We start from the raw sequence: 57,671 nt of genomic DNA on the forward strand, positions 1-57,671 counted from the left end.
AGCGGTCAGCGGTCAGCGGTCAGCGGTCAGCGGTCAGCGGTCAGCGGTCAGCGGTCAGCGGTCAGCGGTCAGCGGTCAGCGGTCAGCGGTCAGCGGTCAGCGGTCAGCGGTCAGCGGTCAGCGGTCAAAAAAATTGATTAACTGCTGACCACTGTCAAGTATTTACATTAAACACAAAACTGGCAGCTTCAAACCAGTTCATCAAACAAATCAAATAACTTATCAAGCTCTTCGGTAGTGTTATAGTGCATACAACCAATACGTACAACGCCGCCAGTATTCAATACACCCAATTGCTTGCATAAACCTTGTGCGTAAAAGTTACCATCCCAAACACAGATATGCTGTTTACCTAAAAACGCAGAGACCTGGCGCGGTTCAAGCCCTTCAAATGTCAGTGCGAAGGTAGGTGTACGCTCTGATAAACGCTCTAAATCATCAATACCAAATAGCTTGATTTTAGGATAATTAACCAAACGCGTAAGGAAGTGCTCACTCAACGCCATTTCATGCTGTTTCGTTTTAGCAAAAGCCGAAGCTAATTTATCACGGCGTGAATAGCTGCCATCAAGCTCACTAATATCTGCGATATAATCCACAGCAGCAATAAGCCCTGCTAATGCCTCAAAACTTTGCGTACCCGTTTCCCAACGTCCTGGGATCACATCTTTGGCTGGCTCAACTTTGTAAGGCGTAAATCCTTCAAGATGCTCACGCTTACCATAAACCATGCCTAGATGCGGGCCAAAAAACTTATAAGCAGAGCAGGCTAAAAAATCACAATCTAGCGCTTGCACGTCAACCAATTCATGAGGCGCATAATGTACAGCATCAACATAAACGAGAGCACCCACTTCATGAGCCATCGCCACAATACGTTGAATATCGTTAATAGACCCTGTGGTGTTTGACGCATAAGTCACTGCAACAAGCTTAGTATTGCTATTTAGTAAGCTAGCAAGATGTGCTAAATCTAAACTGCAATCAGCCTCGTTGATAAGCGCAGCATTGACTTTAACGCCTTTATCTTCTGCGGCTTGCTGCCAAGACGAAACGTTTGAGAAGTGATCTGCATTAGTCACAATGATCTCATCACCCGCTTGCCAATCACGAGAAATGGCTCGGCTAAAACTAAACGTTAAGCTGGTCATATTCGCGCCAAATACAATTTGATCGCGCGACGGGGCATTGAGTAAATCAGCTGCCGCTTGGCGTGCATTTGCCATTAGCTCAACTGTTTTATCGCTTGAGAAAAACGCTCCACCCAAGTTGGAGTTGTAATAACCTAAATAGGCTGACATCGCACTAAGCACTGTTTGAGGTACTTGCGAGCCACCCGGGCCATCTAAAAATATTGGTGACTTACCCGCCACTTGTTGCATTAATGCCGGAAATTGACGACGAAGTTTAGTTAAATTCATTGTAATTCCTTAAGCCGTCAATACAAAGCAGTCTAGGTAACCGTCTTTACTTGCATCAATTTTATTCATTGGTGTGGCATTGTGCCAAACTTCACGGTCATTAATAAGTGCAAACATACCGTCTTTAATTTCCATTCTAAAACATGGCTCAGCTTGTTTGTTTTCATATACTAAAAGCTCACCACCTTCTAGATTTTCGTGAGATACACCGCAAATACACACGTGATCAAAACCATCTTGATGAATGCCCTCAGGTGCTGGTGGCGTATCACTTTCGATAGCAAGCATTCTAAATTGATGAATCTCAATATCACGCTCTTCACTAATACCTGTAATCGCACGAAATTCATTAACGATACTTTTCATGCCTTCACTTTGCAGTAAGCTTGACTCTAAGTTCTCATACGTGCGTTCAACATTCCCTTGAAAGGTATTAATTGAATCATCTTGTACAAAGGCTTTAGTGGCTTGTAGTTTTAGTTCGTCACCTTGTGCTTTGATCACTGAATAGCGGCGTTTACGAAAAGCACCATCGGCGTACGGATTAGCCGGAAGATTAGCAAATGATGGCTTTACCGCCTCGATATGAGCTTGGTTTACAAACCGAAGTTGCAATAGGTTCTGGTTGTTTAATGCTGTCATAAAATATCACCTAAAAAATAAGAGACTAACTCATAAATATTGAAAGGGATTTTAATGCAAGTAGAGAGGAATTTTTGCGTCTTTATTTAGTTAAAGGCAAGTAAATGTATAAAATTAAGATCTAAAATCGTGTTTTATTGAATTTTTAATTTAAAAATTAAAACGACCACATGGCGTGGTCGTTTAATAGTCTATAAAGGTATTAACTAAACTAGGGTGTTACTTCGATATACTCAACATCAACCTCGCAATCATTCGTGAGCGGGCCTACTTCATAGTTCTTACCTCGAAGCTCGCTATCACTTATAAATCTAATTTCACAACTAGCAGTTACATCGCCTATCTCAGTAGTTGATCGTGGAACAAAACCAAATCCTTGTGTCTCGCCGACACCTAAGTATAAAGTACTATCAGGAAGTGAGCCCAAACCGGTTCTGTAAAACCGAACTCTATAAACAACATCAAAGTCGATATTATAGTTTTGATTGTCACGTAAGCTCTCAAAGTAGGTAATTGTCTCTGGCGAAAGCGGGTTAGTTAAAAATGTATAACTTCCCTGCTTATTAGTCTCAGAATCAAGCCCTACCACTCTATTGATTGAATTATTAACGGCATAGACATATTGAAGGCTTGGACTATTAGAAAAATCTAAAACTTCAACTGGAATCTGTCTAAGGCTTAAGCTCTGCAACCCTGTCATTAGGCTGAAATTAACGGATATTAATTCAGGATTATTCTGTAGATCTAAATAGACTAGTTTCTCTGGATAAGGGATTGAGTCCAAATTAGTTAAATTCGAATTACGAAACGTCAAAGATGTTAAATTTGTATAAGCACTAAAATCGACATCATTCAGTTGCTCAGAGAACGTTAATTCAGATACTCTATAAAGTTCAGAAAAGTCAACAAGCTCTTCAGCCTGAACACCATCTAAATTAATTGAGTTTAAATTTATTAATTGTGTAAAGTCTAAGTTTTGTATCCCAGTAAAGCTGATATCTAAATGAGTTAACGCTGGAAGGTTGCTCAAATCTAAAGAAGACAGCCCCCCCATTCCACCTAAATGTAGTTGCTCTAGCTTGGCTAAGTTTGACAGGTTTATCTCCTGAACTCGTCTCATTTGAGTCAACTCTAAATGAACTAAATCTACCAAGTGGCCAACATCAAGTAACGTTAAGCTCTCATTATCACTACTGACCATTAACCTTGTTAGCTTTGTATTGACAGATAAATCCAAGCTTTCTAACGGAACAGCAAACAACTCCAGATTTAATAGCTCTGTCACTGAAGAAAGGTCTATAGTCGTAATTGGATTATAAGATAATCTTAACTCCTGAAGGTTAATGTTTTCCTGTAAATTAACCGTAGTTAACGCATTAGAATCGATGCTTAAAAATTGTAGTTTAGGATTATTACTTGTATCAACCTCTGTCAGTTGATTCGCGCTCAAGTATAAATGAACTAGCTCAATATTTTGGCTTAATTCAATATTTGTTAAAACGTTATGAGATAAATCTAAGCGCATCAAATTCGTATATTCAGATAAATCTATATTTATAAGTTGGTTTGAGGTTAAATAAAGCTCAGTAATTACACTAGGGTCATCGACTAAAAGTGATGTAACGTCTGAGTTGTGAATGCCAATAACTTTAAGAGCGGGATACTGAGACATATCAATATCACCACCACCTAAATTCAACTCACTGACTCTAAACTCCTCTAAATTAGGAAAAGCGTCCAACCCGACTAAAGACGTTATTTCACCATTAACAGTCCATGCACAATCCAATGACTTAATGTGCTCTAATCGTGTATAACCTGAGTTATTAACGCACTCTGCAAGCACTGGATCTGTAATCCCCGCTTTCTCTGCAAGCGGTATTGCCTCAACAAACTCTACGTTAATCTCACACGACTCAGTGATTGGGCCAACTTCATAGTAATTAGCTGAGTGCCAAGTCCCTTCACAACCCTCTATTGAATCCACCTCATAACCCGTATCTGGGTATAAATTTATTCCGCGGCTTTCACCATCTGACAAAGTAAAGCTAGATTCACTAACAGTACCATTACCTATTGTATTTATATCTACAGTAAAACTTGGTTTATCAAACGATAAGTAGACTCTATCCTCTTCTAAACAGCTATTACCTTTTTGATACTTACAGAAAGTAACATTACGGCGATCGTTATCGATTAATTCAATAACAGTATCTTGACCTTCAAGTATTAACTCTAACTTACCGTCAACTAGCTCAACATTAACAGGCTCAGCATCATCAAGTTGGAAAGTATAATATTGTTTATCTTGGGCTTCATCGTAATCACCATAAGTAACAAACCAGCGGGCAATGCCATTGCTATCATTTTGATAAAGGCCAATATAATCTAAATCATACTCATAAAATTGATCGACCTCTGTTGAAGGGCTGTAATCATGGATATATAGGTGTGCTGTAGTGCCTTCATTAAAGGAACCATCGCTTAAGGTGCGCTCTATAAAATAACGCTGACCATCAACAGCAACTAAGGTATAGATAAATTCTCCCTCTAGAGTGCAGCTATCTAAAGTGACATCACACCAATCAACTCTTTGTGAACGACCATCAACATACTCGGTATATAGATCACGCTTTAAATGACCATCTTCAAACCCTCTTTGGTAAGCGCTTGTACTAAAGGTAAAGAAAATTTCTCCGTCATCGTAAACTTGCATTTCTGACCAATGAGTATCAATGCCATGACCATCTCTAAATTGGTGGCGACCAACAAAATTATCTGCCGTAATAGCTTGCTCGTTACGGCGTACCATGATGCCCGAGTCAGTATAATGCTCACCATCAAATATACCTTGAGTAACCACCTGATAACCGACGTTTAGATCTTTAGTGATATAAAGTGACTCTGTTCCGCCATCCTCAGGGAAGTTAAGCACCATAGTGTTATCACTAACTTGCCAAGTAAAGCTCTCATCAGATAAATCGCTGATATTGTGGGATACACCAGTACCGTCGTCACTAAAAGTTACTTTATAAACGGTATCTTCACCTACCAGGTCAACAGACCACTCACCAACGATGTCATCAGCTATAATAGATAAACGCTGGTCTAGCGCTGTTTTGTTCACTTCATATGAACTTGTGTATTCGTCAACAAGCACATCATCTTGGAATTGCTCAATGTCTCGCTCTAATTCAAACCAATTACTGCCTTTCTCAGGGAGTGGAGTTACAGTCAGTTTTGTTGCAATATCCTTAGTCACAACATTCATTCCTGTGCTATTAGAGTAGCTTTCGTATTCTTGTAAAACAAAATCACTTAAAGGAGTAATCTCTATAACCCCCTCAGCACTTTGACTCCACGTTATATCAACTTTACCGTTGTAAGTTAAAGAGCCTGTATTATCTTCAAGTAACTCTACTGTATAAGCACTTGCATAATAAAAATCTTGGTTACTAAGTATAAAGGTTCCTACTGTTTCTTGTTGCTCTTTAAAGTTCGCAGTAATTTCACAATCTACATTGCTAGCAAACGCGATATAATGATTTCCTTCAATATAACCTTCACAGCCTTCGATGGTATCTAATACATAACCGTCTGCTGGGGTTATTTCAAAACCAACATTTTGATACCAAAATGAATTTTGAGAGTTAGGTGAGAGCTCACCGTTGCCGCTTGAGTTGGTAGTAAGCGTTACTTTAGGACGTTTAGGTAAATAAGTTATTTGAGATGCTTCATTACATTCACTTCCTTGTTGGTAGTGACAAATAACAATCTCATTCTCATCAGCTGAAACAAGTTCAACATACCAAGTGATGCCGTCAACTTCATAGCTCAAGACTCCATCGGAAAAAGTTAAGCCTGTAAATCTCTCTCCATTTAGGTCTAAAGTGTATCCTTCACCCATAGGGTACAAGAAGTCAGTTCCGCCATTCTCTCTATATAACTCAGTTCTTTGATTCAGCAACTCTTCTGTAAATTCAGTATAGACAAGACTTTTACTATATTTATACACTAAAATACCTGCATTGCTCGATGTAGCCTTGCCTTCTAAATCAAACTCCTTGAATGTTCTTAAAACATAGTAATGGTCATCTTTTACATTTAAGAACTCATGACTCATTTGCTGATATAAGTAGCAGCTATCATCAAGACCAGCACAGCTAGTAACTGCATTATCATTATAAACATATAGATTTCGAGTGAATTCATCGTCACTAATCTCACCTTGGTATCGGGTATACCCAAGTCCAATCATAACAGTGCCATCTGCATGGACATTCATGTCAAATGACTGTGATGTACCAATATAGCCATGCCAACGACCAACTAAGTCTTCATTTGTTAATGAGACTGGCTCTTTTTTAATTAATAGGCCTGCCGTAGTGTTAGCTGCTTCATCTGAGTTTGCATCTAGAGTGACTAATTGATAGCCCCCTTTTAGTGCTTTAGTAAACCAAAAGTCAGTGACCCCAACTTCCCCATCATTGTCATACGTAACTGACAACTTAGTGCCTGATAGTGACCAAGTAAACGGTTCATTATTATCAGTGACTACTTCACCAGTCCCATCGCTATTAAAAATAATAGTTTCAGCGTCGTCTGCATGAAAGCCTGAATTCACGGTATCTAAAGCCCAAGTTCCGATTAAATCACCCTCAGCCAGTGCTAGTGTTTTTGCCTTATTAATTAAGTTTGACGTATAAATGTAAGGCTCTTCTGGCGTCAGTGTTTCTTCACCTGTTACAGTGTTAACTGTTTTACGTGATGTAGTCTCTGTAATATCAAGGGTTCTAAATACATCATTTTCAGCTAGAACTTCAAAACTCAAGGTATTGAGTAAAATGGTATTACTCGTATTTTCCTCAGTATTTGTGTATTCACTATTTACTACAGGGTCTACGAAACTTAACTTAATAACACCATCTACACTTTCCCAAGTTAATTCACTTTGTGTAATCGAATTAAAAGTACCGCTGTTATCTTCATTTAATAGCAAATGATAAGCACGGCTGTTGTGATAGCGAGGAGAATTAATAATGTAATCACCCACTAGTGAGGTTTTAGAACCTGTTACTAAGTCATCATCTTGCTTGATTTCTTCTTTGGTTTTTTCGATGATTTCAGGGTCTTTTTCATTGACTTCATCTTCAAATTTTTGTGCAACAGCTTCATCTGTAACCAACTCTAGAGTACTGTTAACACCTTCAGGTAATTGGTAATCTGGGTTATCTACAACAATTTTGATCAATGTCGCTAATTGAATTTTTTCATCGGCATCAACGTTCAGCAGTGCAGCATCAAGCTCTTCTTCATTACTTGGTTCAACACCGCCACGAGTTAACAATGCATATTCAGCCGTAGTAACATTAGTAATGTTTACGCCAAAGTTATCCGTGCTATCAAGCGTATTATCTTCACCAGCTTGCGCTAAAAGCTTTTCAACCGAGCTTAATTGAGAAACAAATTCAACACCAGGATTTGAAGCATCTAAACCTTTGGCCTTAACTCTTACCAACTTTTTGCTTGATGATTCATCTATATCTAGCAATACATTGTAACGTCCATTTGCATCCGCTTGAGTAGGAAAAGACTCATCACCAACAACAATTTCAAGCATTGCATTGGCAATAGGTTCATCGGTAACCAGGCCTGTAATAGTGACATTCGACACTTTGCGCTTAATAACTATTTCTTGTGTTTTTGAAGCCGTAGCACCTTTGTCATCGGTTACTGTAACAGTAAAGTTAACTGTTATATCTTCTGTTATATCAGGGGAAGTAAATGTCGCATTGGCCGCTGACAGGCTATCACTTGTCAACTCGATTCCAGCATCATGACTCCAGCTATAAGATGCAATGCTACCATCGTTATCAGTTGCATTAGCTGTGAGTGTAAATGCTTCTTGCTCTATCGCTTCAGTGGGAGCGACTAAACTAATAGTTGGACTTTGATTTGTTGGATCGACTGGTGTTGTCCCACCACTGTCATCACCACCGCCTCCACAGCCAGTTAAAAGTAGTGCACTCGTAAATAAAGCAATGCGTAGTTTGCTGTTGCAAAAATCCATTCTATTCCCCTCTTAAATGGATAAAGTTCTGTATGTATTTCATTGTTACAACTTTTCTTTGACCTTGTTCAATTGTTCTGAAAACGTTAAATTTCTTAAATCTCCTAATCCTACTTTCTCTGTAAGTTCAGCTAATTCGTTTTCAAATTTAAGCAGCTCATTCTCAATTTCTTTATCATCTAACGCTGTTTTTAAGTTTGTATACTCACTATACAAACTATTAATACGAGCAATCTGGTGCGCGACAAGATCGGCTTTTAGCTTTATACCATCGTATTCACGGTAATTTTGCTGTGCATAAACTTGTCCTTGTTCTAAATGTATTTTTACATCACGGTAAACAGCAGGAAAGACGCTAGCTTTATCTGAATTAGCTAATTTATAAATTTTGTGAATATGCTCAGAGAAATAAAACTGCACTACGGCATCTTTTTCTAATGCTGTTAGCTGATCTAAAAGCTGAGGTACATACTGCTCTACTTGTGCTTCTTTACCATCTATAAGTAACTGTTTTAGTTCTTGGTGTTGCTCATCCAATGTAGAATAACGTTTTTCAAAATGAATCTTTGCGTCAATTTGAGTCAATACAGCAAACTCTTCTCTAACAGGCTTAAGCACTGCTGTAATGCGCTCTTTTGAAACTGTAGCCCCTTCAACCAAGATAATAACTTGCTGACTTTGTTCCATAATTTCATCTGCTACTGTATCTGATGAAAACAATGACGCACTATCAAGGGCGTGACCTGGCGATAGTCTTAATTCAGCAAATTCACTTTCAAGCACTTGCCATACATCTTTAGCCTCATATACTTTTTCTGTGTCGAAGTCAGCGAGCGCTTCCGAATCTATTAAATTATATGCTGTAAGAGCTTCTTGAAAAGCTTGTTCAGCCTTCTCATAAGCTAACTGTACTTGCTCTGGTGTTGCTTCATCACCAGTAAGCCCTGAGGTAATACTACCTAAATCTTTTTGTACTGATTCAATGGTTTTACAGCCCGTTAAACTCACACTTGCTATAATTGTTGCTAGCAATATTTTTTTCATTAGTAGCTCCATTGCATACCAAGTGTATAAGCGATGTTAGTGTACTCAACTTCAGGTACTCTCAAGCGCTGTCCATTTTCTAAATTTTCAGTTACCACATCTCTAGTTTTATAATTTGCGTCTATACCCGCAACAACTGCAACATGCTGAAGCACCTGGTAGCGCATACCCGCTCTTGCAAATACCCCCCAACCGTTAAAACTATCAGTCAGTGTCGTAGTTTCAAACTGAGTATTCTGGATTTGCGAATACATCGGCGAGCTTACTTCTCCTTCAATGTACCAACTATATTTGTTGAAGCTATCTTGTAATCGGCTATCATAGCGAGCACCTAAACTTAGCAATATGCCCATTTGATCTTCTGAGACTGAAATAACAGGGCTTAAATTTGAGGTATAGTTTTGCTGTTCACCAGTATGCCCACCATCCATGCCAGGTAATGTATAACGAGCAGGGTTGTCAGGATCATCGGAGATTGCAATTAATGCTTGGTCAAATGCATCTGCGCCCGGCTGCACAAAAGAAAAGTTTGAACGAGTGAAACTTGAAGTAAAGAATCTAACACCGGCGGTAAACTGAACTGCTTGACTGAAATTATACGCAGCTTTTGCACCGACTTCGGTCGAACGAATTTTAAACGCATTTTCTTGTACAGCGCCAAACTCCTCCATGCTCCAAGTCTCAGTTTCAATTTCAGGGATAAAAGTACTAGCTGAGTCAATATAATAACCCCAGTCGTCATTTAGGCCACTATAAGAAATCTGACGAATAGTTGTATTAGTTACATCAATAGACTGACTTAGCTGACCAAAACCAGCAACATCCCCTAAGGTTTCACTATAGCCAACACTTTCGAAACCAATTCGGATTTCACTGAATGAGGGGTTAGGGGTTGCATACACTGATGCACTAAATAGGACTGCTGTTAGTAAAGGTAGTTTCATTATGACGCCTTCTCACTGCTATAAAGTCACCTTAATAGGAAAGAGTGAGATGCTCACCGCACCTTCCATGGTAACAAAAAATAACATATATTAATTTTATATGTGAAAGAGTTTAGACGATCAGAAGTCATCGTCAAGCGAAAATGAATGAAAACTTAATAAACCCCACATAAAGCGGGTTTTTGCAATAATTTGATGCTAAAAAGAAACTAGGCGGCTTGTTGAATAATGATACTATCGGCCTTTTGAGTGTATATGTTGGCATGCGATGGAATTTTAAATATCGATACGTATCTGCCGCTGTCGCATTGATTTTATCTACATACTCTTGATATTTTGCTGGCGTAGGTATTTTATTGCAGCTCTTTTGAAACTATTATAATAACTATAAATAGCAGTAAGCTACATAAAATCAATGTGTATGAACTTTATTCTTTTCAGGCATAAAAAAACCCAGCATATGCTGGGTTTTAACATTTTACTGTATATTAACGCTTTACTTTTACACGTTCAATAACAGTTACATGTGCTTCAACACGACGGTTTTCAGCATGAGCTGAAGCCGTGTTAGCTTCATTTTTAAGACGCTCTTCACCTAAACCAACAGTGATGATGCGCTCTTTATCAATACCGTCTTCGATTAAACGAGCTGCAACAGCGTCAGCACGCTTTTTCGATAACCATTTATTGTAATCAGCTTTACCTACAGATGAAGTATGACCTTCAAGAAGTACTTCAGTACCTGGGTGCTCATTTAAGAAAGCAACTGCTTTATCAATATCATCTAAATATTTTTCAGATACTTTTGAAGTATTGTTAGGGAAAGTAATTAGTAAGCTCTTAGTTACTTCACGATCTTCGTATAATGTACAGCCAGTACCATCTACAGCATCAGTCATAGGTGTGTTAGCACATTGATCGTCAGCATCAGGGATGTTGTCATTATCGCTATCAGTCGGAGCTACTGCAACAGGTACTACTGCTGCTGTTGGCGCCGCTTCAACCGGTGCTGATGAACCTTGCTTACCAAAAATGTAGCTAAGACCTAATTTACCAGCAACATCGGTGTAACCACGATCAAGACCTTGGTATAAAGCTGCTTCAGCGTTAAACGCGAAGTTGTCTGTGAAATAATGCTGGTAACCAGCACCTACATTAGCGAATGTAAGATTTTCAGAAACATCTAATTGTTTAAGACCAAAAAGACCATAAAAAGGACCGCCATTAATATGGTAAAGACCATCAATACCTAAACGGTCTCCGTCCATGCTGGTTGCAGTCATAGCTGGATCTGAACTCGAAATATCAAAATCCATATCAGCGTATTCTAAACGTGCGCTCCAGTAATCGTTGAAACGGTAACCTAACTCAGCACCCCAACCTGTTGAATCATCAACATTCATGCCATTAGTACCACGGATATTTTCCCATGATGCGTCGTAATAGTCGCCAAATGCACCGATAAAGAAGCCTTCTTTTTCGGCTGCAAAACTTGAAGCGCTAGTTGCAGCTAGTGCTATAGCAATAGTAAGTGATTTTAATTTCATTGTTTCCTTCCCATTTTCACAATTAAATTGTAGCTAAGTGACCCTAGCTTAATAAGTTTGACCAGAGTACAAAATCATTTGTTAATCATTACTTAACGAAAACACTTAAATTGTATTTTTATCAATTAAAGCAGTTTTAATAATAAATCGCAGATTTAGTATAGACTAGATAAAAAACTTTATCTAACCAGCATAGTAATTGCATATTGTAATTACTATGAGTAAAAAAGTAGTTACATAGAGTATTAGCGATTTATCGACTAAGTAATGCAAATTTTAAAGTCCATGAGGGCATTATATTGGTTAATTTTAAATCAACAAGTAGAAACCGTATTTATTTTTCAAAAAAATTAATAAATAACAGTCATTAACTAGCCCGCAGTAAAAAAACATCATCAAAACTCATGAGAGTTGCTGCTTTTTATAGCAATGTCTCCTATTCCCTGCTGTGAATCAAAAAATAATTAAAAGCAAGTTAACAGCCAGCTATGACAAAATTAAGTACCGCAAAAAGTTTTGTAAAGCGCATCGTCTTTAGCTTCTGTATACCAGGTTTCTTTGATTTGCGCTTGATACGGTTTTTGCAACACCTTTAAATACTCTCTCAGAGTAGCGCTTTGGCCTGATTGTACAAAGTCATTTAAGATATTTTCTATAATATGATTGCGCGGGATCAATTTAGGATTGTTTTTACGCATAACTTCATAACTGCTCCTATTGGTGCGCTGCAACCATAACTTCGACCATTGAGTTAAGGTTATTGGTATTTCAGCATTATCTTGTAGTGATTCAGTTAATACATCAAAGGTATTGGTGTAATCAAGCTTATGGTCTTTTAATAAAGCCAATAACTGCGCCACCAGCTCACTATCTGAATCCTGATTTCCATCAAGGCCCAATTTTTCTGCCCACATCTGAGTAAACGCGTAGTTAAATTGCTCAGCGAAGCTATTAATTAAAGGGCTTAATAAAGCAATTGCCTGTTCATCATCTTCGTTGATTAACGGCATTAAACTCTCAGCTAGTCGCGCGCAATTCCAGTTTGCAATATTAGGCTGATTGCCAAAGGCATAACGGCCTTGGCGGTCAATGGAGCTAAACACAGTCTCAAAATCGAAATGATTCATCATCGCACACGGGCCATAATCAATAGTCTCACCGCTAATAAGAGTGTTATCAGTATTCATTACACCGTGAATAAACCCCACCCGCATCCAGCTGATCACAAGTGCGATTTGTTTTTTTATTACTTCACTTAAGAAAGCTAAATAACGCTCAGGGCCTGCGCTTTGTATATAAGGATAGTGTCGCTCAATCGCCAGATCTGCTAAGGCTTTTAAACCTGCAACATCACCTTGCGTGGCTAAGTATTGAAATGAACCAACACGAATGTGGCTTGATGCAACACGAGTCACAATTGCGCCACGTTGTGGTGGTTGCCTGTACACGGTTTCGCCCGTTGCGACGACCGCTAAACATCGGGTTGTCGGTACACCCAATGCGTGCATTGCTTCACTCATTATATATTCACGTATTGCGGGGCCAATAGCGCAACGGCCATCACCACCACGAGAAAACGGTGTTGCGCCAGAGCCTTTAAGTTGAATATCCCAAAGTAGTCCTTGTTGATCTGCAACAGCCCCAAGTAAATGCGCGCGCCCATCACCTAAGCGGGGTGAAAAGTGACCAAATTGATGGCCGGAATAGCCCAGTGCAACAGGCGCTATATTTGGTATGAGTTGGTTTCCACTAAACACGCCAGCTTGTTGTTCAGAGGCAATATCAATACTCAATTGTTTAGCCACAGCGTCGTTAAATAACAGTAGCGAAGGTGCGCCTACTGGGCTTGGTCTATCGGCTATAGCAAACTGCTCTGCGATGTCGGTATAGCGTGATACTAATTTCATGAAATTACCTTTCGCCGCTATTGCGGTTCAATTGTTTGAATACCCACACGATTATCACCCACACTGTAGGCTACAATTAAGCTTAGCTCCTGCAAACTTAAGCCACTTTGTTTGTGCAGTTCATTAAAAAAAGCTTGTGCGGCGGTGAGGGATTTTTTAGTTTGTAAGCCACCGTCTATAATTTTATGCGCGCGTAAGTAACTTTCTACGTCGCGAGAAAGTAAAAACGTATCTTTACCTAAAGTGCGTAATGCATAAGGCCCTGTATTACCACCTAAACGTGCGCCATGCTTTTTTAAATACGCCCATAAACCAATGATGTCGCCTGTAGGCCAATTGGCAATAAACGCACTAAAGCTCCCGTGCTCTTTAGCGACTTCATGGATCATATACGTGTTTTCAGGAATCGTTTGTACTTTTTTAAAGTTACGAATAATACGTTCATCACTGGCTTTTTGTTCCAACATATCAGGTGGCATCATCAGTAGCTTTTCTACATTAAAATCCCAAAACACTTCTCTAAAGCCTGCCCACTTACTATTAATAACAGACCAATAAAAGCCACTTTGAAAAACCTTGCGGGTAAACTCTTCAAGCCAAGCATCATCGGGCAACTTTTTAAGCTGTGCCTGTGAAAGTGGCGCATGCAGCAATTGCGCTAACATCGCTTTACCGCCTTTTCGCTGTGCTGCTCGTTGATAAATATCCTGAAACTTTTCCATTGATTAACTACCCTTGCTTTGTCTATTTGCTAGTGTACGAAAAAAGCAGGTAATACGTAACCTTTCACCAACAAAGATCAATACATACTGAGATAGTTAGCCTTGACACCTAGACGGCTAAAATGCTTTAATCACCGCCATTACCCCTATTTAAGGTGTGAGTTTTATAATTTAGAACCCACACTATGGGCTAGAAGAGGTGCGTTATTCAGGTAACGTATGTGAGGAGCACACACTCCAATGATCATACGTGAGGGGAATTAACGCCGAGAAGTAACACTTTTTGTGAAGGGTTATTTCGGGCGACTGGGTTGAATCCCAGCGACTGTCACCAACAACAGCAACGCTGTTGATAAGTTTGGTGGAGAGCTTCTGGTCTTAGTATAATAAGGCCTGTGTGCCTTATTATTTAAGCCCATTCGCTCTTCGAATTTTAATGTTCGAATGATGTTAATGCGGCGTATTTTTAATTCTCCCTCATTTTACTCATCGAACACCTGATAAGTTCGTTGCAGATGAAAAACAACTTTAATTTAAACGACTACCCGTTATGGACCGCACTCGTCACGCCTTTTACTGATGCAGGCGAAGTCGATTATGCTGTACTTGAACAGCTGGTTGCACAACAGCAAGCCGCTAATAATGGTATTTTATTACTTGGCAGTACGGGCGAAGGCCTAGCACTTAGCTTGAAAGAACAACAAGCCATTGTTGAGCATGTATGTCAGTTAAAACCTAGCGTGCCATTAATGGTTGCCGTTGGCGGTATGAACCTAGCACAACAAATTGCGTGGGTAGAGTACTGTAATCAACTGCCTATTCACGGTTATTTACTAGGCTCACCACTGTATGCTAAACCGGGTGTTGTGGGTCAAACTCACTGGTTTGAAAGTCTACTTAACGCAAGTAATCACCCCTGCATGCTTTATAACGTACCTGGGCGCAGCGCAGTAGATATTCCACCCGCGGTTATTAGTAATTTGAAAGATCATAAAAATTTATGGGCGCTTAAAGAAGCCAGTGGCGACATTGCTAAGTTTGAAGGTTTTAGAACTGCCTCGCCAGAGTTAGCAATATTCAGTGGCGATGATGCCCTTATGCCTTATTTTTCTCAAGCAGGAGCAAAAGGTTTAGTTTCTGTAGCAGCTAATGCATGGCCAGAACAAACCCATGAGTTTGTTAAACGCAGCCTCAGTGGTCAGCACCCAAATTTATTTGCCGATTGGTCACAAGCAATCCAAAGCTTGTTTGCCGTAGCGAACCCTATTCCCGTAAAAGTTTTGATGCATCTACAAGGGAGACTAAACAGCCCGCATTTGCGTCCACCATTAACTCACTTAGAGTTAACTCAAACAGATTGCATTAACAATGCAAATAACACCATTTTATCTTGGCATTAAATACAGGTTTTTATAATGAGCTGGTTAGAACTATTAAATAATTTAGAATCAGGCGCCGTTCGCGCTGCAACACAAGACGACAATGGCCAATGGCACGCTAACGTTGAAGTAAAACAAGGTATTTTAGAAGCGTTCAAAAACGGCACTAACACCGAGTTTTCAGGTGGTTTTGTTGATAAGCATAACTTGGCACCGCAAGAGTTTACTGCCGAAAACGGCGTTCGTATGGTACCAGGTGGCTCAAGTGTTCGCCGTGGTGCTCACGTAGCTCAAGGCACGATTATCATGCCACCAGCGTACGTAAACATTGGTGCTTTTATTGACGAAGGGACTATGGTTGATAGCCACGCCCTTGTGGGTTCGTGTGCACAAGTTGGTAAAAACGTGCATTTAAGTGCTGCTGTGCAATTAGGTGGCGTACTTGAGCCTATTGGTGCAAGCCCTGTTGTGGTAGAAGACGATGCATTCATCGGCGCTGGCTGCGTAATCGTTGAAGGGGTTGTAGTTAAAAAAGGTGCTGTACTTGCACCAGGCGTACGTTTGTCAGCCACTATCCCTGTGTATGACTGCGTTAACGAGCGTCAACTTGATAAAGGTGAGCCAATTCCTGAATATGCCATTGTAATTCCAGGCTCTCGTCCGGCTTCTAACGAGTGGGCACGTGAGCAAGGTCTAAGCATGTCATGCGCGTTAATTGTAAAATACCGTGATGAACAAAGTGATGCGTCATTACTGTTAGAAGAGGTTTTACGTTAATGACCTTTTTGAGCACGCCAGTTAAAACCGCCATTGATGAGTTATCAACAAAGCTCGATACCCCATTTTTTGTCTACGACCTTGATTCACTCAATGCACACCTTAAGCGTTTAGTGGCACAAACCGAAGTGAAACTTTGGTATGCGGTTAAAGCCAACCCCCTATCTAAAGTGATACAAAGCTTAGATGGTGCTGGTTTTAACTTTGATGTGGCAAGTAAAGGCGAACTTGAGCAAGTGCTTGCTCAAGGCATTAACAGCGAGCGCGTGCTCAACACCGGGCCTGCTAAAAGCCCAAAACAAATTAAACATTTTATTGAGCGAGGCGTACGTATTTTTGTCGCCGAAAGTCTCAATCAAGTGCGTTGGCTCAATGAGCAAGCAATTGCAAAACAGTGCCAACTACAAGTGTTATTGCGTGTGCAATTACGTTGGCCTGAAGGTGAAAAAAATCCACTAGGGGGCGACAGCCTTACACCATTTGGCTTAGGCTGCGATGAATGGCAAGCACTTAACACGAGTGATTACTCTGCACTGAACTTTGACGGCCTGCATATTTTTCAATGGGGCAATATGCTTAGTAGCGATAAACTCGCACAGCTTTGGTCACAAATGGTCGCGCCACTGCAACAACTTGCTAGTGATTTAGGTATTCTTTTAAAAGTGCTCGATTTAGGCGGTGGTTTAGGTATTCCTTATACACTTGATGCACCTACCCTAAGATGGGATGCGTTAATAACAGCTCTTGCAAAAATCAAACGTGATGCTGGCGTAGAAGAGTTATGGATGGAACTTGGCCGTTATGCAGTCGGCGAATGTGGTCATTATGCAACTCCTGTTGTCGAGTGCAAATTAAACTACGGACAACAACAAGTTATTCTTAGTGGTGGCATTAATCATTTATTGCGCCCAGCGGTTACGAGCCAAGATTTCCCTGTGCAATTACTCCGTGACTCAACGGCTGAAAACCAAGCGATGAGTTTATATGGGCCATTGTGTACAGCATTGGATTGTTTAGGTGAGCATCAATTACCCAATGATTTAAACGAGCAGGACTGGCTCGCGTTTAGTCAATGCGGTGCTTATGGTTTTACTGAAAGTATGCCGTACTTTTTATGCCATGAATTAGCTGCTGAATATGTTTTACAAAATGGTGAATTAAGCTGTATTCGTCAAGCAGAAGATGCCAGCCACTACTTAAGGTAATTGAGATGAGTAATACAACACCAATCAGCCAAGAAAACATCGTCGTAGGTGAAGTTGCAAATGGCTTACCGCTAACAATTCCTGTGTACCGTTTAAAAGGCGATGGCACCGGGCCAAGCGTGTATGTTCAAGCAAATATGCATGGCGCTGAAGTACAAGGCAACGCGGTCATTTATCAATTGCTCGAACAATTAAAGCAACTTAACTTAAAAGGCGATATCACTTTAGTGCCCTACGCCAATCCCATTGGTTGTAATCAAAAGTCAGGGGAGTTTACCCTTGGCCGCTTTGATCCCATTACTGGCACTAACTGGAACCGCATGTATCATTGTAACAGTGAACTGGCGGCTAAGTTTGCAGAGCAATACAGTGATGCCGATGATCAAACATTAAAAGCTGCTTTCAAAGCGGCTCTTATAGACAACGTTGAACAACAGTTATCAGGTCCTGCTTATCGCTTAACTACCGGTAAACGTATTGCACTTAATTTACAAAAGCTCGCACACCAAGCTGATATTGTGCTGGACTTACACACAGGCCCGATTTCTAGCCAGCATTTATACTGCCCTGACTACGCCAAACAAAGCGCTAGCTATTTTAATATTCCTCATGTACTGCTTATTCCAAATGATTTTGATGGCGCAATGGATGAAGCCAGCTTTTGCCCTTGGTGGCAATTAACTGAACAGTTAGCAAAGCAAGGCCGTGAATTTAACGTGCAAGTAGAAGCGTTTACTGTTGAGCTGGGTAGCCAAGAAAAAATCGATTTAAGCGCAGCACTAGATGACGCCAATAGTATTTTAAGCTACTTAAACTATAAGCACGTTTTTGTTGATGCCCCATTCCAACCAAAACAAATGAAACGCTACGGCTGTAACTTAGATGACTACTTTGCTTACTATGCCCCTATGGGCGGTATGGTCGAATATATTGCCCCTCTGGGCGGCCATATTAAAGCTGGTGACCCGATTGCTAAAGTACTGCGAATGGAGTGCTACCTCAGTGAGCAGCCATTACAAACTCTAACACTTGATTGCGATGCAATCGCAATTTTGCACTTTGCCTCAGCAAGTGTGAATCAAGGTACTGAACTCTACAAATTCTTCACTAACGTATTTGAGCTTTAAATTATTTTAGAGCTCACTCCTTCTCATTGCGTGAGAGTAATATAAGCACAAAGTGCTAATATTGCATTGAATAAGCGGCTAAGGCCGCTTTTTCTCTATAAATATGATCAAAGCCAATAAATCTGTCGTACCATTAGGGGTATTCTCTTATTAGTTAAGTAAAAGTTCACAGTTACTAAGCTATAAAACTCTGTATACTTTTTTAACATATACGTTTCTCAAAGGAATAATAATGACTTGGCGCAACGGGATCTTACTAACGACTTTGTTATCAACAAGTGTGTTAGCACAACAAGCTGACACTGAAAAGGCAAATGAGCAAAACAGCGACATTGAATTAGTTAAACAATGTATTTTGAATGAAGCCATTGCCGGCGATGGTGAACAAACGCTAGCTCAGCTACGCGAAAAGTGTTCTGCACTTGATGAAAGCAAACAAATTACAGCACTCGATAAGCGCAAAGCGCGTGAAGAAGTTAGCCAAAAAAACCGTAATGTAATTACTCCACACAAGCGTAATTACATATTGCCTTTATCTTATGTGTCAAATCCTAATGTTCGTCCATTTGATGGTCTAAACGAACTAGTTCAAGAAAGTGATGGTGAACCACTTGATAACCTTGAAGCAAAATACCAATTATCAATTAAAGTTCCTATTTTCAATGATTTTGACGATAAAGATCAAGCAGTCTATTTTGGTTTCACATTACAATCTTTTTGGCAAATTTATAATAAAGATATATCCTCTCCTTTTCGTGAAACCAACTACGAACCAGAGATTTTTTGGGTAAATTACCTCGATCCTGACAATGTTCTTTGGGGTGATGAGATGGCGATTGCAATTGGTTTAGTACACCAATCAAATGGTCGCAGCCAACCAAACTCACGTTCATGGAATCGTATTTATGCCGATTTTATTTGGGAGAATGAAGGTTTTGTATTTAGCTTTAAACCTTGGTACCGCATTCCTGAAGATAAAAAAGAAGATCCAATGGAAGCCAAAGGTGATGATAACCCTGACATTTATAAATACATGGGCTATTTTGAATTTAGTGGTGCTTATCGCTATGAAGAGCATGAGTTTAGTTTTATGACGCGCAATAACTTAAACTCTGATAACCGTGGTGCTATTCAGCTAGATTGGTCTTTCCCATTATGGGGACGATTACGAGGTTACGCACAGTATTTTAACGGATATGGTGAAAGCTTAATTGATTATAATGCAGATATAGAACGTATTGGTGTAGGTATATTACTAACCGACCTGCTCTGACACTTATAATTTTATATAGCAAAAAGCCAAGCACTGCTTGGCTTTTTTAGTCTGAGTTATAACTTATTTTTTTACAACAAATGTACCTTCAAACTCAGCGACTAATGCTTCACCATCATAGATTTCTACAGGCACTTGATAACTCGCTTTACCTTCTGTTTCGAGCTCGCTCAATTTACCTTTGCAACCACTTAAATCGACACTGCCGCGAGGGTCGTTATTAAGTGGTTTTAGGTATTTTATGTTTGCATCCGCAAGCACAATATTGCCTTCAAAACCCGCTTCTCTAAGCGCTAAGTAAGTCGCCCCCCAACCTGTTAACGTCGCTAAACTATAAATAGAACCCGCAAACATGGTGTTATGTAAATTCAAATTAGCATCTAAATCGGCAGTAGTGGTAAATTGCCAATCAGTATAACTTTCAACTTTTATACCCATTGCATCACTAATTGGAATTGATTCACGCCAAATATTTTGTAGCACTTGGGTCCAATTAGGGTGGCGGAACCAACCTGGTTCTGATGGCTTTTGCTTGATCATTTTAAAGTGCTGCACATCATCGTAAGCTAAATGTGCTTTTTCTTTTAGCTCATAGCCATGACGCTGGTAAAATTCTAATGCACGTTCACGAGCAAATAACACAAGTTCATCTGCATCTTGTGTCCATGCTATTTTTTCAAGTTCGTGTAGTAGTCGGCTGCCAATGTGTTGATTACGATTTCCTTCTGCAACCGCCATATAGCGTACTTGCGCTTGTTGTTGGTTATTAAAATGTAAACGCGCGACGCCTAAGACTTCGCCGACCTTGTTTTTAATAAAGCGGTGTTCAGCATCTTGTTCTAAATCATCTTGCTCAGAACCTCTGGGCTGATCCCAAGGTGCGCGCAATACTTGCCAACGTAATTGATAATAAGCTTGCCAATCTTCACTACTTTGCGGGGTAGTTACCTGAAACATACTCTCTCCTGCCGTACAAATACCACGTTACTTTAATGCGCAGTGGTTAAATAAAACAATTTGGTTCTTTATAATTGCAAACTACCATACGCTATCTTTTAAAAACTTGGAATACGACTTTGGTGAGCCTCTGTTTTTACTGTAAAATTTGCACAACAGACTGGCGCTTTATGTTGACTCGTCTAAGCTACTTATATGGAAAATTTAATTGCAGGCTCCGGCGCCGTAAAGCATAGCTTTATTGAAGATTGCCACCGCATCGGACAGCTTATATATTGGCATAAACATGGCTCTGACAGCATTCAAGTACGCCAGCACAAGCAATTTCGCTGGCTACTGATCAATGAGACGTTACAATCTGTGGTTGAAAAAAGCCGCCCGAGCCATCTATTATTTCCACATTTACAGTATTTAGCTTGTTTGTGGCAGCCTTTACCTGCGCCCAAAACAGTACTAGAACTTGGTCTGGGGGCAGGTGCAATCCGTAACTACTTACAGCATGTTTACCCTGATAGCCAACTTATGTCGGTCGAGAAAAACCCTAGTATTATTCATTGTTACAAACGCTTCTTTGGTGGTGATCATGCAACTAACTTACGTTGCTTTGACGCACAAGAAGTATTAGAACAAGGCAAAGAATATAATTGGATCATCCTCGACTTATTTAGTCAGCTAGATGCTCCCGGATTTTTATATAAACACCTATTTTATCAAAAAGTACGTAACGCTCTGTCAACTGACGGTTACTTGTTTATTAATTTTCTATCTGGCCATGAATCCCAACTTAAGCAACTTGAGCACTTATTGATTACAACATTTGGCAAAAGACCCAGCATAGAAAAAATTCCTGGGTATACTAATCACATTGTGATGATTAAAAAATAGTTTATACGTTTAAATTAAAAGTAACAGGCCCGTCATTACATAAACTTACTTGCATATCAGCAGCAAACTGCCCTGTAGCGACCTTTAAGCCTTTTTCTTTGGCTTGATTGACAAAGTATTCGTATAGCTCTTTTGCTTGCTGTGGTGTAGCGGCTGATGAGAAACTTGGGCGCATACCTTTTTTGGTATCGGCAGCAAGCGTAAATTGTGATACGACTAGTAACTCGCCTTTGATATCACGCAAGCTCAAATTCATTTTGTCGTTTTCATCACTAAAAATACGGTAATTACTCACCTTGTGTAATAGTTTTTCCGCGCTTGCAGTATCATCTTGCTTTTCAACACCGAGTAACAATAAAATACCTTGCCCTATTTGCCCTATTACTTGCCCATTAACTTCGACTTTAGCGTGCTTAACCCGTTGTATTAGCCCTTGCATTGATCCCTCGATAATTTGATATACATATGATCGGCAGCTCGCCGTACTGCTGATAAATATACCTGACTATCAACACCATGCCCAATTTCATCCAGCACTAATAACTGCGCATGTAGTTGCTTAGCAAACTTTTGTATCGCGCTAAAGCGGCACACTAAGTCATGTCTACCGTGAATAAACCAAATAGGAATGTGTGCCAATTTCTGGCTATTGTTCAATATAAACTGCTCTTCTATAAAACATTGAGCGCTAAAATAATGCACCATCAGCCGCGCCATATTTAAACCATGTTGCGGACAGTTTAACGTCCAATCGGGACAATCTCGGCTCTGCGATAAAACAGACTCCCACTGACACCATAACTTTGCATAATGGCTCGCTCTAATCTGATCATCAACATTAAGTTGCTGTTGATAGAGCGCGAGTATACTTTTAACGTTAGCTTGCTTTTGTGCAAACTGCTCATACAGCTCAGGGTAAAATTGTGCCCCCGCACCGTCAGCGCCATATATCCATTGCAGATCAGAGTTTGTTGCTAAAAACGTACCTCGTAATAATAAACTAGCCACGTTTCTATGATGTTTTATCGCGTAGAGTAAACAAATAGTCGCGCCCCATGATGCGCCACATAGCGACCATTTTTCAAGTCCTAATGATTGCCTTAAGTACTCTAAGTCAGCAATTAAATAATCAGTATTATTGGTTGTTAATTGATGAGGGGTTGATAAACCGCATCCGCGTTGACTATATAAAATAATACGATAACGATTAGGATCAAAAAAGCGGCAGTTATCACTGTGTAGACCAAGTCCGGGCCCGCCATGGCAAATTACAACAGGCAAACCAGAAGGCTCGCCGTACTCTTGTACATGAAGCTGATGACCTTCACCCACACTTAGATGAAAGTCACTATAGGGGGCAATACTTGGGTACAACTGCATAACACTGACTCCTGCCTATCAGTGGTGCAGCTATTTACTGTTTGAAAATCTCTTCATTATCTAAGATATTATCTGGCATATCTTCAACAACATGAGGGCTTATACATACAGTAAACTCTGCACCTAGTAATACCACTGTCCAAGAAAGGTACACCCAAACAAATAAAATGGGAATTGTTGCCACCGCTCCATAAATTAATTCATAAGATGGAAAGTGACTAATATACAAAGCAAACCCTTTTTTGGTTAGCTCAAACAAAACAGCTGCAAAAATAGCTCCAGGGATTGCCGCCTTAAATGGAACGCGTGTGTTTGGAACTAAAGTATAGAGCAAAATAAAGCCGGCCATTGAAATTATAAAGGGTAAAAGTTTTATCAAAAAGCCACTAAAACCAGGAATGCCTTGATCTGCAAATGAAACTAAAGACACAATATACGAAGATATACCGATACTCGCCCCTAATAAAACGGGACCGAGTGTCAGAATCATCCAATATACAGATAAAGAAATCATCAAAGGACGTTTCTTCTTAATCCGCCAAATACGGTTAAGTGTCGCATCAACATTTTTCATCAATAAAAGCGCTATTGCTGCTAAAAAGCTAACCCCCACCGCAGTCATTTGGTTCGCATTACCAGCAAATGAGCTAATATGCTCTTTAATTACATCGGATGATGTTGGCACAAAGTTGGTAAATAAAAAGTTTTCAATCGCAATTCGCGTTTCTTCAAAACCAGGAAAAGCGGAAAAAATAGCAACCGCTACGGCGATTAATGGCACCAATGAAAGTAACGTAACATAAGCTAAATAACCAGCGTTAACAGTGATTTGATCATCAATACAACGATTAAAATATTGCATCCACCAGCTTGGTTGTTGGCGTAAAAATGAGTCAGCCTGTTGCTTAAAATATGCTACCTTTTCATTCATGGTTTTAACTTTCTGCTAAAATTGTTTTGATTATCATAGCAATCCACCACATAATTTAAAAACTAAACGGGAAGAAAAAGGGATCTCAATGAAAAAAATTACTGCACTAAGCGCACCATTGCTCGCACTCACAATGGCGCTATCTGGCTGCCAATCGGCCTACTATTCTGCCATGGAATCCGTTGGCGTTCATAAACGCGATATTTTGGTGGACCGTGTTGAAGAAACAAAAGAATCACAAGAAGAGTCTCAAGAAGAATTTCAATCGGCTTTAGATCGCTTATCTACACTCATTAACTTTGATGGCGGTGATCTAAAAGAGGCGTACGACCAACTTAATAGTGATTACGAGTCAAGCCTTTCAGCTGCCAATGACGTAACTACTAATATAAACAAAGTTGAAGACGTTGCTGAAGCCCTTTTTGAAGAGTGGGCAGATGAGCTGGAACAGTATTCTAATCCCTCTTTAAAGCGTGAAAGTAATAAAAAGTTAACCTCAACCAAACGTGATTTTGACAAATTACTACGTTCAATGCGTAACGCAGAAAGTAAAATGGAGCCGGTATTATCATCACTACGAGATAATGTTTTATACTTAAAACATAATCTTAATGCCCAAGCTGTAACCGCAATACAGGGTGAATTTACTAACCTTAAGCGAGATATTAAAGTGTTGATGGATGACATGAATAAGTCTATCGCTGATTCTAATAAGTTCATTGAGCAAATGAATAAAGCAGGATAAGTTGGCGAGTTGGCGAGTTGGCGAGTTGGCGAGTTGGCGAGAAAATCATACATTAAGCCTGCATTTTGCAGGCTTTTTATTGTTATTTTTTGTTACTTTTTAAATATTTATTAAGCACTTCTTTTTGGTACACTTTTATCAAAATAAAATTAAAAAGTTACAATAATGAAGTTAAACATCCTTAGTCTAATCACCCTAACTGGCTTTTTAACAGCGTGCGCGGCCGCTAATCATGTGCAGATCATTGCTGGCCCAGATACAGTTGTACCACTTCATAAAGATGGTGAACGGGCTGGTCGCTATCATAACCTTTACCCTGGCAAAAAGACTTACCCTGTTAGTTGTGAAAGTGACTGCTACCCCAGCAATACCAACTTACAATGTGAAGAAGAAAATGAAAATTGCCAGTATCTTGCTGAACAAATAAAACCACAATCAAATACTGGTTTCGTTGTTCGCTGGCTTGGTCACGCAGGATTTATGGTTAAAACGCCAAACGGACAACAAGTGGTGTTCGATCCAGTCAAAGAGCAATTCGACTCCCCCGTTGATTTAGCCTTTAGACTGGCCTCTGGGTTTTATCGTCAACCTGGTGACTGGCTTACAAAAAGCGAACTAAAGAACTTAGATGCAGTGATGTATTCGCACATTCATTATGACCATTTTAATAAAGCAGATATTGAAGAAATAGGTAATAAGCCTCGCTACTTAACCCCACTGGGAATGGCTGATAACTTTCCAACAGGTGGCTTTTATATAAGCGAAATGGCTTGGTATGCCAAAACCACTATTGATGATTTAACCATTCATGCACTGCCTGCTCATCACTTTAGTAGCCGTGTTTTAGTGCCTTTTATTTATGAAGATCACGATAAAGACTTATGGAATGGCTGGCTGCTTGAGCAAAATGGTAAGACACTATTTTTTGCCGGAGATACCGGCTACTCGCAGCATTTTAGCGATATTGGGCAGAAATATGGCGAAATTGATATTTGTTTAATGCCAATTGCCTCGTATTATCATGAAGAAGATGGTGATTGGTATAGATATGTTCATACCACACCAGAAGATGCGCTTACAGCTGCGCAAGATCTCAACTGCAAAGTGATGATCCCATGGGGTTATGGTAATTCAAGTTGGAAAATGGGCGACCACAGTAGTCATTCGGCATTACTTCGCTTATTGCATATGTACGATGAAATGGAGTCAACCATTCCTCTGTATATCTTAAATGAAGGAGAAAGTGTCGCTTTATAAAGCGGCACTTGGGTACTCATGCAATTGCTCCTGCGCTTTACATTCATCATCACCAAGCGAGCGACTTATTGGCCCAAGTAACATTTGCAAGACACCGTTAATCACGTTCATTTCTTGGTTTGTGTCAGAACTATCGAGTGAACTATTTTGCACTTGCCGTTGTTGACTTTGCGCGTTACCAACAACAAAATCACAACCTGATTCCATCACTTGTGAAGAAGTGCAACCTGATAACAACACAGCCATAACTAAAAGTAATGCTTTAGCCAAAATAACTCCTTGAATATGTATTAATGTAAACAACGCAGTTACTTTACCTGTTTTTAACACTCAAGAATGTAAAAATTTGTTTTCCCACCTAAACGTTGCTGCACCTGTTATTTAGCATCTGTACCTCTCTACCTATTGTTTTCAAATAATGTTTCAGACAGTATTAATAAAAATGAATATTTGAGAGTTACATGAAAATACACGCACTAACCTTAAGCATTTTAATGAGCAATGCCGCCTTGGCTATCGATGTAGAGCATACAACAACACCTATAGTTATTGATGGTGTTGCTGAAAGCGCATGGGACAAAACAACATGGCAGCCTATGCCATACCTTATGGATGGATCCTTGCCTAATTCAGATAAAGACTTTAAAGGCCGCTACAAATTACTTTGGGATGAAAACACCCTTTATTTACAGGCCGATATTACTGATGATGTGCTGATTGATACGCACCCAGATCCAACGGAAAAATACTGGGATGACGACGCACTCGAAATCTTTATTGACAGTGATGCATCAGGTGGTAACCATCAATTTAATCATACTGCATTTGCTTACCATATAGGCCTTGATAACCAAGCTGCCGATTTTGGGCCTGATAAAAAACCCCATTTATACACAGAGCACTTAGTAAGTAACTGGAAACGAAATACCGTAGCGCCTTATAACATTACTTGGGAAGTGGCGATCAAACTCTATCCAAACAACTATAAAGAAGACGGGCAAAATACACCTATTAAATTAACGGCAAAACAAGTTATCGGGTTCATGCTCGCCTACTGTGATAACGATGGCAGCAAAGTGCGCGAACACTTTATGGGCTCACACGAAGTCCAACCTGTAAACGGCGATAGAAACCGTGGATTTATAGACGCAGATGTATTTGGCAAAATTACTTTGCTACCAAAGGAATGAAAAAGTTGGCGAGTAAGCTAGAGTAAAGTTAGCGAGTTAAAAAAGGTTGGGTTGAGTGCTGCGAAACCCAACAAAAAAACTACAAACGCTTGCTTTCCAATTTAATACTTGTGTAAGTAGCAAACCTTAGACTGCTGGAAAAGCTCAAAGCACGAGGTAGATTAAAAATAATGTTAAAACCCACAGCGAATAAATGTATGGTGCAAAGCTATCAATACTGCACAACTTTCAGAAAACTAATGTTTCTTCTAATTGAAGATAGCTTTTAAGATAGGATGCAAAAAATCAACAACCGAATATATTGACTTAAGCTAAAGTTTAACATTTAAATTAAACATTTTTTAATTTGCTTGCCGGGTTCCATTAAAGTAACCCACTACTAACTCTCCATCAGACCCTGGAGAATTAAAGTACATGGTAACCTGTTCTGACGTAATAGTTCCCTTTACACCTGACGCTTCACCTAAACCAAATATCCTATTCCCAGTAACTTGACAAGAGAAATCTCCTTCACTTGACTGTATTTCGCATGAGTCATCATCGAGAGTAATCGTTCCTGTTACTTCATAAACCTCTTCACCTGAACCATCAAGTTGTGATACAGCTTCCTTACCTGTGTAAGAATAGACACCGGCACTGACATCTTCAATTGGACAGCTAACATTACTATTACCATCAAAGTAAACTGATACATATTCTTTGGTGCCATCACCTGCATCATATAAACTTGGCATAGCCACAAGCGTAACGTTATTGTTAGCTAAAGTACCTGTTAGTACTTGCGAGTCACCATCAATGGTAATATTTACCTTAGAGCCATTAATGCTACAATCACCTGACCAACCTTCTCCCGAACTTAGCGAGCAGATCCCTGCTTTACTCAGAGTGAATGTAGCTCCTGTAATTGAATAATTATCGCCAGCAACTCCTGTATCATTTGGTATAATTGTTTCATGAGATGTTAAATTAAAAACTCTATCTAAATCACATTTGCTTGCTAATGCTAATTGATTATCTAAATGTTGTTTCGCTTCCTCAGCATCAACTAGAGGACTTGTTTCGAAATCTGGGTTAGCACTTTGCACAAATGCCAATATGTCATTATTATTTGCAAACTCATCAGTCGGTACATCAAAGTTTATGACAAGCCCATTACTGGCTATCTCACCTGAACGTAATTCAATACCATTATCAGCAACACGGTCAATATCAAGTGACTGCAACAGGCTTGCCAAATTAATAACACGCCTATCAGAAGTATCTTGGGCAGAAAAAACATCTAAAGGTGAAAGTATCGCTCCTTCAGCTAATTGAGCCACACTGAACTGTGTAGACCCCATGACAAAGGTAACCGTTTCGTCCTGCATGTATTTAAAGCTACCGTCTTCAAGCGTTTCTCCAGAAAAAGTATCAGTAAAATAACTTAAGCCCTGCACTGGGCTATCAATAAATACTCCAAGCTGCTCTTTTGGTAAGTCCATACACGTGACAACGATATCCGAAACATCACCGGAAACAGTACCAGAGCCATTAGATACTGTGCAATTTTGCCCATTTGGTTGCATTTGAACCTCAACAGAGTAAACGGTGCCCGATTCAAATTCATCAATAGTAAAACTAACATCGGCAACACCATTGCCAATATAATTACCACTAGTCCAACTTTGCCCAGCCTTATTTAAAATCAACTGAATTTCACCATTAAGCCCTTGGATATTGCCAGAGATACTATATTTGCTATCTTCGTCTTCTGAATCATCAGAGCTTCCACATCCAGATAAAACCAGTGCCAAAAATAAACTTGGTAGGGGGATTTTATTATTTACACCCATATTAAAACTCCATTCTTAATTATAAATAATACAAGATACAACCTACTTTCCTGTCGCTGTAACCTCTCTATTTGGAGGCTTCCACATAAGCGTGGGTAGTCCAAATATTAGATCCAACCTGAATATTAGCCTAACTTGAAAGTTTTGCAGAATTTTAAATAATTACAGAGAAGTTATTGAAGCTATCACCGCGTAGGCTAGGTTGAGCGCAGCGAAACCCAACGAATCCCCCCCCCTAACAACAAGCGCTACAATCATGCATTGTTGCAGGCTTATATAGTCTACCGACTTTCAGCTGACAACTTAAAACTGACAGCTCTTTTGTTTTCACCCACTAAAAAGCCGCTGTATCTTTCAATACAGCGGCTTTTAAAATCATTATTCTAAATTAATAGATTATGATTTAGGAGCACGACCTGCACGTTTACGCTCACTTTCAGTTAAGTGACGCTTACGAATACGAATGTTCTCAGGTGTAACTTCTACTAGCTCATCATCATCGATAAACTCAAGCGCTTGCTCAAGTGTATAATCTAGAGGTGGTACAAGAGATTGTGCTTCATCTGTACCAGATGCACGAACGTTAGTAAGCTGCTTACCTTTAAGTGCGTTAACTGTAAGGTCGTTATCGCGGCTGTGAATACCGATAACCATACCTTCATATACTTCAACACCGTGACCGATGAATAAACGGCCACGTTCTTGCAAGTTAAATAATGCGTTAGTCAATGCTTTACCTGTTGCATTTGCAATCATTACGCCGTTCTTACGAACACCTAGCTCGCCACCTTTGTGCGGACCGTAGTGATCGAACGTATGATAAAGTAAGCCAGAACCTGAAGTTAATGTCATGAATTCAGTTTGGAAACCGATTAAGCCACGGCTTGGGATCATAAAGTCCATACGCATACGGCCTTTACCATCTGGTGCCATGTCAGTAAGTTCACCTTTACGAAGACCAATTTGCTCCATGATAGAACCTTGGTGCTCTTCTTCACAGTCAATAGTTAGTGTTTCATATGGTTCTTCTAACACGCCATCAACAGTGCGTAAGATTACTTCTGGACGAGATACAGCAAGCTCGTAACCTTCACGACGCATGTTCTCGATTAAGATACCTAGGTGTAATTCACCACGACCAGAAACACGGAAGCTATCTGGGTTATCAGTATCGGCAACACGAAGTGCAACGTTGTGTACTAATTCTTTGTCTAAACGCTCACGGATATTACGTGATGTAACAAACTTACCTTCTTTACCACAGAACGGAGAGTTATTTACAGAGAACGTCATTGTTACTGTTGGCTCATCAACACTTAGTGGTGGTAATGCTTCAACGTTGTTAGGACAACAAAGCGTATCTGAAATCTTAAGCTCACCAAGACCAGTTACTGTTACTATGTTACCAGCGAAAGCTTTATCAGTTTCGATACGCTCAAGGCCTAGGTAACTTTGTACTGAACCAATTTTCCCGTTACGAGTCGTACCATCTGCACTGATAACCGTAACTTGTTGGTTAGGTGCAACAGAACCACGTTTAATACGACCAATACCAATTACACCTTTATAAGAGTTGTAATCAAGCTGTGAGATCTGCATTTGGAAGTCACCTTCAGGATCTGCATCCGGTGGTGATACTTCGTCAACGATCATCTTGAACATAGCATCCATATTATCAGACGGTTCATCTAAATCTAATGTAGCCCAACCATTGATTGCTGATGCGTAGATTACTTTAAAATCTAACTGTTCATCAGTTGCGCCTAGGTTGTCGAATAAATCAAAGATTTGATCCATAACCCAATCAGGACGTGAACCTGGTTTATCAATTTTATTGATAACAACGATTGGTTTTAAGCCTTGCGCGAATGCTTTTTGCGTAACAAAACGCGTTTGTGGCATTGGGCCTTCTTGAGCGTCAACAATAAGTAGAACTGAGTCAGCCATCGAAAGTACGCGCTCCACTTCACCACCGAAATCGGCGTGCCCTGGAGTATCTACGATATTAATGTGGTAATCATTCCATGAAATAGCGGTATTTTTCGCTAAAATAGTAATGCCACGCTCTCTTTCGATATCGTTTGAATCCATCACGCGCTCTTCATTACCGCCGCGTGTTTCTAATGTGCCTGAAAACTCAAGCAGTTTGTCAACTAGGGTGGTTTTACCATGGTCAACGTGGGCGATAATTGCTATATTTCTTAACTTTTCGATACTCATATGTTCACTCAGAGAAATTGAATCTCATTGATCCTGCAGGGGCTATACGTTCTCACCTGCGCTTTCACGAGATGTCCCAGCATAGGATTTAAAAGGGCGCATATTATCCCCTATAAATGGAATGGATGAAAGTTTATCCAAAATAAAATTTCAAACTTTCTCAATAAAATAATTAACCCTTTGTTTTAAAATAATTAATTTTTAGGGTTAATTTTTATAAATTTATCTAAAATGGTGGTTTTGAGTTAATTTAAAGCGACTTTACTGCGTATTTTGCATTTTCTTTGTGTTAGTCTAAGGTGATTAATTTGCAAGCAATTATTACTCTGTAAATGTTGCACCTTTTTGGAGTTACTATGCACCAAAACAGTGCTAAATATATATCAACTTTACATCGACTATATATTTTCACATAAAAAACAATAGATTATAAACATGGCACAGAATCAGCTTACTAAAGAACAAAAGCAATTATGCAGCAATAATAAAACCCAACAGTTGGAGGACACATGTCACAATCGGTTTTAGATTTTATTAAAGAAAATGACGTTAAGTTCATTGATTTACGCTTTACTGATACAAAAGGTAAAGAGCAACATGTTTCTATTCCTCATCACCAAGTTGATGAAGACTTTTTTGAAGACGGTAAGATGTTCGACGGCTCTTCAATCGCGGGCTGGAAAGGCATTAACGAATCAGACATGGTATTAATGCCTGTTCCTGAGTCAGTTAAGCTTGACCCTTTCACAGAAGAAGCAACACTAATCGTACGTTGTGACGTGGTAGAGCCTTCTACACTTCAAGGTTATGAGCGCGACCCACGCTCTGTTGCTAAGCGCGCTGAAGAATACATGCGCTCTACTGGTATTGCAGATACTGTTTTATTTGGCCCAGAGCCAGAGTTCTTTGTATTTGATGATGTTAAATACAAAACAGATATGTCTGGTTCTATGTACAAAATTGATTCTAAGCAAGCAGCTTGGAACTCAGATAAGGATTACGAAGGCGGTAATACTGGCCACCGTCCTGGCGTTAAAGGTGGTTATTTTCCAGTTGCCCCAGTTGATGACTTTCAAGATTGGCGCTCAGCGACGTGTTTGGTTCTTGAAGAACTAGGTCAAGTTGTTGAAGCACATCATCACGAAGTTGCAACAGCAGGTCAAAACGAAATCGCTACTCGCTTTAATACTATGGTAATAAAGGCAGATGAGATCCAAGAAATGAAATATGTTATCCATAACATGGCTCATTTATACGGTAAAACAGCAACATTTATGCCTAAACCAGTAGTCGGTGATAACGGTTCTGGTATGCACTGTCACCAGTCTTTAGCTAAAGACGGTGTTAACTTATTCGCAGGCGACAAGTACGGCGGTCTTTCTGAAGATGCACTTTACTACATCGGTGGTATCATCAAACATGCTAAAGCAATCAATGCATTTGCTAATGCATCAACTAACTCGTACAAGCGTTTAATTCCAGGTTTTGAAGCGCCAGTAATGCTAGCCTACTCAGCACGTAACCGTTCTGCTTCAATCCGCATTCCAGTAGTACCATCTGAAAAAGGTCGTCGTATTGAAGTACGCTTCCCAGATCCAACTGCCAACCCTTATCTTGCATTTGCATCAATGCTTATGGCTGGTCTTGACGGTATCAAAAACAAGATCCACCCTGGCGATGCAATGGATAAAGATTTATACGATTTACCAGCAGAAGAAGCAGCTGAAATTCCAACAGTTGCAGCGTCACTAGACGAAGCACTAGCAGCACTAAGTGCTGACCGTGAGTTCTTAACTCAAGGTGGTGTATTCACTGACGACCTAATCGATGCTTATATCTCGCTTAAGTCTCAAGAAGTTGAAAAGCTTAACATGACAACTCACCCTGTTGAGTTTGAAATGTACTACAGCGTTTAATAGGTTGTAGCTAAAATTGTCTAGTTATAGATAATATATGTGTGTTCTCAAGGCCCGTTTTACGGGCTTTTTTTATGGCAAAATGTTTCATTCTCCACTAAAGTTTAATTAGTGCAAAAAACACAGGGTTCAAGAGTGAAAACAAAGATTTTGGTATTGCTGACGACAATTTTATTCAGCTTTTATGGTTATTCAGGTGATAAAAAAATTTATACTTGGAAGGATAAAAATGGCGCTGTTGTTTTTTCTGACACACCTAAAGTGGGTGCGCAGGAAGTTAAACTAACAAGTCAAATTCTTGCTATGCCTACCACTGACACCAGTATCTTAAATGAAGCCAAACCTGCCGCCGCCAAAAGCTTTAAAATTGTCGTCGCATCTCCAGCCCATGAAGAAACAGTTAGAGAAAATACCGGCTCAGTGTATGTGACCAGCCGAATTTCACCACGCTTTGAGAATGGCTTTACAATTCAATTATTCGTTGATGGCGTAGCCTACGCAGAGCCAAGCAACATTAGCACCTTTGCACTTCGTAACGTTGACCGCGGCGAACATTCCTTACAAGTTAAATTATTTGACCCAAAAGGCAATGTACTATCGGCTAGCCCCAAGAGTGTATTCTTTATGCATCGGCAGTCATCATTATAGCCTACGCTATTTTTTATAATGACGCTCTGATTATAAATATATGTGCTAAGCTGCTAGCTATCATCAACGCACTAAAATGGTGCAACAATGTCCAATAATAAAAAATTCAGCCCTGAACTATTAACCAGTATTTGGAAAAATCTAACAACTGCGGTTATTTTACTCGATAAAAATTTCACTTTAGTTTATGTCAATGACAGTGCAAGTGAACTATTAGGGCTCGGCCCCAAACGCATTCTTAATCAGCCTTTTGATAACCTGTTTAACTACCATTCCGTAGACTTAGAACGCATTGCTAAATACGCTTTAATGGACGGTGTAGATTGCCATCAACATAGAGCTGACGTGGTTTTCGTCGATTCTCGCCATGCAAAACTCGCTATTAGTGCAAGGCGGGTAAAACTCGATGATGAGTATTATATTTTATTTGAGTGTCGACAAACAGACGATGAAATTCGCCATGATCAAGCATCCAATCAAATGCATCAATATCAAGCTGCACGAAACCTCATTCGTGGGCTTGCACACGAAATTAAAAATCCCCTTGGCGGAATTCGCGGAGCGGCGCAATTATTGCAGTATGAGGTTGATCAGCAAGAGCGCGATCAATGTGCAGAGCTAATTATTGAGCAAGCAGACCGTTTAAGAGAGCTTGTGGATAGGCTTCTTGGCCCGAATCAATTACCACAGAAGTCACACGGTAATATTCACCAAACATTAGAATCTGTTGTAAAGCTTAGTATGCTCGACAGCAATGCCAATATTAGCCTAGAAAAAGATTACGACCCAAGTATACCTGACGTATTTATAGACCAAGGTAAAATTCAGCAAGTCGTATTAAATATTATTCGTAATGCACAACAAGCACTAGTCGATGGCGGGGTAATTAAGCTCAAAACACGTATTAGCCATCAACAGCGCCGCCCAGATAAAGCACCTAAGAAAGCTTTGCTGATCCAAATATCAGATAACGGACCAGGTATTGATAGCAATATTAAAGAAACCTTATTTTATCCAATGATCACCAATAAAGAAGGTGGCTCAGGTTTAGGGCTCTCAATAGCGCAAACGTTGATAGATCAACACAATGGCTATATCGAATGCGATAGCTGGCCTGGTCATACAGAATTTAATATATATCTGCCTTTTGTGGATTAATTAATGTGGAGTGCCCATGAAAACAGTTTGGCTTGTTGATGACGATGCATCTATTCGCTTCGTATTAGAAAAAGCGCTTTCTCGTGCCGGGTTTAATACAGAAAGTTTTGCCAATGCACAAGATGTATTGAGCGCACTAAAATTTAGCCAACCAACGGTACTTGTCTCTGACGTACGTATGCCTGGCATGGATGGTATGGCATTACTAGAGTTAATCGCAGAGCAAAACCCTGGCTTACCTGTGATTATAATGACCGCTCATTCAGATTTAGACTCTGCGGTTAATGCCTTTCAAAAAGGGGCGTTCGAATATCTGGCCAAACCGTTTGACTTAAATGAAGCCGTTGCTCTAGTTGAAAGTGCCTGTCGTGCAAATTCTGCGAAGAAGACTAAACGCAAGGCTGCTCCGCCTAAAAGTGCACATATCATTGGTGAAGCCCCCGCAATGCAAGAGGTGTTTCGTGCTATTGGTAAGTTATCAGCTTCGAGTATGAGTGTATTGATTAATGGAGAGTCAGGCACAGGTAAAGAGCTTGTCGCAAGTGCCTTACATAATCACAGCCCGCGTAAAGAAAATCAATTTATCGCGCTTAACATGGCCGCCATACCTAAAGAACTAGTTGAGTCTGAGTTGTTCGGCCATGAAAAAGGCGCTTTCACTGGGGCAGATAGTGTCCGTAAAGGTCGTTTTGAACAAGCTAACGGCGGCACTCTGTTTTTAGATGAAATAGGCGATATGCCACTGGATGTGCAAACTCGTTTATTACGCGTACTAGCGGATGGTGAATTTTATCGTGTGGGTGGCCATCAAAGCATTAAGGTTGATGTACGTATCATAGCCGCAACACACCAAAACCTTGAAGACCTAGTTAAACAAGGTAAATTTAGGGATGATTTATTTCATCGTTTGAATGTTGTTCGCCTTCGACTCCCTGCTTTACGTGAACGTACCGAAGATATTGAACGGTTAGCACAGCACTTTTTACACAAAAGCGCTAAAGATTTACAAGTAGAAAGCAAAATACTGAGTCCTAAAGCAACTGAACAGCTACGCCTATTCGGCTGGCCAGGCAATGTGCGTCAATTAGAAAACACCTGCCGCTGGTTAACTGTAATGGCTCCGGGTGAGCTTATAAGTGAGCAAGATTTACCACCCGAAATTCTCGAAGCCGAAGTTTCTCAACAAGAGGGTGACTGGTTAGATTCGTTCCAACAATGGTTAAATCAAGAGCTGAAACAAGGTAAACAGAACATTTGGCCAAACGTACAGGCACAACTAGAAACCCGCTTAATTAAAACGGCTTTAGCTAACTGTGCTGGACACAAGCAAGAAGCGGCAGTTAAGATTGGCTGGGGGCGCAATACATTGACCCGTAAATTAAAAGAGCGCAATATTAGTTAAACAAGATGACTAACGGTATTGATGCGCCATGAAGCTGATCGAGCACATTCCATTAATAAAACAGATGGAAATTATCAATAGACTGAATTTTTTTAAAGAGTTTACCCTTAATGAGCGGCAGGTATTACTTGAATCATTCAGTCATTTATATTTAGTTCATCAAAATCGGTTTCTATTTAAACAATACGATAACGATAAGCAACTCTATATTGTTCTTAGTGGCGCCATTATGGTCTTTAAACATAGCCATCTAGTGGATTTAGGTACTATAGAACCTGGTGAGTTTATTGGCGAAGGTGCATTTATTAATAACCGAGAGCGCAGCACCAGTGCCCAGGCAAAAAGCGACACCATTGTACTTGCCATTACGGCTGAGGCACTGACACGCTTACCTAACGTCATCCGCGAGAAAATTAAAGACCGCATTATTGAAGGTATGAGCGAGCGTATTGCTAAGCTTAGTGCGCATATTGAAAACCACCCTTAATCCATATACACGACCTGCAACGAACAGTTTAGCCAACTTGGCTTATTAACATGCGCCGTGATTGAATATTTATCTGACGGCTTAAGGCCAAAAGGAGTTTCGACCAATGGCTTTGAATGAGTGTAGGTTTGTGAATAGTTACTGTAGTAGATAACCAAATAACCGTATAAGTACTCCCATTCTAAAACTACCTTTGCTCCGCTGGATAACGTGAACTGGGCATGTTGAGAAGTAAAACTCACCGCTAAATCGTTATCCTCATCCTTTTCACATTCGCTGGTACGCAAAGCTTTCGGCATAGTAAATGTTTTATCTGAATCTACATTTTTTAGATAAAAACCAATATTACCATCACCATAAAAATGATTTGCTCGTGTTGTATAACTTATTTCAGGTTGATACCCCAGCGCTTGCATAATGGCCGCTAACTGCTGCGTTTGTGTGCGTAAAATTTTGTCATTTGCTAACATCAATGTCGCAGCACCAAACTCTCTTGGCACCTCAAGCTCGACATACTCATAAGGTAGTGATTGTGCTTTTAGAGCCACATCAAGCTGCTGACGTTGTTCATCCTGCAAGTTTTCGCTAAAAATATAAACGGTGGGTTGTTGGCATGCAGCCAAAAATGCGAGCAAAATAAATATTAAAAGTCCATTTTTCATGATCACCTCCAAATGATTACACTTGTAGTCTATTGGAGGTGATTATTAAAAGCAACTTAATTCATTTGACTGTTTAACCACGCATCGACACTTTGGCGGGTGTATAACACATCTTTAAACAAGCGATGACGTTCGAACTTAAGCAAACGCTCTTTGTTATTATCGCCACTGACTAATTGACTATGGTTATCGTTAAATTTTGAAATAACCGAAAAGCCCTTTTGTGTGCTTTGCGGTTGTTGCTTCACTATTTTTGTAAGGTGTGTCCTGACATCATCGGCAGTTAACATATCCGAGTTATTTAAACCCATTAACTCTTTTCGCATTGCTAATCTTACGCCCATTTTCTACTCCATTTCAATGTAATAGCACTTACATTTGGTTGCTGCTATCTAGCGTTGATAAAATTTGAATCATGTATTGGCAAATAACAGGCCAGATTTACGAGTTGCAGCTTAACCTTCAATTACTGCAGTTTTTTTAAAGACCCAGAAAAAACTAAAAAAGTTTAAAATAAAATTCAGCTTAATTTTTTTCACTGCACAAGGTGTGATGCAAAATTCGCTCTAAGTCTTTATAATAAAGGCTATGCCCTACCTCACTGAGACCAAATATGAACGATGAATACATTGAAATAGAATTAGAAGAAGAACCCATTGAACTATGCAAGTTACTCAAAGTTCTTGATTTAGTTGAAGGTGGTGGCCAAGCAAAGAACCTAATTAGTGAAGGCTACGTGGGTGTTAACCATGAAATATGTACAATAAAGCGGAAAAAATTATACAGTGGCGATGTACTTGAGTTTGATGGTGAATGGTTTCAATTAACGTTAAGTGAAGATGCTACTCCGGCTCAAAGACCAGTACAAAATACGCAACCTGAGGTAACAAAAACAAGCACTACAGAAGCAACACCGGCTAAAAGTAAGCGCAAACGCACTAAAAAGCCAAAAGTAGATGAAAAAACAGGTCGTCGGCCTATTTCATTTGGTTAATTGATTTAAGCCCACGCCTTAGCTTGTAAATTAACTCACCGTCGTCTTTAATTACCTTTTTAAAATAATAATTAAGAAGGTAATTATGGCGAACCCTCCCCCGCCAAACTGGCTAAAAAGCACCGCTTGGGCAGCGCTTGTTTGGAATTTATTAGGTGTTATTGCCTTTATCATACAGATGCTGATGACACCTGAAATGATAAATAAACTTCCTGTAGAACAACAAGCTGCATATTCTAACATTCCTCTTTGGTCAACAGTTGCATTCGCAATTGCGGTATTTGGAGGCACCTTTGGCTCGATACTTTTAATTCTTAAGCGCTCCCTTGCTCGCAGTGTATTTGCATCATCGTTGGCGGCTATTGCCGTACAGCAATTTTATAACTTTATTATCATCAACAGTATAGAACTGCTTGGCGCAAGTGCCGTTTTTATGCCTATGTTTGTCATTATCATCGCGATATTACTTCTGTTAGTCAGTCATAAAGGCGTTAAACAAGGCTGGTTAAAATAATTTTATTGAGAGTCTCCTTCCTGATACTGACTACTTGAAATATGAAAATTAAGGACCAGATCAATTAAATAAAGTGTATTAAAATAATACAATTTTATTTTGGTATGCACTTTGCATTTGATTAAATAATGAAGAGGTTACGCTATTAAGTAAGCGATTAAATTTACAATTTAAGGATATTCACCATACCTAACCGGTACCATAAAGGGGCATATAATGAGCAATAGTTTTGACACCCAAAAACAACTCACAATTAACGGTGAGCAATTTCACATTCATTCATTACAAGGACTCGGGGATAAAGCCAAGCGACTACCTTTTTCGCTCAAGATTTTGCTTGAAAACTTGTTACGTAATGAAGATGACGTCAATATAAAAAAGCAAGACATTGAAGCTTTACTTGATTGGGACCCTCAGGCTAAACCCAGCGCCGAAGTGGCATTTACTCCCGCGCGTGTGGTAATGCAGGATTTTACAGGTGTGCCAGCAATTGTTGATTTAGCCGCAATGCGTGATGCCATGAAAAAACTCGGTGGTGATCCGGCGAAAATAAATCCGCTTTCTCCTGCGGAACTTGTTATCGATCACTCTGTACAAGTTGATGGTTACGGCGATGATGGCGCATTTGATTTAAATGCCAAACTCGAATATGAACGCAATAAAGAACGTTATGAATTTTTACGTTGGGGACAAACGGCATTTGATAATTTAAAAGTAGTGCCACCAGCTACCGGTATCGTTCACCAAGTAAACTTAGAGTATTTAGCCCGTGTTGTATTTAATGAAGAGCGCAACGGCCAAAAGTTTGCCTACCCTGACACGCTCGTTGGTACCGACTCCCACACGACTATGATCAATGGCTTAGGCGTGCTTGGCTGGGGGGTAGGTGGCATAGAAGCCGAAGCGGCTATGCTTGGTCAGCCTATAAGCTTATTGATCCCACAAGTGGTCGGTATGAAGCTTGACGGTCGCCTACCTGAGGGAACCACAGCAACTGATTTAGTGTTGACTGTGACTGAAATGCTGCGCAACCATGGCGTTGTAGGTAAATTTGTTGAATTCTATGGTGATGGCCTTGCTGATTTACCATTAGCTGATCGCGCGACGATCGCTAACATGGCACCGGAGTATGGTGCTACCTGCGGTATATTCCCAATTGATGACGAAACAATTAATTATTTACGCTTAACTAACCGTGATGAAACGCAATTAAAGCTCATTGAAGATTACGCCAAGCACCAAGGTTTATGGCGTAATGCTGGTGACGAAGCTAATTACACCGATAAGCTAGAATTAAAACTTGATGACGTAGTGCCGAGTTTAGCTGGCCCTAAACGCCCACAAGACAGAATCGCTCTTGATAAAGCTGGCGATATAATTGGCGAGCACTTAAAAGGCTTTCAAGATGAGCGAATAGCCTCTCGAGATAAAAGCGATGAACAACAGGCTCGTATCGAAAGTGAAGGGCCAACTACAAACCCAGATGAACCGGTTGATGAAGCGCAATTTATGGGTGCTGCAAAAGTTAGTTTTAAAGGCCAAGAATTTGAGCTGAATGATGGTGCATGTGTAATTGCAGCCATAACTAGCTGTACTAACACCTCTAATCCAAGTGTAATTTTAGCTGCCGGTTTAGTCGCACAAAAAGCACGCCAATTAGGCATTAATGTAAAACCTTGGGTCAAAACCTCACTAGCACCGGGCTCACAAGTAGTCACAGACTACTTGAAAAGCGCTGAGCTAATGGATGATTTAGAAGCATTAGGGTTTAACCTTGTTGGCTATGGCTGTACTACATGTATTGGTAATTCAGGGCCACTACCTGATGAAATTTCTGAAGCAATTCAAAAACACAAGTTAGTGGTAAGCTCTATACTATCGGGTAACAGGAACTTTGAAGGACGGATTCACCAAGATGTAAAGATGAACTTTTTAGCGTCTCCACCTTTAGTAGTTGCTTATGCAATTGCAGGGCGTACCAATATCGATGTATACAATGAGCCTTTAGCGCAAGATAGCAACGGCAATGACATTTATCTTAAAAATATTTGGCCAAGTGTCAGTGAAGTAAACGAGCTTGTGAAGAAGACAGTTACAAAAGAAATGTTTGCTAGCAGCTACGGTAATGTTTACAAAGGTGATGAACGCTGGCAACAAATTAAAATACCTGATGGCAAATTATATGACTGGAATGATGCTTCTACCTACATCAAAAAAGCGCCATTTTTTGATGGTATGAGTGTTGAACCACCGGGTATTCCAAACATTAGCGGCGCACGCTGTTTGGCTAAACTAGGTGACTCAGTGACCACCGATCATATTTCACCTGCTGGTGCGATTAAAGCTAGTGCACCTGCTGGCGAATACTTACAACGCCATGGAGTTGAAAAATCACAGTTCAATTCCTACGGTTCTCGCCGTGGTAACCATGAAGTGATGATGCGCGGCACTTTTGCCAATGTAAGATTAAAGAACTTACTTGCACCAGGTACTGAAGGAGGCGTTACACGCACGCAACCCGATAATGAACTTGCTAGTATTTTCGACGCAGCAATGGCATACCAAAAACAAGGTATACCTTTAGTCGTTCTTGCTGGGGCTGAGTATGGCACGGGCTCATCGCGAGATTGGGCTGCTAAGGGCTCTTTATTATTAGGTGTTAAAGCCGTGATTGCACAGAGTTACGAGCGCATTCACCGCTCTAATTTAATAGGTATGGGCGTATTACCTTTACAATTTAAAGATGGTGAAAGTCATGAGTCACTGGGGCTTACAGGTCAAGAGCAGTTTGATATTGAAGGCTTGTATGACAAAACGGATGAAGTAAGCGTTATTGTCACCAATAGTGAAGGTAAGCAAGTGAGCTTTAGCGCCGATGTGCGTATTGATACACCAAAAGAGTGGGACTACTACAAGCATGGCGGCATCTTACAATATGTATTAAGAAATATGCTGCAAGAGTAAATAAACAAATGGGGTTGCCTAAAATCAACCCCAGTTTGATTCAAAACAAATCACATTTCATATTATTGGCTACACTGAGTTACATAAAAGCTAGGATAACGAGTGTATGCCTGATCTATCCATCATCAAAATACTTAAAGTATTTATCATCTCAGGGCTGTGCCTAATATTATTAGGTCACTACTTGCTTATGTCTGACTTGTTTGATGCTATTAATAGCGTCCAAAGAATTACAATCAGTGCAACATGTATCGCTATCGGGATTTTATTCTCATTACCAACAAAGATTTACTTAACTATTTACCTTATGCACCTTGAAGCTAAGCATAAGAAACTGAAAAAGATTGAGCTCACCGTTAAAGATAATTAAACACTTTAGGGTCTTTATTCAGCTATTGCTATGTGTGTATTACATCTTAAGTCATATTAAACAAAGTATTACTTATCGCTTCGGACAACAGAAAGCCTCCATCAAAAATTAGCACAAAGTATGATATTAAGCACCTATGAAATGCTGAGCTATGCACCTTAAGGTCGTTTAGGTATATTAACGCGATTGTTCGAGGGCGTTATTACGCAGCTCTAATTGTGACTTTACTTGCTCTGCGTCGTCAAACAGCTTTTTAATAACGATGGGATCATAAGCACTTGTCGGCGCTTTTTTCAGTGGTGTACCGCCCGATTTAGCACTACCTTTAAGTATTGAAGTGTCTTCAGCCGCAACCATGGTGACATCATTTGGGTCTAATACCATTTGCTCACTATTACCATTGGGGTTGGGTTGATCTGAATAATGCCATTGCCCAGTCTCATCTTGCCATTTATATATGACAGTTGTAGAAGGCTTTGCACTAGATGTAACCTTTTCCACTACCTTACTACTAGTGTCCGTAACTAACTTTACAGCTTGATCAAGCGTATCACTTGAAAGCGCAACCATTTGTTCTTTTAAAGCGCCAGACTTATTTGTTACTTGCTCTGTAGTTAGCCACGCTTGCCCATCCGGACGCTTCAAGTAAAATAGTGCTACAACACTTATAAGCAATACCATCACAGCTAGATATGCAAAGTACTTCATTTTCAATCCTTTGAGATAAGTTGATATGAACTAAAAAACTACCGTCATTGGTAGCGAGTAATAATTCTACCAAGCTCATCACTATCTTTCAGCTTTTTTAAAAAAATATTAAATGCACCGGCGTTAATAAAATGAAAAACGCAGCCAGGCTGCGTTTTAGAATATTCAGAGAGCTATTTAGGATTAAATCCCATCACCATCAATATGTAGTCCACATTCACGGTTTAAACCAAAGAAGCGCGTTTCTTCTTCCGTCATACCAGGTTCTAGTTTTCGGGTTGTATGGACATCGCCCATAGACACATACCCTTGCTCCCAAAGTGGATGGTAAGGTAAATCATGCTTAGTTAAATATTGATACACATCGCGGTTAGTCCATTCAATAATTGGATAAACCTTCACTGTTCCTCGGCTGATTTCAACAATTTGTTTATCTGCACGAGTAGACGCCTGATCACGGCGCAGGCCACTAAACCAAGTACCAGCATCAATCTCTTTTAAAGCACGGGTCATCGGCTCGACTTTATTAAGCTGATTATATTGCTTAATGCCCGCCTCGCCTTGCTCCCACAATTTACCAAATTTAGCTTCTTGCCATGCAGGACTTAGCGTTGATTTATACACTTTTAAATTAAGTGATAAACGCTCCGTCATCTGCTCAATAAACTGGTAAGTCTCAGGGAATAAATACCCTGTATCCGTCAGTACTACAGGTATATTTGGGCGCTGTGTTGTTACTAAGTGCAACATCACAGCAGCTTGAATACCAAAGCTTGATGATAAAAACTGTGTATCGGGCAAATTATCCAGCGCCCATACAACACGCTGCTCAGCGCTCATATCTTTCAATATGCCGTTAGCATCAGCAAGTAAAGCAACTTGGCTTTCTTTATCGAGCTGTAATATGTTTTTAAATTCACTCATAGTAAATTCCAAACCTCAGCAAGCGTTACCGCTTGCTTTTAAATTAAGCGTGAAAATCGGTGACTGACACTTTAACTTCAGCAACAATGCCTTTACGAATCACAAAGTCACCAAAACATTCGCCGTCGTTACGCTCACTTGCCCATTGACCAATTAGCTTGTCAAAGGCATCTAGGTACACGTCTTCGCCGACATTTTCTAAATACAATTTAGGAATACGTGTGCCTTCAAGGTTACCCCCTAAGTACACGTTATATTTTCCAGGTCCTTTACCCACTAAACCAGCTTCAGCCAACATCGCGCGGCCACAGCCATTAGGACAACCAACAACACGCATAATGATGCTGTCATCAGGGATACCATGCTTAGCTAACAGTGCTTCTGTCTTTTCAATTAAACTTGGTAAGTAACGCTCAGCCTCAGCCATTGCAAGCGGGCAAGTGGGTAATGCTACACAGGCCATCGAGTTTTTGCGTTGCTCAGTGTCTTTGTCGTCAATTAAACCATGATTACGGGCAATTTCTTCGATCACTGCTTTTTGATCGGCTGGCACACCGGCAATAATTAAATTTTGGTTCGCCGTCATGCGCATATCACCTTGGTGAACTTCAGCAATTTTACGGCAACCTGTTTTCAGTGGCTTATCTGGGTAATCTAAAATACGGCCACTTTGAATAAATAGCGTTAAGTGATGCTTGCCATCAATCCCTTCAACCCAGCCAATACGATCGCCACGGTGAGTGAATTCAAATGGGCGGCTAGGAGCAAAGGTAACACCGGCACGCTTTTCGACTTCCGCTTTAAATACATCTGAACCAACACGGTCTAAGGTGTATTTAGTCTTTGCATTTTTACGGTTCGAACGATTACCCCAATCACGTTGTACTGATACCACATGCTCAGCAATTTTTAACGTGTCTTCTAGGGCAATAAAACCAAAGTCATCCGCTTTACGTGGATACGTAGCAGTATCACCGTGAGTCATAGCAAGACCGCCACCGACTAACACATTAAAACCAACTAGCTTTCCATTTTCTGCAATTGCCACAAAGTTTAAATCATTTGCATGAACGTCCACTTCATTATTAGGTGGGATCGTCACAGTGGTCTTAAATTTACGCGGTAAGTAATTAGACCCTAAAATCGGCTCTTCAGTGGTTTCTGCCTTTTCGCCATTTAACCAAATTTCAGCATACGCTTTAGTTTTTGGTAGCAAATGCTCTGAAATTTTTGCTGCCCAATCGTATGCTTCCTGATGAAGCTCAGACTCAACTGGGTTCGTGGTACATAGTACGTTACGGTTCACATCACCTGCTGTTGCGATTGAGTCGATACCCACGCTATTAAGCATTTGGTGCATGCCTTTAATATTTGGCTTTAATACGCCATGAAACTGAAACGTTTGACGTGTTGTTAAGCGGATACTACCGTAGCTGGTTTTCTCATCAGCAAATTTATCAATCGCAAGCCACTGTTCAGGCTTGATAATACCGCCAGGCATACGTGCACGCAGCATTACATTGTGTAGTGGCTCAAGCTTTTGCTTAGCACGCTCACCACGAATATCGCGGTCATCTTGTTGATACATACCGTGGAAACGAATTAACTGAAAGTTATCCGCGGTAAAACCACCGGTGATCTCGTCTTTTAAATCTTGCTCTATAGTGCCACGTAAAAAGTTACTTTCTCTTTTCAAACGCTCGTTATCAGAAAGCTTTACGTTTTTATCTTGTTCGCTCATTTTAAATCCTAAATTTGTTACAGTGACGGCTGTTAGCTGTTAAATAAAATAAGAAACGTGATTAATACACGTCTTTCTGATAGCGATTTGCGCTACGTAAGTCTTTTAAATACTGATCTGCATCTTCAAAGCTCTTACCTGTATTTTCGCTGATGATATCAACCAAGGCATTGTGTACGTCTTTCGCCATACGGTTTGCATCACCACAAATGTAGATGTGTGCGCCCGCTTCTAACCATGCAAAAACGTCCTTACTGTTTTGGCGAAGCTTGTCTTGTACATAGACTTTTTCAGCTTGGTCGCGACTAAATGCCACATCAACTTTGCTCAATAGGCCTGATTTTAAATAACCTTGAATCTCTACTTGATACAAGAAGTCTTGAGTAAAGTGTGGATTACCGAAGAACAACCAGTTTTTACCCGATGCTTCTCGCGAATCACGCTCTTGTAAAAATGCACGGAACGGCGCAATACCCGTACCAGGACCGACCATAATCACTGGTGTTTCGTCATTGCTTGGTAAACGGAAATTATCGTTGTGCTCACTAAATACTTTTACTTTACAGCCTTCTTCAGCACGACGAGCTAAATAACCAGAACAGCCACCTAAGTGTTCGCTGCCAAAGGCGTCAAATTCAACCAGTCCAATTGTTAAATGAACTTCGTCTTCAACCTCAGCTTGGCTTGAGGCGATTGAATACAAACGTGCTTGTAATTTACGTAGGCAATCAACGAGTGTTTGTGCTTCGACTTGTGCTGGATTTTGGCGGATCACATCAAATATTTGGCGTGGTTCTATGTATTCACGCATTGCCGCTTTATCTTCCACCAGCTTTAATAACTCTGGTGTCCCCGTTGCCACTGCGTACTTTTCAACAAAGCCTGGGTAGGATTGCGTTAGCTCTAATTTTTCAATTAATGCATCGCGGATAGTTAGCTCTTCATCGCCAAGCTTAACTGGACTTGCAGCATCTATTTGTGTCAGTTCAAGTACTTCGTCGACCAATACTTCATCATTTAAGAAATACACACCCAGAGAGTCACCCGGCGTGTAAGTAATATCGGAGCCCTCAAGAGAGATTTCAACGTGGCGAACATCTTTAGTAGAATCACGGCCGGTAATCTTTTGCACCGCACTAAGCTCTGCCGCAAATGGGTTTTGCTTAGTGTATTGGCTAGCAGCCGCTGCTGGTGCGCCAAATGGCATAGAAACAACTTGGCCACCTGTATCTTGCTGTGCTTTTAAGTCAGGCTCAAAGGCATCTAATGCGCCAGTGATCCAAGTAGCTGCTTCATCATCGTAATCAACATCTAAATCAGCGCGCTGGTAAATTGTCTCTGCGCCTAATTTATTTAAGCGCTCTTCAAAATCTTTGGCTGTCTGGCAGAAAAATTCATAGCTTGAGTCACCTAAACCAATTACCGCGATTTTAACGCCATCGAGTTTAGGGGCTTTCTTAGTGGTTAAAAATTCATGCAGTGTTTCTGCATCTTCAGGCGGCTCACCTTCACCGTACGTAGACACAACAACAGTTAAGAACTTTTCTTTTTTCAACGCCGTTGGTTTGTAATCGGCCATGCTCACTAATTTAACAGCCAAACCGCGTGACTCAGCTTGCTCTTTCAGCTTAGTTGCAACACCTTTTGAGTTACCGGTTTGCGAACCATATAAAATAGTTAATGCAGCTGCTTCACCTGCACTCGGTGCTGCGCCCACAACACCACCTAGGGCTGCAGTATTTGCATTCGCAGCAAGGTAACCACTCACCCAAGCTTGCTGAATTGGATTAAGCTCAGCCACTAAACCTTGTAGCTTTTGTACTTGCTCTTGCGATAGCGGGCTTGCCGCTGCATTGAGTTGACCTAACAACATGAATTCGTCCCCGTAACCCTAAAAGTTAACTACAAAATGACTGCTTTATAAGTGAATCACTTTGCCTAAAATTTGTTTCAACTTTAAAGCGTTAATACTCGCTCCAAAGATTTCTCTGAGAGTGAAGAATAACGGGGTATTGACGAATAAAAAAAGAATAGAATCTGCTTTGTTATTCCATTTAGTTATGGAATTAGATTATTTCCTGCAAAAACAGATTAAAGAGGAGTTTCGAGTTTCTGTATTACACTTGCTCTTCAGCTTGCCTATTAAAACATCTCGCTAATTGATTCCACTGAATTTCAGGCATACAAAACACGCTTTAGGCGTATCGATTTAATAGAACTTGTTATTTCAGTGGTTGCGGGAGCCAGAGTTTATGAAGAGTGAGTGCCTCACGCAGTGATGACGACCTTCGGGTTATGAGTAGCATCAACAAGATATTCACTGAATTTTAGGCACAAAAAAACACTCGTATAGAGTGTCGATTCATTATTACATTTTATTTCAGTTGGTTGCGGGAGCCAGAGTTTATGAAGAGCGAACCGACGACCTTCGGGTTATGAGCAGCATCAACAAGATATTCACTGAATTTCAGACATAAAAAAACACGCTTTAGGCGTGTCTGTTTAATATTCTACATTGTTATTTCAGTTGGTTGCGGGAGCCGGATTTGAACCGACGACCTTCGGGTTATGAGCCCGACGAGCTACCAGGCTGCTCCATCCCGCGCCTGAAATATTAAGTGCTATTTTACTTCTTACTCTATTAAAGAAGTCAGCCAATTCAGAAGAATTGGTTGCGGGAGCCGGATTTGAACCGACGACCTTCGGGTTATGAGCCCGACGAGCTACCAGGCTGCTCCATCCCGCGCCTGTATATTTTAAGTCTATCGACTAGTTAATTTTCACTCTAACCAAGAGTTTACAGTAACCGTTTCTTTAAAAGAATTGGTTTCGGGAGCTGTGAAAGGTGAAGAGTGAACCGACGACCTTTTAAACTACCTATTGCACCAAATCCTAACTAAAAGAATTGGTTGCGGGAGCCGGATTTGAACCGACGACCTTCGGGTTATGAGCCCGACGAGCTACCAGGCTGCTCCATCCCGCGCCTGTAATTTCCTCTTAACAGTTTCGTGTTATTTGCGAGCCTGTTTCGAAGAGAGCGCTATAATATAGGAATAAAATTAGAATGCAAGGCCTAAACTACTTAAAGCTGTTCAACCGAACAAAAAGCAGGCAAAGCGCTGGTTAAAGCGCTCTTTGGTGCGGACTTATCATTTTCTGGAACTCCCAATCTGGGTGCCCCATCACGATAAAGTCTGGGTTTTCTGTACTCTCTCGTTGATTATACGTAAGCGGATTAAATTCAGCATCTGTTATACATCCTCCCGCTTCTTCAACAATAATTTGTGAAGCACCGGTATCCCACTCACCCGTTGGGCCAATACGTAAAAAGCAATCGGCTTTACCTTCAGCAACAATACATGCTTTTAAAGAACAAGAACCCACAGCAACCGTAGTAAACTGCGTATTTAAATATTGGCTCACCGCCTCTATCTTCTGGCGACGACTAACGGCTAACGTAAGGCTGTCTGGGGTAGCAACATTAATCTGTTCATCAATGTCATTGCTACGCTTAAATGCGCCGTTCTGATAACTGGCAAAGTAAGTAACCCCTTTGGCAGGCCAATAAATAACACCCAATACTGGGCGGTTATTTTCTACTAGGGCAATATTCACGGCGAAGTCCCCACTTTCAAGAATAAACTCGCCAGTACCATCCATTGGATCAAGTAGCCAGTAACGCTGCCAATCTTGTCTATCTGCAAGCGCTGGTATCGGTGTTTCTTCAGACATAATAGGTATATCAGGAGCAAGTGCTTTTAACCCAGCCACCAATACATCATTTGCGGCTAAATCTGCCTTTGTCACTGGTGTATGGTCGGACTTTTGTTGCTGGCCAATATCATCTTTTTTATAAATTGCCATAATTGCTGCACCTGCACTTTGTGCAAGTTCAATACATGGCTCAAGTAAATTATTCATTCGCAGCTCCCCGATTCAATGCGCTTCATTAATAATAGCAAAGCTGCAACGCTTCGTGCTTCAGTAAAGTCATCTTGTTGTAATAATGACTGCCATTGTGTTAATGGCCACTTAACCACCACTAAGGGCTCAGGTTCATCACCTTCAAGTGTTTGTGGGTAAAGCTGCTGGGCAAATAAAATATGCATCGTGGCGTTGAAATAACTGGGCGCCATAGAGACCTTCTTCAGAGGCTCTAATTGCTCAGCACCAAAGCCAACCTCTTCTTTAAGCTCACGGTTTGCCGCTTGCTCTGGTGTTTCACCGGGATCTATTAGGCCTTTGGGGAAGCCAAGTTGATAATCGTTTGTGCCAGCACAATACTCACGTACAAGCAGTAATTCATTATCAGCCGTTAATGGTACTATCATCACAGCACCTCGACCGCCGCCGCGGATCCGTTCGTACTGGCGTTGTTCATTATTTGAGAACTTTAAATCTAAAGACTCAACCGTAAATAAACGACTTTTAGCAACAACATTATTACTAAGTATCTGCGGTGGTGTTGGGTGCTTTTTCTGTGTCATTGGCATTAATTTGCTATCATGGCTTCTTATTACAATCATAAATCTTTTATAGAGAAATGCCTATGCTAAATTGGTCAAAAATCGATACAGTACTATTAGATATGGATGGTACTTTACTTGATCTGCATTTTGATAATCACTTTTGGCTTAATGTTATCCCAGAGCAACTTGCGATTGCGCAAAATATTAGTTTAGCCGATGCCAAAGCTGATATACATAACCGATACCAAGCTGTGCATGGGCAAATTCAGTGGTACTGCTTAGACTATTGGCAACAGCAGCTTAATTTACCTATTATGGAACTTAAACGCCAAACTCAGCATTTAATTAAAGTACGCGAAGATGTACCTGCTTTTTTAACTGCCATGCGTAAAGCAAACAAAGAGCTAATATTACTAACCAATGCGCATCCAGAAAGTGTGATGCTTAAGTTTGAGCAAACAGATATAGATAACTATTTAGATGGCGTGGTCTCTACACATCAATATGGTGTGAGTAAAGAAAGCCAAAGTTTATGGCAGCAAGTGCAAGCTAATTTAGGGTTTGATAAACAGCGCACCTTATTTATTGATGACAGTTTGAGCGTATTAAACGCTGCAAAAGAATTTGGGATAGGTCATTTGTTAGCGGTTGCCAACCCAGACAGTAAGCAACCACACAATGAAATCAACGACTATTTAAGTATCACCGATTTTAGCAACGTACACCCTTAACCTTTAGGGTAACGTGTCTCAAGGCCTTGATATACTAGCTTAGCAAAGTCTGCTTGCTCAGTATCAAGGCTTTTTACTACTTCAACTAAGTGCTCGTTGTCTTCTTTACCATGCCATACTTTGATATAACTACCATCTTTATAGCCGTGATCTTGACGGAAGAAATTAAGCGTATTTTTACCGACATAACCACGGTATAAATCGTCAATATTCATACCGATTTGTACCATACAACCAGCGAATGCTTCTGCATTAAACACTTTATCGGCAACAGCTGATGCAGCTAGAATTTCAAGGGTTTGTTTGAAGTCATCAGCTGTTTTTGGCGAATTTAGCTGCTTTTCTAGCTGTTTAGCCAACTCTAGATAGCTTGTCTCTCCGTCAATGCGCAGCGATAAACCAAAATGAAAAATATCTACAAGTTCAAGGATTACTTGTTCTGTATCTGGAGTTTGTTTTTTCCACCATTTCCAACCGTAGTGATCTAGCATTTCAGCACATTCAACCCAAATTGCGCGGTTCCACTCAAAACCTTGGCTAAACCATTGCTCATGAACTTTGGTATTCATAGCGTTTTGCATTTCTAGCATCACCACTAGTTTATTTAAATTGGCAGACATGTCTCTTCCAGTTGCTATTTTAATTAACGCTAATAATACAGATAAATTCAGTTTGATGAAATTGTTTATCTTGCTAGCCTGTCTTGTAACCGAACGTTTAAACAATCAATAAGGGAATGAAATGCTAAAACCTATTCTACTCGCTTGTTCCGTACTCATTAGCACAGTTGTATCTGCTGCAACAGCTACAAACATCGCCAATGAAGCTGAAAAAGTCAGCCCACTTATGCCGGGGTTAATGGTTCCTGCTACAACATTAAAAGATAAGGATGGGAACAATGTTGTTTTAAGCAAACGCTTCGCAGAAAAAACAACCGTGCTTATCGTTTACCGTGGCGGCTGGTGCCCGTATTGTTCAAAGCAATTAGCTAGCATTCAAAATATAGAGCAACAAATCGCTGATTTAGGTGCGCAGATTATTGCAGTATCACCTGACAGCCCAGAAAAATTAGCTGAGAGTAAAATAGACTCACCTAATTATCAGCTACTTTCAGACGATAGCCTTACACTAAGCCAAGCGCTTGGCCTTGCATTTTATTTAGACGATAAAACAGCGACTATCTATCGTAACAAACTAGGTGTGAACTTTGTGTCGTTAGATGGCAAAGCTAAGGTAGCACTGCCTGTACCTGCGGTATTTGTAGTAGATAAAAAGGGGCTAGTTAACTTTCAATACGCTAATCCAAACTATAAGGTGCGCTTAACTGAAAACTTACTATTGGCAGCAGTAAAGTCAGTCGCTGAACAATAACCCCCTTTATGATTGACTAGCAGGACCTCTATGCCCTGCTTATCTTCCTGAGGTAAATTCTTGCCAAGAGTTAATTAAATCAACAAAGTCTTCAAAGCCACAGCCACTGCTAAGCCCGTTTTCTTCAAGCATGAGTTCATCATCTTGATAAGCGATTAAATCTTCTGAATCTTGGTGCAATGCATGGGCTTCAAAAATGGCCTCATCTTTATTTAAGATCAAGTCTATTTCTTGGCCTTGTAAGGTAAGCGGCTCATAGCAACTGGCAACTGACGCAATTAAAGCTTGCACCATGGCTATTTTATCTTTGCCGATTTCTTCATTTAACCAACGGCCAATCACGGCATGTTCGCTACTGATTTTAATACGCAGCCCACTGATAGGATCGCGTATAAATTGATATTCCATAACTCTATTCCAGTACTGCTAATACACAAGATTATAACCTAGTAAGATATAAATAACGAAAGTCAGATACAAAAATAGCGCTATAAAGCGCTATTTTTATCTTTCGGTAAACCTACTACCGGTAGGTTCTAAAGCGTGCGGCATCAATGATCGCCCACAAATGAAATATTGCACCTATGATAGGAGGGATTACCAAAAACCATAGCGCATAACCGCCAAAAACAATTATTGCGAAAACAAGAGCTGCCAAAATTCGCCCTTGTACTAGCTGCCCTAGACCTGGAAAAAATATATTACAAATTGCTGCGATTACATTACCGCCTGAACCTTGCTCTGCCATGTTAACCTCAATTATTAATTTGATTTTCTTATTAGATACTTACACACTTCATGCCAATTATTTAATTCATTAATAATCAATACTTTAAAACTATAGTGACAAAAACGACTTATCTTAAATCGTGATTTTTACTAAATATCAGTCAAATTGGCTACAGCAAATATTGTTTATGACACTAGCTTAGCTAAAAAGCCTTATGAATAAAATAAAGAACATTTTAAAATTAACTGTTTATAAAAACAGTATTTTATTTAGCCTAACAAAAACACCTGTTATACTGCCTGCAATATTGATTGAAAAGGCGTGATGATGGACGTTTCAGAATTACTCGATGGCTTAAATGACAAACAACGGGATGCCGTAGCTGCTCCACTGCAAAATATGCTGGTGCTCGCAGGCGCTGGCTCTGGTAAAACTCGAGTATTAGTTCATCGTATTGCGTGGTTAATGCAAGTAGAACAAGCATCTGCTTACAGCGTTTTCGCGGTAACCTTTACCAATAAAGCAGCAAAAGAAATGCGCTCTCGGGTTGAAGAAACACTCGGCGCACCAGTCGGCGGTATGTGGATAGGTACATTCCATGGTTTATCGCATCGCATTTTACGCGCACATCACCGCGAAGCTAATTTACCTGAAGCATTTCAAATCTTGGACTCTGACGACCAACTAAGAATGATCAAACGCTTATTAAAAGCGATGAACATCGATGATAAAAAATGGCCTGCTAAACAATTTGGTTGGTACATCAGCGCGAAAAAAGATGAAGGTCTTCGCCCAAAAGACATTCAAGCTTATGATATTAATGAGCAAATGATGCTTAAGGTTTATACTGCTTACCAAGAGGCTTGCGATCGTGCCGGTTTGGTTGATTTTGCCGAAATTCTGCTCCGCAGTTTTGAAGTCTTAAAAAATAACCCAACCTTACTGCGCCATTATCAGCAGCGCTTTGCCCACATGTTAGTAGACGAATTCCAAGATACCAACACCATTCAATATGCATGGCTTAAGCTACTTGCTGGCGATACCAATAGCATTATGATTGTTGGTGATGATGATCAAAGTATTTATGGTTGGCGTGGTGCAAAAATTGAGAACATCAAACGTTTCTTAACTGATTTTGAAGCCGAAACAATTCGCCTTGAACAAAACTACCGATCAACAGCCACTATTCTTAAAGCATCCAATGCGTTGATTCAAAACAACTCAGACCGTATGGGTAAAAGCTTGTGGACTGATGGCAATGAAGGTGAGCCAATCTCTATCTATGCTGCGTTTAACGAATTAGATGAAGCACGTTTTGTTAGCAGTAAACTACGTAGTTGGCTTAATGCGGGTAATGCATTACAAGATGCGGCTATTTTATATCGTAGTAATGCGCAATCGCGGGTACTTGAAGAAGCCATGTTACAAGAAGGCTTAAAATACCGCATTTATGGCGGTATGCGATTCTTCGAACGTCAAGAGATCAAAGATGCTTTGGCTTATTTACGCCTTGTTGGTAACCGTCAAGATGATGCTGCATTTGAACGTGTCATCAACACCCCTGCCCGTGGTATTGGCGATAAAACCCTAAGCCATATACGAGATTGTGCTCGTGCTGAATCGTTACCTCTTTGGTATGCGGCAAAAGCCGTTGTTGAACAGCAGCACTTATCTGGCCGTGCAGCTAGCGTTGTTAGTAAGTTTGTAGAGCTTGTTGAGCATATAGAAGAAAAAATTGGCGAGCTTACACTCGAAGAGCAAGCCAAGTACGCAATTCAAACATCGGGCTTAATGGCCATGTACCAAGCAGAAAAGGGCGAGAAAGGCCGTGCCCGAGTAGAAAACTTAGAAGAGCTTATTAGCGCGTGTGGTCAGTACGAATTACCCGAAGACGAAGAGTTTAGTTCACCACTGCAAGGCTTTTTAGCCTACACCTCGCTTGAATCAGGTGATGGCCAAGCAGAAGAACATGAAGACGCTGTGCAAATGATGACACTTCACTCAGCAAAAGGTTTAGAGTTCCCGCTAGTATTTATGGTGGGTGTTGAAGAAGGCATGTTCCCTTCTCAGCAGAGTAATGAAGAATCTGGCCGTTTAGAAGAAGAGCGCCGCCTGTGTTATGTAGGCATGACACGTGCAATGGAAAAGCTTTATATTAGCCATGCCGAAAGCCGCCGTTTATACGGCCAAGAAAAATACCACAGCCCGTCACGCTTTTTACGTGAAATGCCTGAAGATTGTGTTGAAGAAATCCGCATTAAAACTCAGGTCTCTCGCCCACCTGCAGCAGGGCGTTTTAGCTCATCGGTCAGCCATGCAGCATTTGAAGATAGCGGCTTTAATTTAGGCCAACGTGTTGTACATGCAAAGTTTGGTATTGGTACTGTGTTAAATTACGAAGGTGCTGGTGCTCAATCACGAGTGCAAGTGAACTTTGACGATGTAGGCAGTAAATGGCTAGTAACCCAATATGCACGACTTCAAGCAATTTAACACTGAGCTAAACAAAGTATTATCACAACTTGCCTATGCTAAGCATAGGCAATTATTACTGATCACCGGTGAACAAAACTGGTGCTATTTAGCTGCTCAGCACCTGCTCCACGAGCTAAATGAATCCAAAATCAATGTATTATCCAAAAGCACGGAGCTAACTCCTAACTTTTGGCCAGAGCACACTCATCAAATTTTAGGTCAAGAGTTTGATCATGCTATTTATGATGGCTTTAGTGGTATTTTACCCGACAAACTGGCAGCATTAAGCGGCACCGTTAAAGCAGGTGGTTTATTGGTGCTGCTTTTGCCTGAGTTGAGTAACTTAAAAAATTGGTGCGATCCTGCTTTAACCTATTTTCAATCCTATGCGCAAAATCAACCCAGAAGCTTTTTTAACCAACGCTTAGCAAGATTACTAACACAGAGTAAGGCCCTGCATTTTAACCAATCAAACGGCTACACAGACACTCAAAATAATGCTGTCGAAGCGGGAGTTATTGATTTAACTGAGCAACAAACGTGTATTGAGCAAATTGTAAAAACAGCTAACGGACGAGCAAATCGCCCATTATTAATAAGTGCGGATAGAGGTCGAGGCAAGTCATCAGCGCTGGGCTTCGCTGCTGCACAGCTGTCAGATAAAAAAATAGTGATATGTGCTCAACAATTTACTGCTTTACACAGTTGTTTTAAACACCTGGCTCAAGCACGTAATTTAAGCTACAAAAACTCAGATAAACAACTCGCAAATTTACACTTTAGTCCGCCCGATCAATTACTAAATGAACTCCCAGAATGTGACGTGTTATTTGTTGATGAAGCTGCCTCTATACCCGTACCAATGCTTATGAAAATGCTCACCCATTACCCTCGGGTGATCTTTGCAAGCACCATGATGGGCTATGAAGGAAATGGCCGAGGCTACACATTAAAGTTTAAGCGCTATTTACAAACCCATTATAAAAATATGCGCAGCATTGAATTGACGCAACCAATTCGTTTTGCTGCTAATGACCCTCTTGAAAATCAGCTGTCCACCTTACTTGCACTCGATGCTGACTATCAACAGATCAACATTAGCAGTGACAAAGTTGAATTTTCGCAATTAAGCCGCGAACGATTGGCACATGATGAAGACTTACTAAAGCAAATTGTCAGCTTACTTTCGCTGGCGCATTACCAAAACAGTGTGAATGATTTACGCCATCTGTTAGACGCCCCTTCACAGAGAGTGTTTGTTGCATCATTACAAAACAAAGTGGTCGCAGTTTGCTTAGTGGCCATTGAAGGTGGTTTAACAACAGATATTAGCGAGCAAATAGTAATAGGGAAGCGCAGGCCACAAGGGCACTTGATGGCGCAAACACTCGCGCAACTTAGTTTTGACTCAACTATTCTTAACAAATACTGTGCGCGGGTAGTACGTATTGCCGTTTCACCTTCGTTACACCAAAAAAATATTGGCTCACAACTACTAAGGTACTGTGAAAATAAACTAACGCTTGAATGCGATTACTTTGGTGCCAGTTTTGGTGCAAACGCCACATTACTAAAGTTTTGGCAAAGTAACGGCTTTAAATTAGTAAAACTAGGATTTCAACAAGATAAAGCGACAGCAGAGCACGCCGCACTAGTCGTAAAAAGCTTAGCTAATGGTAATTTAATAAACCAGCTTGAACAGCAGTTTCAATCAGATTTTGCACTTCAACTACTCGATCAATTCAAATTATTAGATCATCAATTAGTAGAAATTGTGATTACTCAGTGCAGCAATAAACAAGCTATTTCACCCCAAATAAAGCGCCTAGATGCTATTTTAGCAACTGCCTATCAACTATTTACAGTAAAACCGATATTATGGCGTGTATTCTGGCAATCCCCCTCCACCCTAAAAAATTGCGAGACACGTACCAAATACCTATTTATTAGAC

At 40.3% G+C, this 57,671-nt stretch carries 48 protein-coding genes, 3 tRNA genes, 1 pseudogene and 1 riboswitch (1 of these 53 running past the window's edge); of the genes and pseudogenes, 23 read left to right on the forward strand and 29 right to left on the reverse strand.

What is annotated here, in order from left to right; genetic code table 11:
- Positions 1–148 (forward strand): annotated as a pseudogene (locus tag QMA12_RS22240) (hypothetical protein); the annotation flags it as partial.
- A gap of 40 nt (positions 149–188) precedes the next feature.
- On the opposite strand, the gene QMA12_RS18505 reads toward QMA12_RS22240, so the two are convergent.
- From QMA12_RS18505 to QMA12_RS18540, 8 genes are all read right to left on the reverse strand, one after another.
- On the reverse strand, positions 189–1,421 hold the full coding sequence (locus QMA12_RS18505; RefSeq protein WP_290211002.1) for a cysteine desulfurase-like protein: 1,233 nt from the start codon (positions 1,419–1,421) through the stop codon (positions 189–191).
- A 9-nt stretch (positions 1,422–1,430) separates the two neighbouring features.
- Positions 1,431–2,063 (reverse strand): 2OG-Fe dioxygenase family protein, encoded by a 633-nt coding sequence (locus tag QMA12_RS18510; RefSeq protein ID WP_290211003.1) that lies wholly within the window; start codon positions 2,061–2,063, stop codon positions 1,431–1,433.
- A gap of 211 nt (positions 2,064–2,274) precedes the next feature.
- The gene (locus tag QMA12_RS18515) at positions 2,275–8,133 is read right to left on the reverse strand and encodes a hypothetical protein (RefSeq protein ID WP_290211004.1); all 5,859 of its coding nucleotides are present in this window, start codon (positions 8,131–8,133) and stop codon (positions 2,275–2,277) included.
- A gap of 45 nt (positions 8,134–8,178) precedes the next feature.
- Positions 8,179–9,177, reverse strand: coding sequence for a hypothetical protein (locus tag QMA12_RS18520; RefSeq protein ID WP_290211005.1), 999 nt, complete (start codon positions 9,175–9,177; stop codon positions 8,179–8,181).
- Complete coding sequence (locus QMA12_RS18525) at positions 9,177–10,121, reverse strand: autotransporter outer membrane beta-barrel domain-containing protein (RefSeq protein WP_290211006.1); 945 nt, start codon at positions 10,119–10,121, stop codon at positions 9,177–9,179. The genes QMA12_RS18520 and QMA12_RS18525 overlap by 1 nt, the downstream gene beginning before the upstream one ends.
- Before the next feature lie 488 nt (positions 10,122–10,609).
- Positions 10,610–11,668: an OmpA family protein gene (locus QMA12_RS18530; protein ID WP_290211007.1), complete on the reverse strand. Its 1,059-nt coding sequence runs from the start codon at positions 11,666–11,668 to the stop codon at positions 10,610–10,612.
- Between the two features lie 497 nt (positions 11,669–12,165).
- Positions 12,166–13,575 (reverse strand): protein adenylyltransferase SelO family protein, encoded by a 1,410-nt coding sequence (locus QMA12_RS18535; protein WP_290211008.1) that lies wholly within the window; start codon positions 13,573–13,575, stop codon positions 12,166–12,168.
- Between the two features lie 17 nt (positions 13,576–13,592).
- A complete protein-coding gene (locus QMA12_RS18540; RefSeq protein ID WP_290211009.1) occupies positions 13,593–14,297 on the reverse strand; it encodes a DNA-3-methyladenine glycosylase I in 705 nt (234 codons plus the stop codon).
- 186 nt (positions 14,298–14,483) lie between these two features.
- A riboswitch (Lysine riboswitch) is annotated at positions 14,484–14,677 on the forward strand.
- Positions 14,678–14,812: 135 nt separating this feature from the next.
- On the opposite strand from QMA12_RS18540, the gene dapA reads away from it, so the two are divergent.
- The 5 genes from dapA to QMA12_RS18565 all read left to right on the forward strand — a co-directional run bounded on the left by dapA (position 14,813) and on the right by QMA12_RS18565 (position 20,058).
- Positions 14,813–15,697, forward strand: coding sequence for a 4-hydroxy-tetrahydrodipicolinate synthase (dapA, locus tag QMA12_RS18545; protein WP_290211010.1), 885 nt, complete (start codon positions 14,813–14,815; stop codon positions 15,695–15,697).
- Between the two features lie 15 nt (positions 15,698–15,712).
- Positions 15,713–16,453 (forward strand): 2,3,4,5-tetrahydropyridine-2,6-dicarboxylate N-succinyltransferase, encoded by a 741-nt coding sequence (locus QMA12_RS18550; protein ID WP_087532751.1) that lies wholly within the window; start codon positions 15,713–15,715, stop codon positions 16,451–16,453.
- On the forward strand, positions 16,453–17,658 hold the full coding sequence (locus QMA12_RS18555; protein ID WP_087532752.1) for a PLP-dependent decarboxylase: 1,206 nt from the start codon (positions 16,453–16,455) through the stop codon (positions 17,656–17,658). Before QMA12_RS18550 ends, QMA12_RS18555 begins: the two co-directional genes overlap by 1 nt.
- 5 nt (positions 17,659–17,663) lie before the next feature.
- Positions 17,664–18,785 (forward strand): succinylglutamate desuccinylase/aspartoacylase family protein, encoded by a 1,122-nt coding sequence (locus QMA12_RS18560; protein ID WP_290211011.1) that lies wholly within the window; start codon positions 17,664–17,666, stop codon positions 18,783–18,785.
- Positions 18,786–19,017: 232 nt separating this feature from the next.
- Positions 19,018–20,058 (forward strand): phospholipase A, encoded by a 1,041-nt coding sequence (locus QMA12_RS18565; protein ID WP_087532754.1) that lies wholly within the window; start codon positions 19,018–19,020, stop codon positions 20,056–20,058.
- A gap of 63 nt (positions 20,059–20,121) precedes the next feature.
- Here QMA12_RS18565 and QMA12_RS18570 read toward each other — a convergent pair whose 3' ends face one another.
- Positions 20,122–21,015, reverse strand: a complete 894-nt coding sequence (locus tag QMA12_RS18570; protein ID WP_087532755.1) for a bifunctional GNAT family N-acetyltransferase/hotdog fold thioesterase — start codon at positions 21,013–21,015, stop codon at positions 20,122–20,124.
- Between the two features lie 195 nt (positions 21,016–21,210).
- On the opposite strand from QMA12_RS18570, the gene QMA12_RS18575 reads away from it, so the two are divergent.
- A complete protein-coding gene (locus tag QMA12_RS18575; RefSeq protein ID WP_290211013.1) occupies positions 21,211–21,900 on the forward strand; it encodes an SAM-dependent methyltransferase in 690 nt (229 codons plus the stop codon).
- A 1-nt stretch (position 21,901) separates the two neighbouring features.
- Here QMA12_RS18575 and dtd read toward each other — a convergent pair whose 3' ends face one another.
- The 3 genes from dtd to QMA12_RS18590 are packed head-to-tail and all read right to left on the reverse strand — an operon-like array spanning position 21,902 to position 24,211.
- A complete protein-coding gene (gene dtd, locus QMA12_RS18580; RefSeq protein WP_290211014.1) occupies positions 21,902–22,339 on the reverse strand; it encodes a D-aminoacyl-tRNA deacylase in 438 nt (145 codons plus the stop codon).
- The gene (locus QMA12_RS18585) at positions 22,327–23,280 is read right to left on the reverse strand and encodes an alpha/beta fold hydrolase (protein WP_290211015.1); all 954 of its coding nucleotides are present in this window, start codon (positions 23,278–23,280) and stop codon (positions 22,327–22,329) included. Before QMA12_RS18585 ends, dtd begins: the two co-directional genes overlap by 13 nt.
- Positions 23,281–23,314: 34 nt before the next feature.
- Positions 23,315–24,211, reverse strand: a complete 897-nt coding sequence (locus QMA12_RS18590) for a virulence factor BrkB family protein (RefSeq protein ID WP_290211016.1) — start codon at positions 24,209–24,211, stop codon at positions 23,315–23,317.
- Positions 24,212–24,299: 88 nt separating this feature from the next.
- On the opposite strand from QMA12_RS18590, the gene QMA12_RS18595 reads away from it, so the two are divergent.
- Both QMA12_RS18595 and QMA12_RS18600 read left to right on the forward strand, forming a co-directional pair.
- Positions 24,300–24,956, forward strand: a complete 657-nt coding sequence (locus QMA12_RS18595; RefSeq protein ID WP_290211017.1) for a DUF2959 domain-containing protein — start codon at positions 24,300–24,302, stop codon at positions 24,954–24,956.
- Positions 24,957–25,121: 165 nt separating this feature from the next.
- A complete protein-coding gene (locus tag QMA12_RS18600; protein ID WP_290211018.1) occupies positions 25,122–26,213 on the forward strand; it encodes an MBL fold metallo-hydrolase in 1,092 nt (363 codons plus the stop codon).
- On the opposite strand, the gene QMA12_RS18605 is transcribed toward QMA12_RS18600, so the two are convergent.
- Positions 26,208–26,483 (reverse strand): hypothetical protein, encoded by a 276-nt coding sequence (locus tag QMA12_RS18605; protein WP_290211019.1) that lies wholly within the window; start codon positions 26,481–26,483, stop codon positions 26,208–26,210. The two genes, QMA12_RS18600 and QMA12_RS18605, sit on opposite strands and share 6 nt — an antisense overlap.
- A gap of 191 nt (positions 26,484–26,674) precedes the next feature.
- Between QMA12_RS18605 and QMA12_RS18610 the strand changes: the two genes are divergently transcribed.
- Entirely contained in the window at positions 26,675–27,403 is a 729-nt protein-coding gene (locus tag QMA12_RS18610; RefSeq protein ID WP_290211020.1) for a CBM9 family sugar-binding protein, read from the forward strand.
- 341 nt (positions 27,404–27,744) lie between these two features.
- On the opposite strand, the gene QMA12_RS18615 is transcribed toward QMA12_RS18610, so the two are convergent.
- Together QMA12_RS18615 and typA are read right to left on the reverse strand one after the other, a co-directional pair.
- Positions 27,745–29,235, reverse strand: coding sequence for a hypothetical protein (locus QMA12_RS18615; RefSeq protein ID WP_290211021.1), 1,491 nt, complete (start codon positions 29,233–29,235; stop codon positions 27,745–27,747).
- Between the two features lie 396 nt (positions 29,236–29,631).
- Positions 29,632–31,455 (reverse strand): translational GTPase TypA, encoded by a 1,824-nt coding sequence (gene typA / locus QMA12_RS18620; RefSeq protein ID WP_290211022.1) that lies wholly within the window; start codon positions 31,453–31,455, stop codon positions 29,632–29,634.
- Positions 31,456–31,964: 509 nt separating this feature from the next.
- Between typA and glnA the strand changes: the two genes are divergently transcribed.
- The 5 genes from glnA to QMA12_RS18645 all read left to right on the forward strand — a co-directional run bounded on the left by glnA (position 31,965) and on the right by QMA12_RS18645 (position 37,066).
- Entirely contained in the window at positions 31,965–33,371 is a 1,407-nt protein-coding gene (glnA, locus tag QMA12_RS18625) for a glutamate--ammonia ligase (RefSeq protein WP_290211023.1), read from the forward strand.
- Between the two features lie 135 nt (positions 33,372–33,506).
- The gene (locus QMA12_RS18630; protein ID WP_290211024.1) at positions 33,507–34,019 is read left to right on the forward strand and encodes a DUF4124 domain-containing protein; all 513 of its coding nucleotides are present in this window, start codon (positions 33,507–33,509) and stop codon (positions 34,017–34,019) included.
- 87 nt (positions 34,020–34,106) lie between these two features.
- Complete coding sequence (gene glnL / locus QMA12_RS18635) at positions 34,107–35,177, forward strand: nitrogen regulation protein NR(II) (RefSeq protein WP_290211025.1); 1,071 nt, start codon at positions 34,107–34,109, stop codon at positions 35,175–35,177.
- A gap of 16 nt (positions 35,178–35,193) precedes the next feature.
- A complete protein-coding gene (gene ntrC / locus QMA12_RS18640; protein WP_087532768.1) occupies positions 35,194–36,579 on the forward strand; it encodes a nitrogen regulation protein NR(I) in 1,386 nt (461 codons plus the stop codon).
- A gap of 28 nt (positions 36,580–36,607) precedes the next feature.
- Positions 36,608–37,066 carry a cyclic nucleotide-binding domain-containing protein gene (locus QMA12_RS18645; RefSeq protein WP_290211026.1) on the forward strand — a complete coding sequence of 153 codons (459 nt, stop codon included), beginning with the start codon at positions 36,608–36,610 and terminating at the stop codon, positions 37,064–37,066.
- Here the strand turns inward: QMA12_RS18645 and QMA12_RS18650 are convergent.
- Both QMA12_RS18650 and QMA12_RS18655 read right to left on the reverse strand, forming a co-directional pair.
- Positions 37,063–37,728, reverse strand: coding sequence for a hypothetical protein (locus QMA12_RS18650; RefSeq protein ID WP_290211027.1), 666 nt, complete (start codon positions 37,726–37,728; stop codon positions 37,063–37,065). The genes QMA12_RS18645 and QMA12_RS18650 overlap by 4 nt on opposite strands.
- 56 nt (positions 37,729–37,784) lie before the next feature.
- Positions 37,785–38,072 carry a hypothetical protein gene (locus QMA12_RS18655; RefSeq protein ID WP_087532771.1) on the reverse strand — a complete coding sequence of 96 codons (288 nt, stop codon included), beginning with the start codon at positions 38,070–38,072 and terminating at the stop codon, positions 37,785–37,787.
- A gap of 269 nt (positions 38,073–38,341) precedes the next feature.
- Here QMA12_RS18655 and QMA12_RS18660 point away from each other — a divergent pair, with 269 nt between their 5' ends.
- From QMA12_RS18660 to QMA12_RS18675, 4 genes are all read left to right on the forward strand, one after another.
- On the forward strand, positions 38,342–38,722 hold the full coding sequence (locus tag QMA12_RS18660) for an RNA-binding S4 domain-containing protein (protein ID WP_087532772.1): 381 nt from the start codon (positions 38,342–38,344) through the stop codon (positions 38,720–38,722).
- Between the two features lie 85 nt (positions 38,723–38,807).
- Positions 38,808–39,236, forward strand: coding sequence for a hypothetical protein (locus QMA12_RS18665; RefSeq protein WP_087532773.1), 429 nt, complete (start codon positions 38,808–38,810; stop codon positions 39,234–39,236).
- A gap of 216 nt (positions 39,237–39,452) precedes the next feature.
- Complete coding sequence (gene acnA, locus QMA12_RS18670; RefSeq protein ID WP_290211028.1) at positions 39,453–42,200, forward strand: aconitate hydratase AcnA; 2,748 nt, start codon at positions 39,453–39,455, stop codon at positions 42,198–42,200.
- Positions 42,201–42,306: 106 nt separating this feature from the next.
- Positions 42,307–42,570, forward strand: a complete 264-nt coding sequence (locus tag QMA12_RS18675; RefSeq protein WP_290211029.1) for a hypothetical protein — start codon at positions 42,307–42,309, stop codon at positions 42,568–42,570.
- A gap of 177 nt (positions 42,571–42,747) precedes the next feature.
- On the opposite strand, the gene QMA12_RS18680 is transcribed toward QMA12_RS18675, so the two are convergent.
- The 9 genes from QMA12_RS18680 to nudE all read right to left on the reverse strand — a co-directional run bounded on the left by QMA12_RS18680 (position 42,748) and on the right by nudE (position 50,430).
- Positions 42,748–43,278 (reverse strand): DUF4124 domain-containing protein, encoded by a 531-nt coding sequence (locus tag QMA12_RS18680; protein ID WP_087532776.1) that lies wholly within the window; start codon positions 43,276–43,278, stop codon positions 42,748–42,750.
- Between the two features lie 183 nt (positions 43,279–43,461).
- Positions 43,462–44,202 carry a phosphoadenylyl-sulfate reductase gene (locus QMA12_RS18685; protein ID WP_087532777.1) on the reverse strand — a complete coding sequence of 247 codons (741 nt, stop codon included), beginning with the start codon at positions 44,200–44,202 and terminating at the stop codon, positions 43,462–43,464.
- Between the two features lie 43 nt (positions 44,203–44,245).
- A complete protein-coding gene (gene cysI / locus QMA12_RS18690) occupies positions 44,246–45,943 on the reverse strand; it encodes an assimilatory sulfite reductase (NADPH) hemoprotein subunit (RefSeq protein ID WP_290211030.1) in 1,698 nt (565 codons plus the stop codon).
- Between the two features lie 61 nt (positions 45,944–46,004).
- A complete protein-coding gene (locus QMA12_RS18695) occupies positions 46,005–47,816 on the reverse strand; it encodes an assimilatory sulfite reductase (NADPH) flavoprotein subunit (protein ID WP_290211031.1) in 1,812 nt (603 codons plus the stop codon).
- A gap of 655 nt (positions 47,817–48,471) precedes the next feature.
- Positions 48,472–48,548, reverse strand: a tRNA-Met gene (locus QMA12_RS18700).
- 64 nt (positions 48,549–48,612) lie between these two features.
- Positions 48,613–48,689: transfer RNA gene (locus tag QMA12_RS18705), tRNA-Met, on the reverse strand.
- A 160-nt stretch (positions 48,690–48,849) separates the two neighbouring features.
- Positions 48,850–48,926: transfer RNA gene (locus QMA12_RS18710), tRNA-Met, on the reverse strand.
- A gap of 140 nt (positions 48,927–49,066) precedes the next feature.
- The gene (cysQ, locus tag QMA12_RS18715; RefSeq protein WP_087532780.1) at positions 49,067–49,864 is read right to left on the reverse strand and encodes a 3'(2'),5'-bisphosphate nucleotidase CysQ; all 798 of its coding nucleotides are present in this window, start codon (positions 49,862–49,864) and stop codon (positions 49,067–49,069) included.
- Positions 49,861–50,430, reverse strand: coding sequence for an ADP compounds hydrolase NudE (nudE, locus tag QMA12_RS18720; protein WP_290211038.1), 570 nt, complete (start codon positions 50,428–50,430; stop codon positions 49,861–49,863). Before nudE ends, cysQ begins: the two co-directional genes overlap by 4 nt.
- 62 nt (positions 50,431–50,492) lie before the next feature.
- Here nudE and yrfG point away from each other — a divergent pair, with 62 nt between their 5' ends.
- Positions 50,493–51,143, forward strand: a complete 651-nt coding sequence (gene yrfG / locus QMA12_RS18725) for a GMP/IMP nucleotidase (RefSeq protein ID WP_290211032.1) — start codon at positions 50,493–50,495, stop codon at positions 51,141–51,143.
- Here yrfG and QMA12_RS18730 read toward each other — a convergent pair.
- On the reverse strand, positions 51,140–51,763 hold the full coding sequence (locus QMA12_RS18730; RefSeq protein WP_290211033.1) for a dUTP diphosphatase: 624 nt from the start codon (positions 51,761–51,763) through the stop codon (positions 51,140–51,142). The genes yrfG and QMA12_RS18730 overlap by 4 nt on opposite strands.
- Before the next feature lie 121 nt (positions 51,764–51,884).
- Here QMA12_RS18730 and QMA12_RS18735 point away from each other — a divergent pair, with 121 nt between their 5' ends.
- On the forward strand, positions 51,885–52,514 hold the full coding sequence (locus tag QMA12_RS18735; RefSeq protein ID WP_087532783.1) for a peroxiredoxin-like family protein: 630 nt from the start codon (positions 51,885–51,887) through the stop codon (positions 52,512–52,514).
- Positions 52,515–52,553: 39 nt separating this feature from the next.
- On the opposite strand, the gene QMA12_RS18740 is transcribed toward QMA12_RS18735, so the two are convergent.
- Entirely contained in the window at positions 52,554–52,922 is a 369-nt protein-coding gene (locus QMA12_RS18740; RefSeq protein WP_290211034.1) for a YacL family protein, read from the reverse strand.
- A 115-nt stretch (positions 52,923–53,037) separates the two neighbouring features.
- On the reverse strand, positions 53,038–53,262 hold the full coding sequence (locus QMA12_RS18745) for a hypothetical protein (RefSeq protein ID WP_087532785.1): 225 nt from the start codon (positions 53,260–53,262) through the stop codon (positions 53,038–53,040).
- Between the two features lie 309 nt (positions 53,263–53,571).
- On the opposite strand from QMA12_RS18745, the gene uvrD reads away from it, so the two are divergent.
- Together uvrD and QMA12_RS18755 are read left to right on the forward strand one after the other, a co-directional pair.
- Entirely contained in the window at positions 53,572–55,737 is a 2,166-nt protein-coding gene (gene uvrD / locus QMA12_RS18750) for a DNA helicase II (protein WP_087532786.1), read from the forward strand.
- Positions 55,715–57,671: the 5' portion of a GNAT family N-acetyltransferase gene (locus tag QMA12_RS18755; RefSeq protein ID WP_290211035.1), read on the forward strand. The gene runs 134 nt beyond the window's last position; 1,957 of the gene's 2,091 nt are visible here — the first part of the coding sequence; the start codon lies at positions 55,715–55,717; its stop codon lies off the right edge, out of view. The genes uvrD and QMA12_RS18755 overlap by 23 nt, the downstream gene beginning before the upstream one ends.

This window comes from Pseudoalteromonas sp. APC 3893, from assembly GCF_030408095.1.
In the GTDB taxonomy this organism is placed as follows: Bacteria; Pseudomonadota; Gammaproteobacteria; order Enterobacterales; family Alteromonadaceae; genus Pseudoalteromonas.

Bases quoted from the DNA above. Each gene is read 5' to 3' on its own strand.
- QMA12_RS18505 (WP_290211002.1), bottom strand. From the start codon at position 1,421: ATGAATTTAACTAAACTTCGTCGTCAATTTCCGGCATTAATGCAACAA.
- QMA12_RS18510 (WP_290211003.1), bottom strand. From the start codon at position 2,063: ATGACAGCATTAAACAACCAGAACCTATTGCAACTTCGGTTTGTAAAC.
- QMA12_RS18515 (WP_290211004.1), bottom strand. From the start codon at position 8,133: ATGGATTTTTGCAACAGCAAACTACGCATTGCTTTATTTACGAGTGCA.
- QMA12_RS18520 (WP_290211005.1), bottom strand. From the start codon at position 9,177: ATGAAAAAAATATTGCTAGCAACAATTATAGCAAGTGTGAGTTTAACG.
- QMA12_RS18525 (WP_290211006.1), bottom strand. From the start codon at position 10,121: ATGAAACTACCTTTACTAACAGCAGTCCTATTTAGTGCATCAGTGTAT.
- QMA12_RS18530 (WP_290211007.1), bottom strand. From the start codon at position 11,668: ATGAAATTAAAATCACTTACTATTGCTATAGCACTAGCTGCAACTAGC.
- QMA12_RS18535 (WP_290211008.1), bottom strand. From the start codon at position 13,575: ATGAAATTAGTATCACGCTATACCGACATCGCAGAGCAGTTTGCTATA.
- QMA12_RS18540 (WP_290211009.1), bottom strand. From the start codon at position 14,297: ATGGAAAAGTTTCAGGATATTTATCAACGAGCAGCACAGCGAAAAGGC.
- dapA (WP_290211010.1), top strand. From the start codon at position 14,813: ATGAAAAACAACTTTAATTTAAACGACTACCCGTTATGGACCGCACTC.
- QMA12_RS18550 (WP_087532751.1), top strand. From the start codon at position 15,713: ATGAGCTGGTTAGAACTATTAAATAATTTAGAATCAGGCGCCGTTCGC.
- QMA12_RS18555 (WP_087532752.1), top strand. From the start codon at position 16,453: ATGACCTTTTTGAGCACGCCAGTTAAAACCGCCATTGATGAGTTATCA.
- QMA12_RS18560 (WP_290211011.1), top strand. From the start codon at position 17,664: ATGAGTAATACAACACCAATCAGCCAAGAAAACATCGTCGTAGGTGAA.
- QMA12_RS18565 (WP_087532754.1), top strand. From the start codon at position 19,018: ATGACTTGGCGCAACGGGATCTTACTAACGACTTTGTTATCAACAAGT.
- QMA12_RS18570 (WP_087532755.1), bottom strand. From the start codon at position 21,015: ATGTTTCAGGTAACTACCCCGCAAAGTAGTGAAGATTGGCAAGCTTAT.
- QMA12_RS18575 (WP_290211013.1), top strand. From the start codon at position 21,211: ATGGAAAATTTAATTGCAGGCTCCGGCGCCGTAAAGCATAGCTTTATT.
- dtd (WP_290211014.1), bottom strand. From the start codon at position 22,339: ATGCAAGGGCTAATACAACGGGTTAAGCACGCTAAAGTCGAAGTTAAT.
- QMA12_RS18585 (WP_290211015.1), bottom strand. From the start codon at position 23,280: ATGCAGTTGTACCCAAGTATTGCCCCCTATAGTGACTTTCATCTAAGT.
- QMA12_RS18590 (WP_290211016.1), bottom strand. From the start codon at position 24,211: ATGAATGAAAAGGTAGCATATTTTAAGCAACAGGCTGACTCATTTTTA.
- QMA12_RS18595 (WP_290211017.1), top strand. From the start codon at position 24,300: ATGAAAAAAATTACTGCACTAAGCGCACCATTGCTCGCACTCACAATG.
- QMA12_RS18600 (WP_290211018.1), top strand. From the start codon at position 25,122: ATGAAGTTAAACATCCTTAGTCTAATCACCCTAACTGGCTTTTTAACA.
- QMA12_RS18610 (WP_290211020.1), top strand. From the start codon at position 26,675: ATGAAAATACACGCACTAACCTTAAGCATTTTAATGAGCAATGCCGCC.
- QMA12_RS18615 (WP_290211021.1), bottom strand. From the start codon at position 29,235: ATGGGTGTAAATAATAAAATCCCCCTACCAAGTTTATTTTTGGCACTG.
- typA (WP_290211022.1), bottom strand. From the start codon at position 31,455: ATGAGTATCGAAAAGTTAAGAAATATAGCAATTATCGCCCACGTTGAC.
- glnA (WP_290211023.1), top strand. From the start codon at position 31,965: ATGTCACAATCGGTTTTAGATTTTATTAAAGAAAATGACGTTAAGTTC.
- glnL (WP_290211025.1), top strand. From the start codon at position 34,107: ATGTCCAATAATAAAAAATTCAGCCCTGAACTATTAACCAGTATTTGG.
- ntrC (WP_087532768.1), top strand. From the start codon at position 35,194: ATGAAAACAGTTTGGCTTGTTGATGACGATGCATCTATTCGCTTCGTA.
- QMA12_RS18645 (WP_290211026.1), top strand. From the start codon at position 36,608: ATGAAGCTGATCGAGCACATTCCATTAATAAAACAGATGGAAATTATC.
- QMA12_RS18650 (WP_290211027.1), bottom strand. From the start codon at position 37,728: ATGAAAAATGGACTTTTAATATTTATTTTGCTCGCATTTTTGGCTGCA.
- QMA12_RS18655 (WP_087532771.1), bottom strand. From the start codon at position 38,072: ATGGGCGTAAGATTAGCAATGCGAAAAGAGTTAATGGGTTTAAATAAC.
- QMA12_RS18660 (WP_087532772.1), top strand. From the start codon at position 38,342: ATGAACGATGAATACATTGAAATAGAATTAGAAGAAGAACCCATTGAA.
- QMA12_RS18665 (WP_087532773.1), top strand. From the start codon at position 38,808: ATGGCGAACCCTCCCCCGCCAAACTGGCTAAAAAGCACCGCTTGGGCA.
- acnA (WP_290211028.1), top strand. From the start codon at position 39,453: ATGAGCAATAGTTTTGACACCCAAAAACAACTCACAATTAACGGTGAG.
- QMA12_RS18675 (WP_290211029.1), top strand. From the start codon at position 42,307: ATGCCTGATCTATCCATCATCAAAATACTTAAAGTATTTATCATCTCA.
- QMA12_RS18680 (WP_087532776.1), bottom strand. From the start codon at position 43,278: ATGAAGTACTTTGCATATCTAGCTGTGATGGTATTGCTTATAAGTGTT.
- QMA12_RS18685 (WP_087532777.1), bottom strand. From the start codon at position 44,202: ATGAGTGAATTTAAAAACATATTACAGCTCGATAAAGAAAGCCAAGTT.
- cysI (WP_290211030.1), bottom strand. From the start codon at position 45,943: ATGAGCGAACAAGATAAAAACGTAAAGCTTTCTGATAACGAGCGTTTG.
- QMA12_RS18695 (WP_290211031.1), bottom strand. From the start codon at position 47,816: ATGTTGTTAGGTCAACTCAATGCAGCGGCAAGCCCGCTATCGCAAGAG.
- cysQ (WP_087532780.1), bottom strand. From the start codon at position 49,864: ATGAATAATTTACTTGAGCCATGTATTGAACTTGCACAAAGTGCAGGT.
- nudE (WP_290211038.1), bottom strand. From the start codon at position 50,430: ATGACACAGAAAAAGCACCCAACACCACCGCAGATACTTAGTAATAAT.
- yrfG (WP_290211032.1), top strand. From the start codon at position 50,493: ATGCTAAATTGGTCAAAAATCGATACAGTACTATTAGATATGGATGGT.
- QMA12_RS18730 (WP_290211033.1), bottom strand. From the start codon at position 51,763: ATGTCTGCCAATTTAAATAAACTAGTGGTGATGCTAGAAATGCAAAAC.
- QMA12_RS18735 (WP_087532783.1), top strand. From the start codon at position 51,885: ATGCTAAAACCTATTCTACTCGCTTGTTCCGTACTCATTAGCACAGTT.
- QMA12_RS18740 (WP_290211034.1), bottom strand. From the start codon at position 52,922: ATGGAATATCAATTTATACGCGATCCTATCAGTGGGCTGCGTATTAAA.
- QMA12_RS18745 (WP_087532785.1), bottom strand. From the start codon at position 53,262: ATGGCAGAGCAAGGTTCAGGCGGTAATGTAATCGCAGCAATTTGTAAT.
- uvrD (WP_087532786.1), top strand. From the start codon at position 53,572: ATGGACGTTTCAGAATTACTCGATGGCTTAAATGACAAACAACGGGAT.